At 45.4% G+C, this 57,671-nt stretch carries 49 protein-coding genes and 2 pseudogenes (2 of these 51 only partly in view); 30 read left to right on the forward strand and 21 right to left on the reverse strand.

All coding sequences use genetic code 11. The features are described from left to right. Positions 1 to 292 (reverse strand): annotated as a pseudogene (locus EX191_RS02120) (sodium-dependent transporter) (it extends 1,175 nt beyond the left edge of the window). Positions 293 to 862: 570 nt separating this feature from the next. Next, positions 863 to 1,453 carry an outer membrane beta-barrel protein gene (locus EX191_RS02125; protein WP_047010036.1) on the reverse strand — a complete coding sequence of 197 codons (591 nt, stop codon included), beginning with the start codon at positions 1,451 to 1,453 and terminating at the stop codon, positions 863 to 865. 127 nt (positions 1,454 to 1,580) lie between these two features. Here EX191_RS02125 and cydH point away from each other — a divergent pair, with 127 nt between their 5' ends. Both cydH and EX191_RS02135 read left to right on the forward strand, forming a co-directional pair. After that, the gene (gene cydH / locus EX191_RS02130; RefSeq protein WP_005372970.1) at positions 1,581 to 1,673 is read left to right on the forward strand and encodes a cytochrome bd-I oxidase subunit CydH; all 93 of its coding nucleotides are present in this window, start codon (positions 1,581 to 1,583) and stop codon (positions 1,671 to 1,673) included. A 44-nt stretch (positions 1,674 to 1,717) separates the two neighbouring features. After that, positions 1,718 to 2,869, forward strand: coding sequence for a patatin-like phospholipase family protein (locus tag EX191_RS02135; RefSeq protein ID WP_005398215.1), 1,152 nt, complete (start codon positions 1,718 to 1,720; stop codon positions 2,867 to 2,869). 121 nt (positions 2,870 to 2,990) lie between these two features. Here the strand turns inward: EX191_RS02135 and pyk are convergent, their stop codons facing one another. Next, entirely contained in the window at positions 2,991 to 4,433 is a 1,443-nt protein-coding gene (gene pyk, locus EX191_RS02140) for a pyruvate kinase (protein ID WP_109169741.1), read from the reverse strand. A gap of 412 nt (positions 4,434 to 4,845) precedes the next feature. On the opposite strand from pyk, the gene mlc reads away from it, so the two are divergent. Next, positions 4,846 to 6,063, forward strand: coding sequence for a sugar metabolism global transcriptional regulator Mlc (gene mlc / locus EX191_RS02145; RefSeq protein ID WP_005398213.1), 1,218 nt, complete (start codon positions 4,846 to 4,848; stop codon positions 6,061 to 6,063). A gap of 370 nt (positions 6,064 to 6,433) precedes the next feature. Further along, complete coding sequence (locus EX191_RS02150; RefSeq protein ID WP_005398212.1) at positions 6,434 to 7,387, forward strand: chemotaxis protein CheV; 954 nt, start codon at positions 6,434 to 6,436, stop codon at positions 7,385 to 7,387. Positions 7,388 to 7,462: 75 nt separating this feature from the next. Here EX191_RS02150 and EX191_RS02155 read toward each other — a convergent pair whose 3' ends face one another. From EX191_RS02155 to EX191_RS02170, 4 genes are all read right to left on the reverse strand, one after another. Continuing rightward, positions 7,463 to 10,537: an error-prone DNA polymerase gene (locus tag EX191_RS02155; RefSeq protein WP_193447044.1), complete on the reverse strand. Its 3,075-nt coding sequence runs from the start codon at positions 10,535 to 10,537 to the stop codon at positions 7,463 to 7,465. Between the two features lie 27 nt (positions 10,538 to 10,564). Next, positions 10,565 to 11,968, reverse strand: coding sequence for a Y-family DNA polymerase (locus tag EX191_RS02160; RefSeq protein WP_193447045.1), 1,404 nt, complete (start codon positions 11,966 to 11,968; stop codon positions 10,565 to 10,567). A gap of 4 nt (positions 11,969 to 11,972) precedes the next feature. After that, a complete protein-coding gene (imuA, locus tag EX191_RS02165) occupies positions 11,973 to 12,665 on the reverse strand; it encodes a translesion DNA synthesis-associated protein ImuA (protein ID WP_109169737.1) in 693 nt (230 codons plus the stop codon). A 129-nt stretch (positions 12,666 to 12,794) separates the two neighbouring features. Continuing rightward, a complete protein-coding gene (locus EX191_RS02170; protein WP_046874431.1) occupies positions 12,795 to 13,541 on the reverse strand; it encodes a YciK family oxidoreductase in 747 nt (248 codons plus the stop codon). A 254-nt stretch (positions 13,542 to 13,795) separates the two neighbouring features. Between EX191_RS02170 and sohB the strand changes: the two genes are divergently transcribed. The 8 genes from sohB (at position 13,796) to EX191_RS02210 (ending at position 22,897) form a co-directional block, all read left to right on the forward strand. Then, complete coding sequence (gene sohB, locus EX191_RS02175; protein WP_005385819.1) at positions 13,796 to 14,857, forward strand: protease SohB; 1,062 nt, start codon at positions 13,796 to 13,798, stop codon at positions 14,855 to 14,857. Between the two features lie 208 nt (positions 14,858 to 15,065). Further along, entirely contained in the window at positions 15,066 to 15,746 is a 681-nt protein-coding gene (cmk, locus tag EX191_RS02180; protein WP_005397113.1) for a (d)CMP kinase, read from the forward strand. Positions 15,747 to 15,856: 110 nt separating this feature from the next. Next, positions 15,857 to 17,527 carry a 30S ribosomal protein S1 gene (rpsA, locus tag EX191_RS02185; RefSeq protein WP_005385817.1) on the forward strand — a complete coding sequence of 557 codons (1,671 nt, stop codon included), beginning with the start codon at positions 15,857 to 15,859 and terminating at the stop codon, positions 17,525 to 17,527. A gap of 213 nt (positions 17,528 to 17,740) precedes the next feature. After that, positions 17,741 to 18,022: an integration host factor subunit beta gene (ihfB, locus tag EX191_RS02190; RefSeq protein ID WP_005385816.1), complete on the forward strand. Its 282-nt coding sequence runs from the start codon at positions 17,741 to 17,743 to the stop codon at positions 18,020 to 18,022. Positions 18,023 to 18,285: 263 nt separating this feature from the next. Continuing rightward, on the forward strand, positions 18,286 to 18,582 hold the full coding sequence (locus EX191_RS02195) for a LapA family protein (RefSeq protein ID WP_005397112.1): 297 nt from the start codon (positions 18,286 to 18,288) through the stop codon (positions 18,580 to 18,582). Between the two features lie 18 nt (positions 18,583 to 18,600). Beyond that, positions 18,601 to 19,776, forward strand: coding sequence for a lipopolysaccharide assembly protein LapB (gene lapB / locus EX191_RS02200; protein WP_005376665.1), 1,176 nt, complete (start codon positions 18,601 to 18,603; stop codon positions 19,774 to 19,776). Between the two features lie 83 nt (positions 19,777 to 19,859). Continuing rightward, positions 19,860 to 20,561, forward strand: a complete 702-nt coding sequence (pyrF, locus tag EX191_RS02205) for an orotidine-5'-phosphate decarboxylase (protein ID WP_005397105.1) — start codon at positions 19,860 to 19,862, stop codon at positions 20,559 to 20,561. 497 nt (positions 20,562 to 21,058) lie between these two features. Then, positions 21,059 to 22,897, forward strand: coding sequence for an extracellular solute-binding protein (locus tag EX191_RS02210; protein ID WP_006742667.1), 1,839 nt, complete (start codon positions 21,059 to 21,061; stop codon positions 22,895 to 22,897). Between the two features lie 64 nt (positions 22,898 to 22,961). On the opposite strand, the gene EX191_RS02215 is transcribed toward EX191_RS02210, so the two are convergent. From EX191_RS02215 to dsrO, 9 genes are all read right to left on the reverse strand, one after another. Further along, complete coding sequence (locus tag EX191_RS02215) at positions 22,962 to 23,201, reverse strand: hypothetical protein (protein WP_005397103.1); 240 nt, start codon at positions 23,199 to 23,201, stop codon at positions 22,962 to 22,964. Positions 23,202 to 23,408: 207 nt separating this feature from the next. Then, positions 23,409 to 23,987, reverse strand: coding sequence for a PqiC family protein (locus EX191_RS02220; RefSeq protein ID WP_109169736.1), 579 nt, complete (start codon positions 23,985 to 23,987; stop codon positions 23,409 to 23,411). Next, the gene (pqiB, locus tag EX191_RS02225) at positions 23,987 to 25,633 is read right to left on the reverse strand and encodes an intermembrane transport protein PqiB (protein WP_054867673.1); all 1,647 of its coding nucleotides are present in this window, start codon (positions 25,631 to 25,633) and stop codon (positions 23,987 to 23,989) included. The genes EX191_RS02220 and pqiB overlap by 1 nt, the downstream gene beginning before the upstream one ends. After that, positions 25,626 to 26,957, reverse strand: coding sequence for a paraquat-inducible protein A (locus tag EX191_RS02230; protein WP_046874435.1), 1,332 nt, complete (start codon positions 26,955 to 26,957; stop codon positions 25,626 to 25,628). Before EX191_RS02230 ends, pqiB begins: the two co-directional genes overlap by 8 nt. Positions 26,958 to 27,261: 304 nt before the next feature. After that, complete coding sequence (locus EX191_RS02235) at positions 27,262 to 28,314, reverse strand: c-type cytochrome (RefSeq protein WP_193447046.1); 1,053 nt, start codon at positions 28,312 to 28,314, stop codon at positions 27,262 to 27,264. A gap of 8 nt (positions 28,315 to 28,322) precedes the next feature. After that, positions 28,323 to 28,886 carry a c-type cytochrome gene (locus EX191_RS02240; protein WP_371807243.1) on the reverse strand — a complete coding sequence of 188 codons (564 nt, stop codon included), beginning with the start codon at positions 28,884 to 28,886 and terminating at the stop codon, positions 28,323 to 28,325. Positions 28,887 to 29,108: 222 nt separating this feature from the next. Then, a complete protein-coding gene (locus EX191_RS02245) occupies positions 29,109 to 32,201 on the reverse strand; it encodes a tetrathionate reductase subunit A (RefSeq protein WP_193447048.1) in 3,093 nt (1,030 codons plus the stop codon). A 17-nt stretch (positions 32,202 to 32,218) separates the two neighbouring features. Then, positions 32,219 to 33,349 carry an NrfD/PsrC family molybdoenzyme membrane anchor subunit gene (nrfD, locus tag EX191_RS02250; protein ID WP_193447049.1) on the reverse strand — a complete coding sequence of 377 codons (1,131 nt, stop codon included), beginning with the start codon at positions 33,347 to 33,349 and terminating at the stop codon, positions 32,219 to 32,221. After that, positions 33,346 to 34,113: a sulfate reduction electron transfer complex DsrMKJOP subunit DsrO gene (gene dsrO / locus EX191_RS02255; RefSeq protein ID WP_006742661.1), complete on the reverse strand. Its 768-nt coding sequence runs from the start codon at positions 34,111 to 34,113 to the stop codon at positions 33,346 to 33,348. The genes nrfD and dsrO overlap by 4 nt, the downstream gene beginning before the upstream one ends. Before the next feature lie 179 nt (positions 34,114 to 34,292). Here dsrO and EX191_RS02260 point away from each other — a divergent pair, with 179 nt between their 5' ends. The 5 genes from EX191_RS02260 to EX191_RS02280 all read left to right on the forward strand — a co-directional run bounded on the left by EX191_RS02260 (position 34,293) and on the right by EX191_RS02280 (position 39,937). Continuing rightward, complete coding sequence (locus EX191_RS02260) at positions 34,293 to 36,119, forward strand: sensor histidine kinase (protein WP_193447050.1); 1,827 nt, start codon at positions 34,293 to 34,295, stop codon at positions 36,117 to 36,119. Positions 36,120 to 36,144: 25 nt separating this feature from the next. Beyond that, positions 36,145 to 36,747 carry a response regulator transcription factor gene (locus tag EX191_RS02265; protein ID WP_193447051.1) on the forward strand — a complete coding sequence of 201 codons (603 nt, stop codon included), beginning with the start codon at positions 36,145 to 36,147 and terminating at the stop codon, positions 36,745 to 36,747. A 102-nt stretch (positions 36,748 to 36,849) separates the two neighbouring features. After that, entirely contained in the window at positions 36,850 to 37,248 is a 399-nt protein-coding gene (locus tag EX191_RS02270; protein ID WP_085343527.1) for a hypothetical protein, read from the forward strand. A gap of 65 nt (positions 37,249 to 37,313) precedes the next feature. Then, on the forward strand, positions 37,314 to 39,425 hold the full coding sequence (locus EX191_RS02275) for a protein-disulfide reductase DsbD family protein (protein WP_193447052.1): 2,112 nt from the start codon (positions 37,314 to 37,316) through the stop codon (positions 39,423 to 39,425). Further along, positions 39,422 to 39,937, forward strand: coding sequence for a protein disulfide oxidoreductase (locus EX191_RS02280; RefSeq protein WP_193447053.1), 516 nt, complete (start codon positions 39,422 to 39,424; stop codon positions 39,935 to 39,937). The genes EX191_RS02275 and EX191_RS02280 overlap by 4 nt, the downstream gene beginning before the upstream one ends. Positions 39,938 to 39,986: 49 nt before the next feature. Here the strand turns inward: EX191_RS02280 and EX191_RS02285 are convergent, their stop codons facing one another. Beyond that, the gene (locus EX191_RS02285; RefSeq protein ID WP_015297004.1) at positions 39,987 to 40,520 is read right to left on the reverse strand and encodes a hypothetical protein; all 534 of its coding nucleotides are present in this window, start codon (positions 40,518 to 40,520) and stop codon (positions 39,987 to 39,989) included. Between the two features lie 399 nt (positions 40,521 to 40,919). Here EX191_RS02285 and EX191_RS02290 point away from each other — a divergent pair. The 9 genes and pseudogenes from EX191_RS02290 to EX191_RS02330 all read left to right on the forward strand — a co-directional run. Then, positions 40,920 to 41,132: pseudogene (locus EX191_RS02290) on the forward strand (class I SAM-dependent DNA methyltransferase); the annotation flags it as partial. A 25-nt stretch (positions 41,133 to 41,157) separates the two neighbouring features. Then, complete coding sequence (locus EX191_RS02295) at positions 41,158 to 41,913, forward strand: class I SAM-dependent methyltransferase (RefSeq protein WP_025521474.1); 756 nt, start codon at positions 41,158 to 41,160, stop codon at positions 41,911 to 41,913. Positions 41,914 to 41,932: 19 nt separating this feature from the next. Continuing rightward, complete coding sequence (locus EX191_RS02300; protein ID WP_025509208.1) at positions 41,933 to 42,358, forward strand: GNAT family N-acetyltransferase; 426 nt, start codon at positions 41,933 to 41,935, stop codon at positions 42,356 to 42,358. A gap of 3 nt (positions 42,359 to 42,361) precedes the next feature. Continuing rightward, entirely contained in the window at positions 42,362 to 42,922 is a 561-nt protein-coding gene (locus EX191_RS02305) for a GNAT family N-acetyltransferase (protein WP_193447054.1), read from the forward strand. Between the two features lie 227 nt (positions 42,923 to 43,149). Next, entirely contained in the window at positions 43,150 to 44,283 is a 1,134-nt protein-coding gene (locus EX191_RS02310; RefSeq protein WP_005457947.1) for an efflux RND transporter periplasmic adaptor subunit, read from the forward strand. Further along, positions 44,276 to 45,547, forward strand: a complete 1,272-nt coding sequence (locus EX191_RS02315; RefSeq protein ID WP_017633886.1) for a TolC family protein — start codon at positions 44,276 to 44,278, stop codon at positions 45,545 to 45,547. Before EX191_RS02310 ends, EX191_RS02315 begins: the two co-directional genes overlap by 8 nt. Next, on the forward strand, positions 45,544 to 46,758 hold the full coding sequence (locus EX191_RS02320) for an ABC transporter permease (RefSeq protein WP_046874449.1): 1,215 nt from the start codon (positions 45,544 to 45,546) through the stop codon (positions 46,756 to 46,758). Before EX191_RS02315 ends, EX191_RS02320 begins: the two co-directional genes overlap by 4 nt. Before the next feature lie 2 nt (positions 46,759 to 46,760). After that, positions 46,761 to 48,044, forward strand: a complete 1,284-nt coding sequence (locus EX191_RS02325; protein ID WP_031846496.1) for an ABC transporter permease — start codon at positions 46,761 to 46,763, stop codon at positions 48,042 to 48,044. A 22-nt stretch (positions 48,045 to 48,066) separates the two neighbouring features. Next, complete coding sequence (locus tag EX191_RS02330) at positions 48,067 to 48,765, forward strand: ABC transporter ATP-binding protein (protein ID WP_048625778.1); 699 nt, start codon at positions 48,067 to 48,069, stop codon at positions 48,763 to 48,765. Between the two features lie 78 nt (positions 48,766 to 48,843). Here EX191_RS02330 and EX191_RS02335 read toward each other — a convergent pair whose 3' ends face one another. Together EX191_RS02335 and EX191_RS02340 are read right to left on the reverse strand one after the other, a co-directional pair. Beyond that, positions 48,844 to 49,527, reverse strand: a complete 684-nt coding sequence (locus tag EX191_RS02335) for a topoisomerase I (protein WP_193447055.1) — start codon at positions 49,525 to 49,527, stop codon at positions 48,844 to 48,846. Between the two features lie 68 nt (positions 49,528 to 49,595). Then, positions 49,596 to 50,513, reverse strand: a complete 918-nt coding sequence (locus EX191_RS02340; protein ID WP_053809756.1) for a leukocidin family pore-forming toxin — start codon at positions 50,511 to 50,513, stop codon at positions 49,596 to 49,598. Positions 50,514 to 51,609: 1,096 nt separating this feature from the next. On the opposite strand from EX191_RS02340, the gene EX191_RS02345 reads away from it, so the two are divergent. Together EX191_RS02345 and EX191_RS02350 are read left to right on the forward strand one after the other, a co-directional pair. Beyond that, a complete protein-coding gene (locus EX191_RS02345; RefSeq protein ID WP_193447056.1) occupies positions 51,610 to 52,584 on the forward strand; it encodes a DUF1852 domain-containing protein in 975 nt (324 codons plus the stop codon). A gap of 30 nt (positions 52,585 to 52,614) precedes the next feature. Then, positions 52,615 to 53,643 carry a methionine synthase gene (locus EX191_RS02350; protein ID WP_193447057.1) on the forward strand — a complete coding sequence of 343 codons (1,029 nt, stop codon included), beginning with the start codon at positions 52,615 to 52,617 and terminating at the stop codon, positions 53,641 to 53,643. Positions 53,644 to 54,455: 812 nt separating this feature from the next. Here the strand turns inward: EX191_RS02350 and EX191_RS02355 are convergent. Beyond that, positions 54,456 to 55,475 carry a DUF2955 domain-containing protein gene (locus EX191_RS02355; RefSeq protein WP_193447058.1) on the reverse strand — a complete coding sequence of 340 codons (1,020 nt, stop codon included), beginning with the start codon at positions 55,473 to 55,475 and terminating at the stop codon, positions 54,456 to 54,458. A gap of 9 nt (positions 55,476 to 55,484) precedes the next feature. Then, positions 55,485 to 56,549, reverse strand: coding sequence for an HlyD family secretion protein (locus tag EX191_RS02360; protein WP_005376744.1), 1,065 nt, complete (start codon positions 56,547 to 56,549; stop codon positions 55,485 to 55,487). A 99-nt stretch (positions 56,550 to 56,648) separates the two neighbouring features. Between EX191_RS02360 and EX191_RS02365 the strand changes: the two genes are divergently transcribed. Both EX191_RS02365 and EX191_RS02370 read left to right on the forward strand, forming a co-directional pair. Further along, a complete protein-coding gene (locus EX191_RS02365) occupies positions 56,649 to 57,509 on the forward strand; it encodes a LysR family transcriptional regulator (protein WP_104979520.1) in 861 nt (286 codons plus the stop codon). 150 nt (positions 57,510 to 57,659) lie between these two features. Beyond that, positions 57,660 to 57,671: the beginning of an isochorismatase family protein gene (locus tag EX191_RS02370; protein WP_193447059.1), read on the forward strand. 531 nt of this gene lie beyond the right edge of the window; the window shows 12 of its 543 coding nt (coding positions 1-12); it begins with the start codon at positions 57,660 to 57,662; its stop codon lies beyond the right edge, outside the window.

Genomic DNA, 57,671 nt, shown 5'->3' on the forward strand with positions numbered 1-57,671 from the left:
CGGCGATAACTGCTGCAACACCAACTTGGAACCAGCCAAGCCATTCAAATTTAGAATGAATTTTCGCTAGCGTTTTTGGTGCTGAGCCTCGGTACTTTTGTCCCATACTGAACTCAAGGATCATAAATGGAATACCGGCCGTGATCATGGCGAAAATGTAAGGAATAAAAAATGCGCCGCCACCGTTTTCATAGGCCATGTATGGAAAACGCCAAATGTTTCCCAAACCGATAGCAGACCCGACTGCTGCTAAGATGAATCCCGCTCGGGATCCCCATTGTTCTCGCTTCATATTTGACTCCTATACGACTCCCTGAGGAATGAAGCTCTCTCCGTAACACAGTAATATTTGCGCAAACCGTTGGAAGAAAGGACCGCTGTTATCCATCAGCTTTTCTATCCTTAATTCTAGCTTATTATAATTTTATAGAGCTATATTCTGGTTACTGTGAGAGAAAGTAGATTATTAATCTTAAAGTTTTGATGTGTGTTTGATAAAACTGAAATATTTATCTGTTTTCACTAATCAGACTAACTTCTAATAATACTTAGCGCAATAGAATCTAAATGTTAACTCAGGTGCGTTGTCTGGTTTTAATCTTGTTAAATTTGAGTTTGATTATGGTTTTGTGTGGGGGATTGGTTGGTTGTATGGAACAAATGACTAGAATCCAATAATCGACTTGGTGTTTAAAACTATTTTGATGAACTAGGGCGTACGGCTATCTTTTGCGCACCCCGCTAGAGAATGCTTCGTTACTTTTCTAAGCGATGATGTTTAGATGATATTTTCTATCTGCTTTGTGTAGGACTCGCCCAGCACTCTTTGTGGCGAGTCCTACGAAGTGAAGTGTACAAAAAATTAGAAACGGAAACTAAAACCAATATTTGATTGGAATTGGTTCATCCAATCGGTATCGAACTTAATGATGCAGTTTGAGCCGTCATTAGGTAGGGTGCAGGCTCCAGAGGTATCGTTATCAACGACCGTTCCCAACCATCTTAATTGGGCTGTCAACGCAAAGTTCTTTGAAAACTCATATTCCAGCCCTGCAAAAGCGCTCGCCGAAAATCCGTATTTTTTGTCTACCCAATCAACATCGGTGTAAGAGGCTCCCAAGCCAACACCAATATAGGTTTGCCAGTTTTCTGCAACAGGGTAGTACATGCTGCTTTGAAATTGCAGGTAATGGATATCTGCCGAATTTGATAACTTTTCAAGTTCTGTTGATTGGTTGGAGTAAAATAATCCAATTCTTCCTTTCTCAAAAGGCGTCTCGATTGAAAGTGCGTAGTTCACTGCGGGATCGAGGTCGTATGTATTGCCACCTTCGTCTTCTACTTGACCGCCACCTGTATAGCCTATGAATGGAGTAACGATAATATTGGCTTGTGCACTTACCGCGGTGCTGAGCAGTATGCTTCCTACCAGCCAGCTGAGTTTTTGGTTCATGTCCTATCTCCTTATTATGACTAAGCTAATTGTGATGGGTTAGTCAAAATTGCGCGACTAAATTAAGCAAATCTTGAACATATTTCACACTGGTGTTATTAATTTGTTACATATTAAGGAGGTGTTTATGGAACACGATCTAAAATCCGCATTAATCATCGTGGTGACTGTTTTTGCAGTACTTTTGTCGTTTGGTATCATTGCGATTACAACGGCTTAAGATAACTACTTTTACCAAGTGTTTTAACAAAATGGCGTGAGCCTATGATACGTAACAGCGGTATAATCACAGAAAGCCATACTGAGCTTGATGTTAAAGTTTATGAGCATTTCAGGCATGGAAAAACTGCTTTAGTCACGCAAGGTGGAGGGCAGAGAGGGATTTTTACCGCTGGCGTATTAGACGCATTTTTACTTTCCAACTTTGATCCTTTCGATGAATTCTACGGTACCTCTGCTGGGGCACTCAATTTATGCTCTTACTTATGTCGTCAACACGGTATGGGCAAAGCTTTTATTACCGAGCTGACAACGTCTCCTGAATTTTTTAATCTGTTTCGTTATATTCGAAAGCAGCAGTACTTGGGTTTAGAGTGGGCGTTAGAGCGGATTCAAGATTTCCCTTACAAGCTTGATCTTGATTTAGGCCGCAGTGCACTAGGAGGACGAGGTGCGTTTGCAGCGGTAACAAATGTAGAGACGCTATCGGATCAATATTTACCAATCTTGGGTGACACGTGGTTTAACACCATGTTAGCAACATGCGCGATTCCTAAGTTGTACCACGGACCTGTCGACGTTAATGGCAATAAGTTTGTTGATGGTGGTGTGTCGGCTTCTATCCCTGTTCAAGAAGCGTGGCGTCAGAATGCTCGCAACATTATTGTCATCCGAACAGAACCGTTCTCGGAGATTGAAGCGAGAGCGCAAAGTGAAGTAGGGGATGTGCCTGTCGAGTGGTATCGAGAGTCTATTAATTCGGTGCAGCAATCATGGCAGCAAAAAGTGAATCGATGGAAGTTGGATTGGGCTTCGTTCTTCCAACAAAAAATTAATGCCGCCCATCAATCGAAGCTTGCCGGAAAAATGCTATTGAATGGAGGCCGTTGGTTGTTCGGTGCTGATAATTTGTATCGTTTAAGCCATTTAATCGGTGAGAATTTTGACTCAGGTTTAGCCGACATGCTGATGATTCACTATCAAACATTTGAGCTCACTCAGGCCTTTATATCTGCTCCACCTGACGATACTTTCATTTTACAAATCGCGCCTAAAGAGGGGCTTCGTTCTTCTTCTTTGTTAAGTGACCAAGAATCACTAGAGCATGATTATCAACTCGGACTTCAGGCGGGGTTTAATCTGGTTCAACTCTATGACCAACTGAATATTGAAATTGATGGCAGAGAGAGTGCATAACCTTTTGTATTAACGACATAAGCTAAATACAAAGTGAAGTGTAAATAAATGAGGCTCCGTTTTCGGAGCCTCATTCGTGTGCGTACCTAATCTCTGTGGTTAATAGGGTTAGGTATAAAGGTTATGCTTGCAGAATTCTCATGCAGTTGGTTGAACCAACGACATCCATTACATCGCCTTGAGTGATCATGACTAAATCACCCTTGTGCAAGAACCCTTGTTCTTTAAGGCTGGCAATCGCAGCTTGAGCTGTCGGTAAACCTGCATCACTTTTTGACTCGAAATATACCGGTGTCACGCCTCGGTATAGTGCAGCTCGATTGAGCGTGGATTCATTGCGTGATAAGGCAAATATTGGTAAGCCAGAGCTTAAGCGAGACATCATCAACGCAGTCCTGCCGGACTCTGTTAACGAGATCATCGCTTTAATTCCTTCCATGTGATTCGCAGAGTACATGGTTGCCATTGCGATGGTTTCTTCAGCGGTTTCGAAGGTGCGATCTAATCGATAAGTGGATAGGCTTGCCTCAGACATTTTTTCTGCGCCCACACATACCTCGGCCATGGATTTGACCGTTTCTACAGGGTGTTTACCTGCTGCGGTCTCTCCAGACAGCATCACGGCGTCAGTGCCGTCTAGAACCGCATTGGCCACGTCCATCACTTCAGCACGCGTCGGCATCGGGCTAGTAATCATGGACTCCATCATTTGTGTCGCAGTAATCACGATGCGGTTTAAGCTGCGTGCGCGGCGAATCAGCTTTTTCTGGACGCCAATAAGTTCAGGATCGCCGATTTCTACCCCCAGATCGCCACGCGCTACCATCACCACATCGGATGCGAGAATAATATCGTCAATAGACTCATTAGTCGCGACGGTTTCTGCTCGTTCGACTTTAGCCACCAACATGGCTTCGAGGCCTGCATCTCTGGCTAGGCGTCGAGCGTAATGCATGTCTTCGCCGTTACGCGGGAACGAAATAGCAAGGTAGTCCACTTGAATTTCTGCGGCGGTAAGAATGTCGGCTTTATCTTTCTCTGTGAGCGCATCGGCTGACAATCCGCCGCCTTTTTTGTTGATCCCTTTATTATTAGATAGTGGACCACCAACAATCACACGGGTATGAACTTTATTGCCTTCGACGCTGGTGACTTGCAGTTGAACGCGTCCATCATCGAGTAACAGAATGTCGTTTGGTGACACATCTTGCGGCAGTTCTTTATAATCTAGCCCTACGGACTCTTGGTTGCCTTCACCTTTTGGTAAATCACTGTCTAATGTGAATTTATCGCCCACATTTAACATGACTTGGCCGTCTTTAAAGGTCGATACGCGGATTTTAGGGCCTTGCAAGTCGCCGAGGATAGCAACTTGACGCCCAAGCTTTGCCGCAATAGTACGGACTTTTTTGGCGCGTTGAATGTGGTCTTCACTGGTTCCATGTGAGAAATTCATACGGACAACGTTTGCACCGGCTTTGATGATCTCCTCAAGTACATTGTCCTTATCCGTTGAAGGACCAAGCGTGGTGACAATTTTTGTTCGTCTTAGTTTGGAAGTCATAGATTCTCCGATGAATGTATGTGTAAAGGTAACTTGAACTCTATCCTTACTTTCCTCAATCGCTCTCAAGGTCTGCCTCGTTGCTGAGCCCACACCTTAAAGCTGCTTGAGTATAAGTATATGCACAGAATGTTTACATTAAGAGTAATCCCGGTAAAACAGACAGATATTCTATAGGCTTCAGCCTCTATTGGAGAGAATGCGCTGTTGTAACAGGAGTTGCTTCATAATTTAGTGAATAAAAATAAGTTATTTTTCAAACAATTTAACAGGAGTAGATTCTTCGTTATTTGATTGAATACACAAACAAACAGGTTTATACGTGATGCTTGTCACGGGGATTTATTAATTCACTTCACAATTAGTTCGCAAAGTAAAAAAATTGTCTCGTTATAGAATTTCGGAGTGCAAGATGTACATGGCTCAACCGGGCCATATTGATCATATCAAACAGGTCAATGCTGGTCGTGTATATAAACTAATTGACCTAAAAGGTCCTATTTCTCGAATTGATTTGTCCAAGCAGAGTGAGCTTGCTCCTGCTAGTATCACCAAAATCACTCGAGAATTAATTGAAGCGCACTTGATTCATGAAACCACAGTACAAGAAGCGACGAGTCGTGGTCGACCTGCCGTCGGTTTGCAGGTCAACAACGAAGGGTGGCAATTTCTGTCAATGCGTTTGGGGCGAGGTTATTTAACTATTGCTCTGCATGAGCTAGGTGGCGATGTGTTGATCGATACTAAAATCGAGATACACGAACGTGACCAAGACGATGTGCTTGAGCGTCTGCTCTACGAAATTGATGAATTCTTCCAAACTTACGCGGATCAACTTGACCGTGTTACCAGTATTGCAATTACGCTGCCTGGCCTTGTGAATTCAGAGCAAGGTGTCGTGCTGCAAATGCCTCATTACAATGTCGAAAATCTTGCTCTTGGACCAGAGATATATAAAGCAACGGGCTTGCCAGTTTTCATTGCCAATGACACGCGAGCTTGGGCATTAGCAGAAAAGCTTTTCGGCCACTCTCAAGACAATGACAACTCTGTTCTTATCTCTATTCACCATGGTTTAGGTGCCGGCATCATTCTGGATGGGCGCGTTTTGCAAGGCCGTCACGGCAACATTGGTGAGCTTGGGCATATTCAAATCGATCCAAATGGAAAACGTTGTCATTGTGGCAACATTGGTTGTTTGGAAACCGTTGCCAGTTCTCAAGCCATTCGTGAAGAAGTCGTAAGACGAATTGCTGATGGCGAAGACTCTATTCTTGCTGAGCAAGAAGAAATGAGTATTGAGAGCATTTGTGAAGCGGCAGCGAATGGTGATCCGTTGGCAGTTGATGTGATTGAAAAGCTTGGACGCTATTTAGGCTCTGCAATAGCTATTGTGATCAACTTATTTAACCCTGAGAAGATCTTGATCGGTGGTGTGATTAACCAAGCAAAAGATGTACTTTATCCTGCGGTGCGTCGCTGTATCGAAGAGCAGAGTTTACCGGTTTATCACCAAGATCTTGAGCTGGTGGAATCTCGTTTCTATAAGCAAGCAACAATGCCTGGTGCCGCGTTGATCAAGCAAGCGTTGTACGATGGTCAGTTATTGATGAAGGTTGTGGAAGGCTAATTGCTTCAAACATGATGAAGTGCTTAGGTGTCGAGCCTATACATTTTTAGATGATTTAGGGTGAGGCTTAACAGCTCACCCTTTTTGATCGCCTATTACTAGAAGGTGAATTTTAGTTGTGCTGCATTGCTATATCTGCGCCATTCATGTAATTTCCTAAAAAGCTCAAGTAAATAAACCCAAATGGCTTTCAATGTGTAGAGTGACTTTGTGTCTGATACAAATAGAAGGGAAGTAATGCGCTGAAACCGTTGTACTTTCAAGCCATGCTCGAAAAACAAATATCTTAAGGTTATTTGGGTTTAGAACCTTGATGTGTCTGTATTGATTTCGAGTAAAAATAAGAATTATCCATAATTTAGGTAGTAGTATGTCCGGAGTGTTAAATACGGTTGACCAGCGTACGAACTTGGTTGGTGAAAACCGACTAGAGCTTCTGCTGTTCACTTTAAATAGTCGCCAATTGTTTGCGATTAATGTGTTCAAAGTGAAAGAAGTCATCAAGCTGCCACCGTTAACCAAGCTTCCTGGCTCACACTACAACATTCGTGGGGTCGCTTCTTTACGAGGTGAAGCGGTGCCAGTGATTGATTTGCGTGGCGCAATAGGTTTCCCAGCTTTGCGTGGTGAAGCGGAAGAAGAAAATTTGATCGTGACAGAGTACAACCGTACGGTGCAGGGCTTCTTAGTCGGTCCGGTTAAAAACATTATTAATACGGCATGGACTGAAATTCAGCCGCCTCCTTCCACGTCTGGTCGCTCGAATTACCTCACGGCGATCACGCAAATCAAAGAGGGGGATGCCTCTCAAATTGTCGAAATTATTGACGTAGAAAAAGTTTTAGCAGAGATCGTGCATTACGATGTCACGATTTCAGCGGACATTCTGGATCAAGAACTTGCCCAAGCAATGGTCGGGCGTAATGTTCTGATTGTGGATGATTCCTCTACAGCTCGTAATCAAGTTCGCGATACGCTTTCTCAATTGGGTATGAATATCATCGAGTGTCGTGACGGACTAGAAGCGCTAACGGTTTTAAAACGCTGGTGTGATGAAGGGAAAGACGTAGAAAAAGAGCTGTTGATGATGATTACGGATGCTGAAATGCCTGAAATGGACGGTTATAAACTGACTCATGAAGTGCGCCAAGATCCACGTATGTCTAAGTTGTTTATTACGTTGAACACCTCTCTGAGCGGTAGCTTTAATGAAGCCATGGTACAAAAAGTAGGTTGTGATCGTTTTATCTCTAAATTCCAACCAGATCTGTTGGTTGAAGTTGCTCAAGACCGGTTACGCCAGATGCTTTCTAAAAGTGCATGATTAGATATAGTGAAATCAGAGGGGGAGCAGCTCTCCCTCTGATTTTTTAACGCCTCGCTTATTAATATCTCTGTACTAATGAAAGTCGCGAGATTTACTTTGTAGATTATTCAAATAGTGCGTGCAATCAATCAACTTGCCAGCAATAACGTGCGTGACTTCTCCCTCTCTTTCAAGAATGCCTTTCACCATTAATACTTTAGCGCCTAAATACGCTTGCTTTTGGGCTCGTGCTGTCGCTTGCCAAACAACCACATTAATGTTGCCTGTGTCATCTTCTAACGTAAAAAATGTCACGCCAGCGGCGGTGCCTGGAGATTGTCTTCCCGTTACCACGCCTACCACTGTGACCAATGACCTATGCGGTTTCTCTGCCAATTGCCTCATGCGGGTAAAATGAGGGAGTTTGCCCGTTTCTTCTAATAATTTAATCGGGTGGCGGCTAAGAGATAGTCCTGTGCTCGCGTAATCCTCAATTAAATTTTCATATTCAGAGGGCTGAGTTTGGTAGCTAACACCGGGTTCTTCGACCTTGTGAAACAATGGTAGGTCAGATAAGGAATCCATTGCTGCCCAGCGTGCGTTATAACGATTCCCCGATAAGGCCTGAAATGCATTGGCTGAAGCCAATAATTCAATGTCACTTCGGCTTCTTAATATCTGCTTTACTTCTTGAATCGAGCGGTAACCATTAAGTGGTTTGCGCTCAATAAGCCTTTGTGCGCTTTCTGCGTTAAAGCCTTTCACCAAGCGAAAACCAAGTTGCACGCCGAGCCTGCCATTCGGACGTGAGACGAGATGATGTTGATATTTTGAATGATTGACGCACACCGGCAATACTTCGACGCCATGTCGGCGAGCATCTTGTACTAATTGCGATGGGCTATAAAATCCCATTGGTTGGCTGTTCAACAATGCAGTGTAAAATTCGGCTGGGTAATAATATTTTAACCATGCAGAACAATATGCCAGCACTGCGAAAGACGCTGAATGACTTTCAGGGAAGCCGTACTCACCAAAGCCGCAAATCTGATCGAAAATGCGCTCAGCAAACGCTAAGTCATAACCTCTCTCTTGCATACCATTGATCAGTTTTGGTCTGAATTTAGCGAGATCGCCATTCTTTTTCCATGATGCCATCGCTCGACGGAGTTGATCGGCCTCGCCGCCGCTAAACCCTGCGGCTACCATGGCTAGCTTGATGACTTGCTCTTGGAAAATAGGGACGCCCATAGTCCGCTCAAGAACGCTTTTTACTTCTTCCGATGGATAACTGACTGGCTCTTTTTGATCACGCCGTTTTAAAAAAGGATGCACCATATCACCCTGAATAGGGCCTGGACGAACAATCGCAATTTGAATCACTAAATCGTAATAACAAGCGGGCTTTAAGCGAGGGAGCATGCTCATTTGTGCACGAGATTCAATTTGGAATACGCCTATCGTGTCGGCTTTTTGGATCATGCGGTACACGTGTGGATCATCTTGTCGGCGAGTGATCTCAGAAATAGAGAGGGATCGCTGGTGGTGTTTCTCGACCAGTTGAAAGCACTTTCTGATGGCGTTTAACATGCCGAGTGCGAGCACATCGACTTTTAATAGCTTCAAGCTTTCTAAATCGTTTTTGTCCCATTGAATGATAGTGCGATCTTCCATCGAGGCATTTTCAACAGGTACCAACTCATATAAAGGGCCAGATGAAATTACAAAACCACCCACGTGCTGAGATAAGTGGCGTGGGAAGCCAATTATCTCGTTGACCAATTGGATAAACTGCTGCCCTTTGAGAGATTCTGGTTGTAAGCCAAGTTCAATAATTTGAGCTTGCCAGCCTTGGCTGCGATCTCGGCGATTAACGTTCTTAATGAAAAAATCTAGTTGGGTCTCTTCAATCCCTAGCGCTTTACCGACTTCACGCACGGCACTTTTAAAGCGATAGCTGATCACTGTTGCAGCAAGTGCTGCACGCTCACGGCCATATTTTTTGTAAATATATTGGATAACCTCTTCACGGCGCTCGTGTTCAAAGTCCACATCAATATCCGGCGGTTCCTTACGTTCTTTACTGATAAATCGTTCGAATAAGACTGCGATTTGTCGAGGGTCGACGGCGGTAATTTCCAGGCAATAGCACACCACAGAGTTTGCGGCGGAACCTCGACCTTGGTAAAGAATGCCTTGTTGTTTCGCGAACATTACGATGTCGTGGATGGTAAGGAAGTAGTAGTGGTATTTCAGCTCTTGAATAAGCGCAAGTTCATTCTCGATGGTTTGATTGACTTCTGCTGGCACGCCTTCAGGAAAACGCAGCTTTTTACCACGCTCGACTAACATACGTAAGTAAGAGTCGGGTGTATAACCATCTGGGATCAGCTCGGTAGGATATTCGTATTTTAAATCGGAGAGCTTAAACTCGCATAAATCGGCGATGTAGGTACTTTCTTCCAGCCATTCTGGTTTGTAAATCCGAACCAATTTTTTAAAAGGACGAAGCGCTCGTTCTGTATTCGAAATACGATCAAAACCGAGTTTATCGACGCTACACCCATGCTTTATAGCGGTAAGTACATGCTGTAATGGCAAGCGTTCAACATCATGCATGAGAACGCCTCCGCAGGCAGTTATAGGTAATTGTAATTCATGTGCTAACTGCTCGCAGTGCGCAATGTACTCAGTATCGTTGTTACTCAAATGGCGCTGAATCGCTACCCACAAACGATTAGCGTGGTGTTGATTGAGCCAGCGTCCCCAATAGTGGTCACTCTCTTGATGTGTGGGCAGCCACAATACCAAGCAATGTCGAATCGACATCAAATCCCATTCGAACAGTTGATAGTTGCCTTTTTCACTTCGTCTTCTTGCGTTTGTGATGATACGACACAACTCGGCATAAGCCTTGCGACAAGGGCAAAGCAGTACGATTTGGCATTCATCATTTAACCAAAACATACTTCCAACGATTTGTTTGATATCGAGTTTATGTTGTTCGATGGTCGCATGGGCTTTGACAACGCCCGCGACCGAACATTCATCCGTTATGGCTAGAGCTTGGTAGCGATAGAAAGCAGCTTGGAGTACCAGCTCTTCTGCATGAGAAGCCCCAGTCAAAAAAGAGAAGTTAGACTGACAAAATAGTTCCGCGTAACTCATAATGACCCAACAAAAATAACTGTCGATTTAACAAAAATAGCCATGAAGAAACCAGTGCTTGTGCTGATCGCGAAATATCCATAACCAGCGGCCTTGCTTGGTGTGTGCAATGTAGTAATCACGCATGATCTCATCACCATCCCACCATCCAGAAACGATTCGCTCAGGTCCGTGGACCAAAGATACTTGCTCTTGCAATGCAATGGGAGTGGGCAATTGCATTGCGGGGCGTAGTATGGAGGGTATGGCGTGCTCCTTTTCATCTGGAGCATCAGCAGGGCGATATTGACTGGCCTTTTCTGGTCTAGGATCGCAAGCGATGTTGGGTTTTAACACAGCACTTTTCCCCAATTTAGCTTGCAGTAAAGAGAGCAGTTCTAAAGCATTCATGTTCCCTTTTTGCCCAGCAAAGAGATCGCGTGATGCACTAAGAGGCTCACCTTGACGGACGACTTTTAACGTTAGCCCTGTGACTGGGCCATTGAGCGAGAGTGACTCTAAGCTTAAACTCGCTAACTGCTGCCAACGCTGACATAGGTAATCACCTTGCGCAGAAGTGAGTTGAAGGTGTTGCTCTTGTTTCTCACGCTGGTGGAGTGTTAAACACAGCTCAAAAGCGACCTTATCTCTTAATTTAAGAAAGGTTTCGAGTTGACGAAGTAACTTGGCCAGCGGCTTTTCAATCCACTGAACGTTTTCGAACTCAAACAGCAGTTCTAAATAAACTTGGAAGGATTCGGTCGGGTGATAAAAGTCGACAGGATGCTTAAACTGCCCAGTCAGTCGACCAACGTAGTTCACCAAATCGATATCAAAGCGTCGTGCGATGTCTTGCAACGGCAGTTCAAGTAACCCTTTTAAGGAAGTAACGCCTACGCGGTGCAGCTTTTCAACCATAGAGCTCGATAAATCGGTTAGAGGCAGAGGTAATGGGAATAACATTTGTTCGATAAGAGGTTTGTCGTCACTAAGAACATTTGCTCCTGCCAATGCCATTAACTTGGCTGACAGAGGTGAAAAACCACAACCAAATTGAAAGCTTAACTGCAGTTTAGTTAAGTGAGCACTGACTTTATTCCAGTAATTGTCCAACCCTTCATATAGGGTGAGCATCGGTGTGGCACGTAGCAAAATACCTTGGTTTGGCATCAACACAACGTCAGATGTGATCAAATACAACCACTGAGCTACCTCTTGTAATTTATTTAATTCGGTTTGTGGATGATAAGGATGCACTTGTAAATCTCGACACAAGGACGCAGCACTGCCTAAGCCCATACCAGGCTTAATGCCTTGTTGTTCGGCAATCTCGTTGTATTGAATAATCTGGCAACGTTGGCTTTCGACAATCACCACGGGTTGATCTTGGTTATCACCAAAGAGTGCGTCTAGCTGTAGGCGAGGGAAGTGCAAGTAAATCCACAAAGCCATATCACTAACCTTGGTTCGCCAGTGGGAAATTGACCACAGTCGAGTGCAGAGTTTTAGATGATGGTTTCACCAGTTGCGGGTAATGGTGTTGGAAGCCGATACTAACACTACCTCTATTCCAGCCTCCTTTCCTTTTTAGTACTTCAACATTAATCCCTTGCTCGTCACCTTTCAGTTTTAAACTGAGTGACACAGGCAAAGACAAGCGGTTGATAGTCTCTGTTTTAAGCATAAAAAGAGGGCAAGTACCTTGTTCACTCGCTACCTGTAAGCGTTTCACTTGATGTATTTCAAGCTCTTCTTGCCATAACAAAACATTACTGCATACCCCACTTTTCAGACATTGCTCTGCAGCCCAAAGAGCATCTTTGGGGTGAGTTGGATTAACGACCCACACTTGGTTTATATCCAAACAGATGTAGTGTAAGAACAGAGAATTCACTAACGCGGGAGGTTGAATAAATGCAGTCACACCATTGGTCTGAGTGGCTTTTAAATAAGGAGCGAGCAAACGCAATTCACCAATACTACCAATAGATTCCATCTCCACTACGCCATGAGGTGGAAAGCCTCCGCCGAGCAAATCATCTAATTCAGAAAACCCGGAACTAGTCCGCAATTGCTGAGGATCTGTTTTCGTTAAATTTGCTTGCCAAACAAGGTGTTGGCTTTTTAAGTGCTGAATAATATCTTGCATAATAAATACCTGTATGTATGTACAGTATATTTCTGTGGGAGAAAGTCGCAAGATTTTTATGAAGAGAGAAATGAAAAAAGGCAGCGTTTGCTGCCTTTTCAATCAATTATGTGAGGTAACCTGAATGAGTTATTTACGCTTCGGTTGAGCGTCGATGCACTGACCGTTCACATCGGTAACCGCAGGATCCATTAAGTGCAAATATAGCGGCATGATATCCAGTGGCGTTTTGAGAGTATTTGCATCTTCACCCGGATATGCTTTTTCACGCATGCGAGTACGAGTGGCACCAGGGTTAATTGCGTTAACGCGGATCGGTGTATCACTCAGCTCGTCAGCTAAAACTTGCATCATGCCTTCTACGGCAAATTTAGAGATAGCGTATGGCCCCCAGAATGCGCGGCCAGAGTGGCCGACGGTCGAAGAGGTAAAGATAATACGCCCAGCTTCTGATTTACGCATCACAGGCAGTAGTGCTTGAGTCATTAACACTTCTGCTTTCACGTTGATCTGCATGATATCGTCGAAATCTTCCTCTTTGATTTGATCAAATGGACACAGCGAACTTAAGACACCTGCGTTGTGTAATAGGCCATCCAAACGACCAAACTGCCCTTCGATTGTCTCTGCCATATCAATGTAATTTTGCTTAGTTGCGCCCTTGAGATCCAGAGGAATGATAGCGGCTTGTGGATAGCCAGCTGCTTCAATCTCATCATAGATAGATTCAAGGTTTTGCACATTTCTACCCAAAAGAATAACAGTTGCACCGTGCTCGGCATAAGAAAGCGCGGCTTGACGGCCGATGCCATTACCAGCGCCAGTAACAAGAATGACTTTACCTTTTAGAGCATCAGCTGAAACGGAGTAGTTCACGGCGATAAATCCTTATTATTGTAAGAGGGTCCATGATAGTTAATTGACGCTAAAAAACGCCTGTTTCTCAATGGAAAATCTTGGTAATCGTGACAAGATGGTTACAATACACCAATTCATGTGTTATACCAATTCCAGAACTTTCGTTAGGTATGCTATCAATCAGAACAAGTGGTTACAAACCGCGCTGCCTTCTCGCTGATGTTTCTGCGTAACATACTAACGTCATCTGAAATGAGATAAAGGAGCTCTCGTTGGAATTTTTATTAGATTATGGTCTGTTTCTGGCCAAAATTATCACGGTGGTTGCTGCGATAATTGTTCTGCTCATTATTGCAAAATCGGCTGGTGGCAAATCGGGTGCGGCGAAAGGGGAGTTAGAGATTACCAACCTTTCAGAGCAACACAAACAATCTGTTGAACAGTTAGAGCATCATTTGCATGACGATGCTTTCATCAAGGCTCGAGATAAAGCCGTCAAAAAAGAAGAAAAAGAGAAGAACAAATCTCGCGAGAAAGAAATCAAACAAGCGAGCAAAGACGGTTCATTAGATAGCAAGCGTGAACCACACCTATTTGTTCTTGATTTTAACGGTAGCATAGATGCAAAAGAAGTCGCGTCTCTACGTGAAGAGATCACTGCTATTTTGGCTGTCGCACGTGAAGGTGATGAAGTATTACTTCGTTTAGAATCTGGCGGTGGTATGGTTCATGGCTACGGCCTTGCCTCTTCTCAACTGGACCGAATCAAAGCTGCGGGTCTTCCTCTGACTATCTCTGTTGACAAAGTTGCGGCAAGTGGCGGTTACATGATGGCATGTGTAGCAGATAAGATTGTTTCTGCACCATTTGCAATTGTGGGTTCTATTGGCGTTATCGCACAAATTCCTAACTTCAACAAACTGTTGAAGAAACATGACATTGAGTACGAACAACTAACCGCGGGTGAATATAAACGCACGCTAACGATGTTTGGTGAGAATACCGATAAAGCGCGCGATAAGTTTAAGCAAGAGCTTGAAGAAACACATGTCTTGTTTAAAGACTTTATTCGCGAGCGTCGTCCTAGTTTGGACCTAGACAAAGTAGCTACAGGTGAGCACTGGTTCGGTACACAAGCGAAAGAGCTTGGTTTGGTGGATGATATTAGTACATCTGATGATATCGTTGTTGCGGCATGCAAAGATAAAACCGTACTTTCTGTGCATTATGTGCAGAAGAAAAAACTGGCAGACAAGCTAGCAGGTGTCGCGGGCAAAGTTGCTGACAGTGTGATCTTAAAGTTAGCTGAGCGTGGTCAAAAACCGATTGTTTAATCGAACCTAAGATCATGACATTTGAAACGGCGAGGGTGGAAGCTCTCGCCGTTTTTGTTGAACCTTATGTTTATTGATGAATCCAATTGCGCATTAGGTGTAATGCTTTACACGACATTTTTCCTCGCTCCAAAGGGCGATTACCCGTATAATGCGCGCCTCGAAAACCGAGCAAATTGCTGAAAAGAAACTATAGGTGGAGAAGAACATGTCCTCTCAAACTCCGGTTGTAACCGTAGATGGACCTAGTGGTGCAGGTAAAGGCACTTTATGTATGTTGCTGGCGAAAAAGTTGGGTTTCCAACTCTTAGATTCTGGCGCAATTTATCGTGTACTTGCACTCGCTGCGATTCACCACGGTGTCGACACAGAGTCAGAAGACGCACTTGTCCCACTGGCAACACACCTAGACGTTCAATTTATCGCAGAGGGTGACTTAGTTAAGGTCGTTCTAGAAGGCGAAGATGTGTCAGGGGAGCTTCGCAAAGAAGAAACGGGTATGGCAGCATCTAAAGTTGCGGCTCTGCCACGTGTTCGTGAAGCATTATTACGTCGTCAGCGTGCATTTGAGGCCGCTCCGGGCCTAGTGGCTGATGGTCGTGATATGGGCACAATTGTATTCCCAAGTGCACAAGCGAAAATCTTCCTTGATGCGAGCGCAGAAGAGCGTGCAAATCGACGCCTTAAACAGTTGCAAGAGAAAGGGTTAGATGTTAAATTTGCTGACCTTTTAAGCGAGATCCAAGAGCGTGACGACCGAGATCGTAACCGCCCAGTGGCGCCACTACGCCCTGCTGAGGATGCGCTTGTGCTAGATTCTACGTCGATGACTATCGACGAAGTAGTAGAAAAGGCACTACAATATATCGAATCGAAGCTAGCTGAGTAATGATACTCGGCTAGACTAAGAGCGTTGGTCGCAAGGATGATGACTGGCGAATTTAATAACCCCATGCGGTAGGATACCCGTGGACGTTTAATTTATTGAAGATTAACTAAATGACTGAATCTTTTGCTCAACTCTTTGAAGAGTTTCTAAACGAAACAGAATTCCAACAAGGCAGCATCGTTAAAGGTACTGTAGTAGCTATCGAGAACGGTTTCGTTCTTGTTGACGCTGGTCTTAAGTCTGAATCTGCTATCCCTGCTGAACAGTTCAAGAACGCTGCTGGCGAACTTGAAGTTGAAGTTGGCGCTGAAGTAGACGTAGCTCTAGACGCTGTTGAAGATGGTTTCGGTGAAACTCAACTTTCTCGTGAGAAAGCTAAGCGTCACGAAGCTTGGATCGTACTTGAGAAAGCTTACGAAGAAGCTGAAACTGTTGTTGGTATCATCAACGGTAAAGTTAAAGGCGGTTTCACTGTTGAACTAAACGGTATCCGTGCTTTCCTTCCTGGCTCTCTAGTAGACGTGCGTCCAATCCGCGACACTGCTCACCTAGAAAACAAAGAGCTAGAGTTCAAAGTTATCAAACTTGACCAAAAACGTAACAACGTAGTTGTTTCACGTCGTGCTGTTATCGAATCTGAAAACAGCGTTGAGCGTGACGAGCTTCTAGAAACTCTACAAGAAGGTTCTGAAGTTAAAGGTATCGTTAAGAACCTTACTGACTACGGTGCGTTCGTTGACCTAGGTGGCGTTGACGGTCTTCTACATATCACTGATATGGCTTGGAAGCGCGTTAAGCACCCATCTGAAATCGTTAACGTTGGTGACGAGATCCAAGTTAAAGTTCTTAAGTTCGACCGTGAGCGTACTCGCGTATCACTAGGTCTTAAGCAACTAGGCGAAGATCCATGGGTAGCAATCGCTAAGCGTTACCCAGAAGGTCACAAACTAACTGGTCGCGTAACTAACCTAACTGACTACGGCTGCTTCGTTGAAATCGAAGAAGGCGTTGAAGGTCTAGTTCACGTTTCAGAAATGGATTGGACTAACAAGAACATCCACCCTTCTAAAGTTGTTAATGTTGGCGACGAAGTTGAGGTTATGGTTCTTGAAATCGACGAAGAACGTCGTCGTATCTCTCTAGGTCTGAAACAGTGTAAAGCTAACCCATGGCAGTCATTCGCTGAAGCACAAGCTAAAGGCGACAAAGTTACTGGTAAGATCAAGTCTATCACTGACTTCGGTATCTTCATCGGTCTAGAAGGCGGCATCGACGGTCTAGTTCACCTATCTGACATTTCTTGGAATGTTGCTGGCGAAGAAGCTGTACGTGAGTACAAGAAAGGCGACGAGATCTCTGCAGTTGTTCTAGCAGTAGACGCTGAGCGTGAGCGCATCTCTCTAGGCATCAAGCAAATGGAAAACGACCCATTCAATGCTTACGTTGCTGACAACAAGAAAGGTGTTCTAGTTAACGCTACTGTAACTGCTGTTGACGCTAAAGGCGCTACTGTTGAAATCGCAGAAGGCGTTGAAGGTTACATCCGTGCTTCTGAAGTATCTCGCGATCGCGTAGAAGATGCTTCTCTAATCCTAAGCGCTGGTGATGTTGTTGAAGCGAAGTTCACAGGTGTAGACCGTAAGAACCGCGTAATCAACCTATCTATCAAAGCTAAAGACGAAGCTGACGAGCAAGAAGCAATGGCATCTATCAACAAGCAAGATGACAATGCATTCGGTAACGCAATGGCTGACGCTTTCAAAGCTGCTAAAGGCGAATAATATACTCGCTTAAGCAAAAAAGGAGCCGCAAGGCTCCTTTTTTATATTTGAGCATATTTAAGTAGTAATACTAATGACGGTAAACTATCTTAATAAAAGGCATTTCTTCATTGCGCATTTTGCATAAAATTTGTCTAGAATTGTCAGCAAGTGTTTGTTGGAATTAGTATTACTTACTATAATAAGTGATAAAGATACTCAAAGAGGGCAACTATGACTAAGTCTGAACTGATTGAAAGACTCTGCGCTGAGCAAACACACTTATCAGCGAAAGAGGTAGAGGATGCTGTAAAAGATATTTTAGAGCACATGGCCTCTACGCTAGAGAGCGGTGACCGTATCGAGATCCGCGGCTTTGGTAGTTTTTCTCTTCATTACCGCGAGCCTCGCGTAGGTCGTAACCCTAAAACGGGCGATAAAGTGGAATTGGAAGGTAAATACGTTCCACATTTCAAACCTGGTAAAGAGCTTCGTGAGCGTGTAAATATTGGCTAACGCACTCTTATTAGTTTGAAAAAAGCGGCATACGTTTGTGTATGCCGCTTTTTTGTAATGTATCCAAGCAGTTTACGAAGCGAGCTGTTGATTCTGGCTGTTTTCTTTGCAGCTTTCTACACCCAAGTAACTTTAACTTCTAGGCGTGTCTACAAACTAAGCATCTTGAGGTTACTTGGGTATAGATTATTGCTAATATACGTAGTCTGAAGAAGCATTTTCCTGCATAATCTTACCGACTTACTCCTAGAAGGGTGATGTAAATGAAAATTATAAAAATCGTTGCTGTTTTAGCTCTCTTTTTAATTGCATTGGCGTTAGGTTCCCAAAACCAAGAGCTCGTGACTTTTAACTATCTTCTAGCCAAAGGAGAGTTCCACTTATCTACACTATTAGGTGTGGTATTTGTGGTTGGCTTTGCTTTAGCGTGGGTTATCTTTGGTAGTATCCAGCTGAAAACTCAGCTACAAGTTCGTCGTTTAAAGAAAAAACTGAAAAAGTACGAACCTACAGATGCAAACAAACCTGCTGATAAGCCAGCCATCGAAAAACAGGCATAAGGATAAGGCTTAACTTTAATGCTTGAACTACTCTTCTTGTTGTTGCCTATAGCTGCTGCGTATGGCTGGTATATGGGGCATCGCAGCGCTCAGCAAGACAAGCAGAAGCAATCTCATCAAATCTCTCGTCAGTATATGACGGGTCTTAATCTGCTGCTCTCTGACCAATCAGATAAGGCTGTCGATCACTTTATTGAATTGCTCCAAGTTGATAACGAGACCATCGATACTCACCTTGCGTTGGGTAACCTATTCCGGTCTCGTGGCGAAGTCGACCGTGCAATCCGAATTCACCAAAATCTCATTTCTCGCTCTGGCTTAACACTGGATCAAAAGAATCTTGCACTTCAACAGTTGGCGAAAGATTACATGGTCTCTGGTTTTCTCGATCGTGCAGAGAAAATCTTCGAACAGTTAGTCGAAGAGCCAGATTACAAAGAAGCGGCCCTTCAGCAATTGGTAACCATTTACCAACAAACACGTGAATGGGAAAAAGCAATTTATTACGCCAATCAATTGGCTAAGTTGGGTAATAAACGCTCCAGAATGCGTGCGAATATTGCTCATTTTTGGTGTGAAATTGCAATGCTCGACCAAGCCGATGGTAATACTAATAAGGCAATACAGCACTTTAAAAAAGCCCTAGCAGAAGACCCAAAGTGTGTTCGAGCGAGTATTGCTTTGGGACGAATTTATCTAGAGTCTGAAGATTATAAACACACGATAAAATACCTGACGGGTGTGCTTGAGCAAGACAAAGACTTTATCAGCGATGTCTTACCAACCATTGCAGAGTGCTACCATCATTTGGGCCAGGAAGATGAACTTGTAGAGTTTCTGCGAGCTTGTATTGATAAGAAAGCAGGCGTATCAGCCGAGTTAATGTTGGCTCAGTTGGTTGCTCACCACGAGAACGTCGGGGCTGCACAAGAGCTGCTGACCAAACAGCTGCTGAAAAATCCAACCATGAAGGGCTTTTATCGATTAATTGACTACCACATTGCTGAAGCAGAAGACGGTCGCGCGAAAGACAGTCTATCGACGCTACAAGCGATGGTGGGTGAACAGTTAAAAGTGAAACCACACTACCGATGCCGGAAGTGTGGGTTTTCTACTCATTCCCTTTATTGGCACTGCCCATCCTGTAAAGGGTGGGGGACGATCAAGCCAATCCGCGGATTGGATGGTGAATAATTTTAATGCAGCTGACAGAGTTTCTGTCCGCTGCATTTTTTTAACTTTTTATTTAATAAGAACCAAAATAGTTAGGAGATGAAATGATCGACCAAAAAGTTATTGTCGCACTGGATTATGATAACCAAGCAGACGCACTTGCGTTTGTAGATAGAATTGATCCTGCGTCATGTCGCCTAAAAGTTGGCAAGGAAATGTTTACGCTATTTGGTCCTGATTTCGTACGTGAACTCCACAAACGTGGTTTTTCAGTCTTCCTGGATTTGAAATTTCACGATATTCCAAATACGTGTTCTAAGGCGGTCCGCGCAGCCGCAGAATTAGGGGTTTGGATGGTGAATGTGCATGCGAGCGGTGGTGAGCGCATGATGACGGCATCACGTGAAATTCTTGAGCCATACGGTAAAGATCGCCCACTTCTGATTGGAGTAACGGTACTAACCAGTATGGAACAAAGTGATTTAGCGGGTATTGGTTTGAACATTGCGCCTCAGGATCAAGTTATTCGTCTGGCGACATTGACCAAAAACGCTGGTTTAGATGGTGTTGTATGTTCAGCTCAAGAGTCTTCATTGCTTAAGAGCGAACTGGGTCAAGACTTTAAGTTAGTTACACCTGGAATCCGACCTGCCGGCTCTGAGCAAGGTGACCAGCGCCGTATCATGACACCAGTAGAGGCTATTCAGTCAGGTTCTGACTATCTTGTTATTGGGCGTCCAATTACTCAAGCTGTGGATCCTGCAGCAGTGTTGAAATCGATCAATGATAGCTTGTCTAGTATGTAAGCACAGTCTTGTATTGTATAAAGAAAGGTGAGGCTGTGATGCCTCACCTTTTTTGTACCTAATAAAAATACCAACCGTAGTAAGCAACTGCTCATTTTAACCAGTTATATCTGCTCGCTTACTTGCTTGCTTTAATTGGTGTAGAGGGGAGCTCATTCGGATAAAGGTTCTACGGTTTATTATGAGAAAAGTAGGGCTTGGTACTGTATCGATCACACTTTTGTAACATAACTCACTGTGATGCATAGAAAATGCGACCATGTATTATTGATGACTTGCGTTACAAAAGCCTAAAGAATACTATGGCGAAGATGCATTCACTGCGTTGTAAGGTCTAGGATGACCTAGTGAAACTCTTTGAAATTAATATAGAAGCTGGCAGGAAGTCACTTCATATTACGCTCCTATTATTTCCTATCTGCGTATTTTCTATTTGCAGCTTTCACACTCCGTCTTCCTTGCTACGACCTTAATCGCAAACACAACAAGGAAGAAACATGACTAAAAAACTGCCATTTTCAGTACTTGCAACACTGACCGCTGCCAGTTTTCAACTGAGTGCGGCGGAGTTACCTGCTGATATAGAATGGATTTCAAATAACAATGAACCTCTGTTCGCCTCTGAAGAAGCGGTACGAGGTGGTACTTATCGTACTTACATTCAGAGCTTTCCTCAGACATTACGAAGTGTTGGTCCAGATGCGAACTCCGGCTTGCGCCAATATTTAATGGATGGTTCACCAAAGCTTGCTCAGCGTCATCCAAATACTGGTAAATGGATCCCCCAACTTGCTAAGTCATGGGCATTTGGAGAGGACAACAAAACCGTATTCTTTAAGCTTGATGAAACGGCCGAGTGGTCAGATGGTGAAAAAATTACGGCAGATGATTACGTCTTTATGATGAAGTACTACACGTCAAAAGACATTATCGACCCGTGGTACAACGACTTCTTCACGAACAGCGTTGTCGGTGTTGAAAAAATTGACGACTACACGATCAAAGTCAATCTTGCTGTAGCTCAAAGTCATGACTCGCTCATGGTTATGATTAACATGCCGAGTAATGGTTTTCAGCCTCGTCCGGAACACTTCTTTGAAGGAGAAAAGGACGCAAATAACGATGGCATGCCTGATAACTTCGTCAGAAAGTTCAACTTTAAATCTGAGCCAACTGCGGCGCCTTACTACATTGATAAAGTGAAGAAAGGTAAGAGCGTGACATTCAAACATGTCGGTGAAGATTGGTGGGGGTATAACAACCGCTACTATAAAAACCGTTACAACGTAGAAAAAGTCCGCATTAAGGTGATTCGCGATCCTGATATTGCCATGAAGCACTTTGAAAAAGGTAACTTAGATTACTTTGAGATGGTGCTACCAAGCTTTTGGCATGATAAAACCGATAGTGATGTGTACAAAAAAGGCTATATCCAAAAGTACTGGGGCTTTAACGAAGCACCACAAGGCGCTGGTGGCCTTTGGATGAACACCGCGATGCCGATGTTGGATAACCTAGAAGTGCGTAAAGGCGTTATGGCAGCCACTGACTATGACGGCATGATTGAAAATATCATGCGTGGAGATTATTCACGTAAACCACATGGACTCGGCTTTGGTCATGGCGAATACGATGATCCTAACAATACACCGCCTAAGTTTGATGCCGATGCGGCGGTTAAACATTTCGAAAAAGCGGGCTTTGACAAAGTTGGCGCAGATGGTATTCGTGTCAACGACAAGGGTCAACGCTTGAGCTTTGCTATCACCTATGGATACAACTCTTGGACACCGCGTATTGCGTACTTGAAAGAGCAAGCGAAACTTGCTGGTCTTGAGTTCACGTTAAACTTGGTTGATGGTTCATCTGCGTTTAAATACATTCTTGAGAAAAAGCATCAGTTAGCGTTCTTGAATATGGGTTCTGGTGAGATTCCTGCGTATTGGGAATACCTGCACTCTGATAATGCTAATCGACCACAAACGAATGCTCACACCAACTACAGCAGCCCTGAGCTGGACAAGTTGATTGAAGCTTATGACTCTGAGTTTGATCAGGAGAAGCGTTACGATTTATCGCATCAAATCCAAAACTATGTCAGCAAAGCGAATATCATCGTTCCTGGATACATGGTGCCTTATTCTCGAGTTGCACATTGGCGCTGGGTTAAAATTCCTAAAGATGGCATGACAAAAGCGACAGAATGGGTGCTTCATCCAATGGATATTGGTAATTTCTGGATCGATACCAAAGTAAAAGAAGAGACTGAGGAAGCGATGGACGAGGGTAAAACCTTCCCAGAGACAACGGTTATTGATGATCGCTACAAGTTGTAACTCCACAACTTAGCGGCGATACAAATGAAAGCCCCGGTAATTAAGTTACAGGGGCTTTTTATTTTTACTTAACTAAGTAAGACGCTTCTAAAAGGTAGGTTTTCACATCACCAAGCAAAGAGAAGGCCTTGTCGATGGTTTTAAATCGCTCATCAAGTGAGTCACTAGATATAAGTTGGCTGAACGTTTTTACCGAGAAAGCTTCGTTTGCTTTAAAGAACTGATGCACATTTTCAAGCTGAACTTTATGAATATGCTCCACCTTATTTAGGGCGGTGGTTAAATCGGAAATGTTAATCGACATTGCTACTCAAGAACCTTATCAACAAGACCTCTACATAAGGTCATAGGATGGGGCTTTATATTTTGCCGTAGAGTAGCACCAAAGAACGGATTGCAGTCTGACTAAGATCAATTTGTCTCGCTTGATTATCTACATCTATTTCGATCGGAAAACTTCTCGCAGCACAAAAAAGGGAAGCAACTTGCTTCCCTGTAATTAACATCGATCTTAGATTTTTTTGGCAATGTCCGAAGTCAGTTCTTCCAACCCGACGGATAGTGCGTCGACAAGTGCTCCATAGCCTTCGTTCTGTAGAGGCTGAGAGATTTGTATTGGTGCACTCTTTTCTACATTACCTTCAGCATTAATGAGTAACCATTCCCCCTCAATTTCGATATTGCCTTTGTAGCTACCATTAAATTTATTTAACGTAAGCTGTAGTTTGGCTTCATCATTTTGATCCAACAGGTTGTTCATTTCAGTCGGCCAGTAATGAGTCTGTTTGTGGCGTAGTTCTGTGACGACTCTCTGAGTGATTTGCTCGGAAATACTATGCGCCCATTGATTGTTTCTTGCCTGGATAACTTGAGTCTCAGAGGTTCGGTAAACGATACCACTGTCGTTTAAATAACTTGCCAGTTTTACTGGACGAACAACTAAAGTAGGGCGCTGTGAGATATCAGAAGAGCTCAGCGTCACTGGTTCCGCCTTAGGTAGAAGGTACAAAGCCCCTTTAGTTTCTGGAGCGCTACTGCAACCCGTTAGACCGACAAATAGCGCGATAGACAAAAAGAATACTCGTTTCATTAGTTTTGGCCTTTAACTGGGATTGGGTCACTGATTTCATCTTCTCCAAACACGAGAGAGTTTGGCTTTTCGTTTAGCTGTTTAAGTACGGGTTTAAACTCTGTCATCACGCTTTCTAGTTCTTTGAGCGTGGCTTCCATTTCATTGTACATGGTTGAGTTTGGTCCATAACCATCGAGTGTTTTTTGCAACTGCTGCAAGCTTTGGCGAATATCTGTTGGGATCTCTTGCGTCTCTTTTTGATTTAAAAGTTTATCAATACTGTCCGCGACACGTTCTGCTGACGCCAACGTCTTTTCCGACGTTTTTAACGTTGCATTGAGAGAGTTAAGCGTTTCTTCCATTGGTAAGCTGTTAATCTTATTTAGGAAGTCATTAACTTGGCGCTGAACTTGGGCAAAACCACCACGCATGGTTGGAAATACATCTAAACCTTCATATTCACTTGGAACGTACTGATCATCATTAGGATAAAAGTCTGCATCAATATAAAGCGCGCCAGTTAACAAGTTACCAGTCTTTAAGGTGCCACGGAGACCGCGAGCAAACTCTTCCTTCAACTTTTCTTTGAACATAGATAAAGATTGGGATTCTAAATCTCCGTACACTCGACCGAGCTCAACGCGCACCAAAACAGGAATTTTTTTCGCAGAGAAGTTTTCTTCTGGTGTTGGTAAACGCATCGGTACTCTCGTTACGGTACCAATACGAAGACCGCGGTACTCAACAGGCGCATTCGCTTTTAAGCCACGTACCGATTCATCAAATAACATGACGAACTCAATGTAGTCATCGTACATACCTTCTCTCAGCTGCTTAATATCATCGTACAAGCGGAAGTTAACCATGTCTTCTGTGAGTAGTTCGCCGGACTCAAGACCTGGAACGGTATCGAAGGTAACGCCACCCGTTAGCATGCTCTCTAGCGAGCCAAACTTAACTTCAAACCCTTCGGCATTGAGCTGTAAATCAACACCAGAATTCAGCCAAAACTTAGTACGAGTGCGCACTAAGCTGTCATAAGGTTTGAAAATAAAGAGTTGATACAGCGCCTTGCGAGTATCAACATCAAAGCTGGTTTTCTCTACACGACCAACGGTAAAGCCTTTATAAATAACCGGGTCACCAACACCTAGTTTGCCAGCTTCGCGGTGTGTTAATACAAGACGTAGGCCTTCTGCATCAGGAGAAGCGACCGGTGGCACATCTAATACCGTAAAGTGCTCCTTTTCTACTTTAGATTTACCCGGCTGAAGTTGGATATAAGCGCCAGATAGCAAGGTCTCTAAACCTGAAACGCCATCACGGCCAATACGAGGCTTCACCACCCAGAACATGGTATCGTCACGCAGCATGCGTTCAGCATCTTTGTTCATCTGCGCCTTAGCGATGATGTGATCGTAGTTTTCACTGAGAGTGACTTCGGTAATCAGACCGACTTTAACATTCAATGCTCGGATCTCGGTTTTACCAACCTCAATCCCATCTGCGGTCGGCAGTTGGAGAGTAATTTGTGGGCCTGTACTGTTGATGTATTGGAACAGCATCCACGCTCCCATGGCTAGCGCAAGGATCGGGACAATCCAGATCGCAGAAATCTGCTTTTGCGGTTTTATTTGAGCGGTTACGTTGTTCTCATCACTCATATTTGGCTTTCTCGTTTAAGTTGTCAGAAATCGGCTCCTGCACTTCGTTTTGTGGCAACTGCCACAACAAACGTGAGTCAAATATCATTGCAGAAAGCATAGTGAAAATGACCACTGCCGCGAAAGAGAGCGCAGCAGGGCCTGGATAAATCGCCATTAAGTTTTGCAACTGAACCAGTGCAACTAAGATGGCAACGACAAAGATATCGATCATGGACCAGCGACCAATAAACTCAGTTAAGCGGTATATCTTTAAGCGTGAAATACTTTCTTTGGGAGGAAGATATCGCGCTTTTTGCGCATTGTAATACAGCCACGCGAGTGCCAGCATTTTCGCCATTGGAATGAATACGCTAGCAAAGAAAATTACCATCGCAATAGGGTAAGAACCTAAATGCCAAAGCAGTATTACCCCTTCCATGATAGTTGAACCTTCTGAATGTCCAAGGCTTACGGTATACATCATTGGATAAAGATTCGCGGGGATATAGAAAATGACTGACGCAAACAAAAGCGCCCAAGCTTTTTGTAAATTATCTGCTGGGTTGTATTTATGAATAGGGCTTTTACAACGAATGCAGTATTGGTGCTTTTTCGCTTCAATTGGGTTGAGTTGGTGACACGTATGGCAACCAATATGGTTGTGGTTATGGTGCGTATCGCCCTCATTTACATCGGGCAGCACGATGGCTGGAATGAAGTGTCCCCAGAGCCAGCTTTTGTCAACCATAGAAATACATTTGACTACCAGTACGGTATAAACGCAGAACGCCCAGAATGAAGTCCCCATTCCAATGTCTGCCAGAGAAGCGATTTTAATTAAGCTGACTAATACGCCAATCAAGAATACATCGACCATCAGCCAGGGTTCGACTCGAAACAGAAGGCGACATAAAACTTTCGCCATTCGTTGCTGTTTTTTGGATGGCGTATGTTTACGCGCTTTTAATGCTTCGAGATGAAGAAAGAGAATGAGACCGACATAGATAGCAGGCAATACGACGACCGTTGCGAGAAGTAACACACCTAAAAGTACATTTTGAAATTCAGCCAGCATTTTGGCTGCATGCAATAAGGTGATTTCTTGCGATAGCCCTTGCACACTGAACGACATAAAAGGGAAAGAAATGCTTAACACCAACATGATCAAACATGCCGATGAAATGGCGATCACGCTTTGATAGGGTTTAGCATTCACTTTTGTCAGAGAATGCGCGCATCGAGGACATTGAGCTTTTTGCCCTTGATCGATATCGGGAATACGAACAACAAGGCCGCATTCTTCGCATGAAATTAACTGACGGGAATTAGGTTGAATACTCATCGGGTAGGTTTTGGATTCATTTGTCCTAAGAATACTCTTTTTTCATTAGACACGCTTGTTTTGATTCAGGAGTTTACGAGTTTCTTACTTTTGGCATCATAGTATATGGAAGCTCTAAGATATAAACAAAGTCGCGTTTGGTGCATTATTTTACTGCGAAGATTGGTATGTTGGAAGCCGAAAACTACTTAACGTTGCTGGTTTGGAGGGGGGCAGTGATTGCTTCAGGAGAGTAAAACAACCCTGCCCAGAGAACCTGAGCAGGGAGGTGGGAGCACTGGTATTTAAGATGAATGGTTGTCTTTTACTCGACGGTACCGCTCTTGAAAGCATTCGAGCCGACTTGCTTACCACTAATTGTTTTTCCGTAATAGCCTTGATGTTGGTGATATCTCTCTGCGTTTGCGGCCACGTTGCCTTTAAATCGTGGATCTTGTGGACGCTCGTGGCTATTGACGTATGCCGCGACATCCCACGCTTCTTGTTTGCTTAACTGGACACTTTTCCCAAGCGGCATGTTTTCGTAAATAAAATAGGCCGCGGTGTTAATACGGTGCATACCTGCACCCCAGTTATACGCATATTCGCCCCAAAGTGGTGGAATGTATGAATGGCCGTCGGTGCCTTTTATGCCTGAACCGTCGGCGCGATGGCAAGTTTCGCAGTTCTTTTCGTAGACTAATGCCCCTCGCTCTGGTGATGGTTCTTGCTCAGGGGCGGCGATTTTTGGGTAGCCACGTCCAGAGAGATTACCTCGTTCTTCAATTGGTAATGCTTGCGCGATGGCTTCTGGCAGCGGGAAGTCTTTTGCTTTTCCACCAACTTGCAACGCTTTTGCGTCTAGCTCCGGAATTGGTTCATCCGTCATACCATGTTTGTCGAGCAAGCCGCCCATCGCCAACCAGTAGGCGTAAGCACTAAGGGCAACAATTTCTGGCGAATCGTAAGCGGGAGCTTTACCGTTCATGGAATATTCGAAACAACCCTGGATACGGTCAGCATAGCTGTTTACGCGATCGTTTTTCTTACGATATGCCGGGTAGGCCATGTATGCCGCCCATAGAGGTGCAGCGTTGGCTTTTCGTCCTGCTTCCATATGGCAATTCACACAGTTTTGTTCGTTGCCAACGTATTTTCCGCGCATTTGTTGCGAGTTAACAAATAGGGAATAACCACGTTTTACTTGCTCACCAAATTCGGTATTTGGAATGGTGCCTAGATCACGCGGTTTTAAGTATTCACCGTGATTCTTTTTTTTCACCGCGGGCAGTTCAGTTTGACGATCCGGCAGTGGCTCGTTGGCCAAAGTAGCAGCAGAGATGAGAGGCAATGCGAACAAAGAATAGAAACGTTTCATGTCTGCTCCTAGTAACGTAATGAGGCAAAGTAGTAGGAAAGGTTTTCAATCTCTTCGTCAGTGAGATTTTTCGCGATAGTGCCCATCATATTGAGCGGGTCACCACTGCGAGTGCCGTTTTTCCATGCCATCAATTGCGTTTTTAAGTAATCAGCATGTTGGCTTGCGAGGCGAGGGAATTTGTCGACGCCCATTCCGCTCGCTCCATGACAAGTCGCGCAAGCTGGAATGTTTCTATCCCAATCGCCTTGGAAGATTAATTTACGATACGGGTTACGAATGTCGGCTTGGTCGCCGCGTTGCTCTGGGTTAGTGAACTCGTAGCTTGGAAGGTTAGCAAAGTAATCCATGACTTCTTTACGAACAGCAGGATCGCTAAGCTCTTTCGCCATGCCTTGCATGACTACGTTTTGTCGTTCGCCACTAAGGAAGAGTTCTATTTGGGTGTTGAGATAATTCGCGTTCAGACCGGCAATCATAGGCGCAATGTTTGGTTGACCCATACCATGTTGGCCGTGACAACCGCTGCACACGCTGGCTTTTTCCGGAATAGACGAGGCGCTTGCGCCCATAGTGGTGGCTAGCAAATAGGCTGTCACCACTGGAAGAATCTTTGACATGCTGACTCACTTTAATTCTTATTAATATGTCCAAGTGCTACTTGGTAGTCACTGGGACGATATTGTCGGCCTTGTCAATAAGGAAAGGTATTGTGGATTTCCACATATTTAGAGGATGTGAAGAGCTGCACAAATCGGCAGCTCTAAGTGGTACAGACGTCTTAACGTGCGGCGTTACGCTTTGCGGATTTTGGCCGGCAGGGACTGACGTGCCGCCGCGCCCACTACCCAATCCAACAACACGCCTTTGCCTTCTCGAGTAGGGTCAATTAAGCCAATGTCGTTAATGTTGACGCCATCTTGGCTGCGCGTTTTTACGGGTTGTTGTTTATCGCCGATCCAGTGCGATCGTTGTCCTAGCTCGGTATGACCAAACCCATGTTCAAATCCGAGTGTGCCAGGGCGAATTCCGCTGACTATCATCGCAAGTGCTTTGGTGCTTGCAGATGGAGTCTCGATAACAAACTCATCACCCGTTTTAATGCCTGCGCGTTCGGCATCGATTGGATGGATGTACACTGGGTTTACGCCTTTGATCGAGATCAACCTTGGCGATAGGTTGGACACCGCACTGTGAATGTTGGATTTAAAGTTCGTTAGGCTGAATGGCCATTCTGAACTTGGGAACTGGTCTTCCATTGGCGTGCCATCGGCCAATTTTTGCGGATGCCATGTTGGGCAACCGGTGTAGAAATCCCCCGTCATGGTGTTTCGCGCGCTGCCGACGCGCTCGTTCCAGATTGCGACTGGTCGTGTCCATTTATGTTTCATCTGCTCGCCTTGATACGCTTCGCTGGCATTTTCAAAGCGTCCACCGCGAGCAAAAATAAACGCCACTCGTTTCATCTCATCCGCTGTTAGCGTGCTTTGCATCGCTGGCATTAAACGCTCTAAGCCTGACCACGCAATGTCTTCTGCCGAAACTTCAGGCACGCCACCTTTCACATAAGCCAAGTTTGCCGCAGCTCGCAAATAGAAATCTTCGGCGCGATGGAGAGCGTGCCAGTTGCCTTGTGCATCTTGAATTGCATTGTCACCAAAACCGCCCAACTGCATTTTCTTAGCAACATCAATCAGAAAGTTCTCTAAGCAAATCGAGCGATCGTCGGCGGTTTTCTCTGTTCGAGCTTCCACTATCGGCCAACGAGCGGTGACGGTTTTCACCGGAACATCGTGCCAAGGCGTTGCCATGCCCCAGCTTTCGTAAGTAACGGTGTCCGGCACAATGTAATCCGACAACGCAGTGGTTTCGTTAATGAATGCATCAACAGACACAATCAAACCGAGCTGCTTTGGATCTTTAAGCTTGTCTTCCAGCAGTGTTTTCAAACCGGGTACACCATACATCGGGTTCGCCATGTGGTTGAGCCACGCTTTAACGCGATATGGATAACCATCAATAGCCGCAGATAGGTGTTCTGTCAGCAGTGGCGCGGCAAACGGATACCAAGGGGCGCGAGTTGGGTAAGGGGATTCACCTGCCTCAACGCGACGTTTGTATTCGCTGGTTTTGTGGTAGGGGAATTTACTACGCGACAGAAAGACGCCTTTCGGGCCGACTTTGCCAGCAAATTTGGTGAAGTCGTAACGAGGACCCGCAGCGGAAGTTGGGTAGCCACCCGCTTTGGCCATCGCGCCGCCTTTCATATTGATATTACCAATCAACGCATTGAGCATCATGATGGTAAACGAGTTATAGAACCCATTGGTGTGCATGTTGCCACCGTGGGTATCGACCACCGCTTTTGTGCCGTAGCTGGTGAAGCGTTTCGCTAGTTCTGCGATTTGCTCAACAGGGATCTCACATTGTTGGCTGTAGAACTCAAGGCTGTATTTAAACGCCTCTTCTTTGAGTCTTTGTAGAGACGACTTTACGCGCACTTCGCCTGATGCAAGCGAAACCGTTTTATCGACAAACAGTGCCGCTTCCTCAGCTTGGGTATGAACACCAAATTCGCCGCTTTGATCATCCACGATGACGTACGGATCGGAGTCAGACAACGCTTCGCCTTCGAATGGCAGATTCAAATCCGACGCGCGTAAAAACGTGCCGTTTCTAGGGTGCTGCTCATCGCTTATCACGAGATGCGTAGCATTACACCAGTGCGCGGTGCCGGCTCGCTTCATCGCGTTTGCCCCCGGCTGCGCTAAGAAGGTTTTGTTGTAGCGTTGGTTTTCGATGATCCATTGGATCATGCCAAGCACGAGGGCAGAATCGGTGCCCGGTTTGATTGGTACCCAGCGGTTATTGTCACCTGCCGCCAAGCTAGATGAACCCGCAGGCAAACTTGGCGTGATGATGGTGTATTCCAAGCTACCTTCTGTTCGCGCATTGGCGAGTTGACGCGCCTGACGCTTAAAAGGGTTGCCAGCTTGAGCAGGCGACATACCAATAAAGATGATGTATTCGGCATTATCGAAGTCTGGTTTTAAATGGGCAAATTTATCCAAATCATTCATAAATGCGCCGCTGCCAGCACGAAATGCGTAGCCGCAGTAAGAGCCGTGGTGCCCAAAGTTTCGCGTACCATAGCTGTTGAACGCGAAGCGCTTGAAGATGTCGTCTCGGCCTTCGTTACCGGCGTTGGTCATTAACAGTTGGTTGGCTTTCGGGCCATATTCTGGGTTTTCAGGATCAACGGGCGTTGTTAAATCGCGAATGTCGCGCAAGCCATCAACATGGCCTTCACCAAATAAATCTCCGCCTTCTACGACTTCTTCTATCAATTGCTCGTAGCTGATCGGAATCCATTTCCCTTCGCCGCGTTTGCCTACTCGTTTCAGCGGCTGAGTAATGCGGTACGGACTGTTGCGAATTTCTAGCATCCCGTTTCCACGAGCACAGGCGGTGGAGCGACCTTCAAGACCCGCTTCTCCTGCCAAACTTAAATAAGCATCTTTGACTGGTGTTTCGAACGGAATGTGTTGCTGATGAGACAATGGGTGATATGGGTTGCCAGTGATACGCAAAATCTCGTCGTTACGGTTATCAATGCGCACACGCAACCCGCACAGTGACCAACAGCCAAAGCACATGGATGGCGCAACACGTTGGTTTGGATTCGGGATCAGGTTGCCTTTGTTGTTGACCGTGTATTCTGGTTCAAGCGAGTTACCGTGGTGAATATCACGCGTTTTTTCTCCTGCAGTGCCTTCGAGCGCACCCTTGACCATGTGTTTGGTTGTGGTAGCGTAACCCGCAGCGAATGCGCCAAGCCCACCCACAGCAATGCCTGATTTCAAAAACTGACGGCGTTTGTTATCCATGATGAAATCCTCTTTGATTAGCGTTCAGTTAAGGTGAGAGATGTTGGTGCCACTTCGGAGTGTTGCTTTGGCTGGATTAACTCTGAAGCGAGTAATGCCAATGCAAGCCACAATCCGAGCATCCCGATAATGCCTATCCAGCCATTTCCATCCATAGTGAGTTGGTATGGATAAAGCCCTGCATCGAACTTGGCGATGGTTTGTACTTCCATAATGGTAAACCAGCGAATCAGCCACGCGCTTGCCAGTGCGGCAGCAGACACAAAACCTAGCCCTATGACGTGACGAAATCTGGCTGATGCGGACTTGTGGGTATCGCGCAAGAAGATGAAGGCGAGCAAAATACAACCTAAAACGACAAAAGTGAGCAAGGCAATGTTGTGCATCCATTGTTCGCTAGAATAGAGCGAAAATGTAGAGTTGTTGGAAGCCCAAATGGGTAGGAGAATCAGCGTCAGAACACTGCTTGTTACCACCGACTTTTTCAGTAAATTAGTATCGCCAGATGTTAGCGTCTTTGACTGACTAGGCAGCAAGAGCCAAATCATCAGAGAGAAGCCAACCGAGCCCATAAATGCAGTGACAAACCAAAGAATCGGTGATGCTGGTTGGTGCCATAACGAGCGTGATTTTACGACCGCAATTTCAGCGCCTGTGTAGACTGCAATGGTTATGCCTGATAGCACAGTGATGGCAGATACCATAAGCATGGCTCTACGAGAGAGCACCCATTCACCCAGTGACAGCTTTGAAATTAGAGGCAGTACTTTCCCTGGCTGATTACGTAAGTTGAACAGATCCTGGCGGAGATACAGCCATGCAGTCACTACCGCTAAACCTGAGAAAACAGGCAAGAAAAGCGATCCTAAAGACATCCATGACCACGGCGTGATGTGCGCGTAAAAATGCCATGCGCGTCCCGGTTGGTGTAAATCACCAGTTAACGCTAATGGCCCCACGATGGCGCCGATGGCCAGCGTCAGCACAAGCGCAGCGCGCAGTCTGTGGCTGGTGTGTTTTTCAAATAATAGGGCGATTAGGAATAAAATAGCAGCCGCATAAGCCGAACCGATGTAGAAGAAATACTGTACCGCCCACGGGAGCCAAGCCATCGCTTGAGGTTGGACTAACACTTCGGTGATGTTCATGCGTGCTCTCCTTGTGGGTCATAAATAGCTGGCTGCCCGTCGATATGGCTGGTGAAGCGTTCATCCATGCCGATGTAAAACACGTGTGGCTTGGTCTCTTCATTGGGTTTTAGCACTTTGATGTCGTCTTGGTGCTTCGCAATTAAGCGGCGGACTTCACTTGATGGATCATTCAAATCACCAATTACACGTGCACCGCCAACACAGGTTTCCACGCAGGCAGGCAATAGACCTTGTTCTAGACGGTGAGCACAGAAGGTACATTTATCTGCGGTGAGGGTGTCCTCATTGATAAAACGCGCATCGTAAGGGCAGGCTTGTACGCAATACGCGCAGGCGACACAGCGACTGTTATCCACCATGACGATGCCATCTTCGCGCTGAAAGGTCGCTTGAACCGGACACACAGCCACGCAGGGTGGGTTTTCGCAGTGGTTACAAAGGCGAGGCAGCATAAAGGCTTTCGCTTCTCGTGTGGTTGTAGAGCCATCATCCAGCGTGACTTCGTACTGCTTTACTGTGGTTCGGAACTGACCGATAGGTGCTTGGTTTTCAATGCTGCAACCCACGGTGCAAGCCTGGCATCCGACGCACTTTCGTAAATCCACCACCATGGCATAACGTTTCCCCACTTGTCCTTTTCGATCGGCGGACTGGTTATTGCGAATAATGTTTCCCGCGGTTGCCGTGCCAATACCCGCGACTGGAATTAACGCGGCTCCAGCTGTGACCGCGCTGAGAAAGCGACGTTTGGTGGAATCCATAACTCACCTGCTTTTTTGTTGTATTTGAATTGACTGATTCCATTGTGAGAAATGCACCGCGAGGCTTATATTGTGGATTTCCACATACCCAGATCAAACTTGATCTAAAACAAATGTGGTTTAGGGAAGGTAGCTGTTATTCTTGCTCCATTGCTTTCGAAGGAACGATTCTACTCATCATGAACAAAACGCCACGGTTGCTTCAGTTTTGGATTCTTTGCTTGGTTGTCTTTGCATCTTTGGCTCAGGGCGCTGTTTCTGAACAAGCATATCTGCAAGAGCAAAACGCAGTGCAGCCAGAGGCTAAGCAGAAAGTCGAAGTGGGCGTGTTAGCGATACGTGGTCACCTTTATGCTGAGCAGAGATGGCAACCGACCATTGATTGGCTCAATCAGCAAATTTCTGATGTGCATTTTGTTCTTCATCCCCTTAACTTGGATGAAATGGGCGAAGCGGTGAAGTTTCAGACGATGGATTTCATCTTAACTAACCCAGGTCAGGCAGTGCGATTGGGTAGGCAATACGCGCTATCGTGGATGGCAACGCTAACCAGCCGAGCGCCGCAAAATTCGAACTACGGCATTGGTTCGGCGCTGGTGGTTCGAGCTAGTTCAAGCTATCAAACATTGCAAGATGTCTCAGGGTTTCCCGTTGCTGCTGTATCAGAAAAAGCCTTTGGCGGTTACTTAACGCTGCGCTATCAAATCGTGGAAATGGGTCTTAATCCGAACGATTTCTTTGCTGATGTCCGTTACCTCGGCTTTCCTATTGATGCCAACCTGTATCAATTACGTGATGGCAATGTGGAAGCCGCTGTCGTCCCTGCTTGTTTATTGGAACAGATGCAAAATGAAGGTCTGTTACAGCAAGGGGATTTTCGAGTCCTAAATCAACAGCTAAATGAACACTCTTCGTGCGCTGTTTCTACGCCGTTATATCCAAACTGGTCATTTGCCAAAACAGAGCGTGGCTCAGCTCAGCTCGCCAAACAGATTGCGCAAGTCTTGCTTGCTATGCCGCCAGATCACCCCGCCATTATTGCCGCTGGCGCGTCAGGTTGGACGTCACCCGTCAGCTTGCTGAGCATCGACAAACTCTATCAGGCTCTAGACCTCCATCCGTTGCAACAACCTTGGTGGAGTGAGGCACTGCGCTGGCTGCGTAGTCATCAGGAATGGGCGTGGGCGCTGTTCATTTTTGTGATTGTATTGAACGCTTACCACTTTTGGCTTGAGTATCGATTTAGCAAGAGCAAGCAAGCGTTGGAGCAGACATCGTTACGTTTAAAAGAAAAAAGTGAACAACTAGAGCACTCGCAGAGAGTCGCGATTGTCGGAGAAATCGGCACCAGTCTTGCCCATGAGCTCAATCAGCCATTGGCGGCCATTCGCAATTACAGTGAAGGCGGTTTACTTCGCTTGGCCAAAAAACGCCCTCATGAAGATATTGTCCCTGTGCTTGAGAAAATACAGGGGCAAGTTGAACGAGCCGATGCAATTATTCAGCGCTTAAGAACGTTGATCCGCAAGCGTAGTGTCGACAAAGCGCCGTGCGACCTTCAACTACTCATTGATGACACGATTGAGTTGCTCCATTTTCGAATGCAGAAGCAAAATATTTCGATTGTGACCAGTATAGAAGGGAACGTCCGTCCGGTACTTGTCGACGCTGTGGGCGTTCAACAGGTTTTAGTTAATGTGATCAGTAACGCGATTGATGCGTGTACTTTGTTCCAAGAGAAATATCACTCGTCAGGTTATCAAGGTAAAATTGCCCTGCATAGTGACTACCAAGTCAATCAACTTTCCATTCGAGTATTGGACAACGGCACAGGGTTGCAGCAAGAGAATCCAACTCAAGCGTTTGTGAGTAGCAAAGAAGAGGGGCTCGGGCTGGGGTTAGCCATTTGTCGTGATGTAATGGAAATGCATGGTGGCGAGTTTCTCATCAGCTCGACAGCGCCACATGGCTGTTTGGTTGAACTCGTGTTTCCATATCAAAACTAATCTGAACTAGGCATAGGAGCATTCAATGAGCAGCGGTGAAAAGCAGCTACCTGTTTTTGTAGTCGACGATGATGAATCGGTGCGTGACTCGCTCGCTTTTATGTTGGAAGAACATGACTTCAACGTCACCACTTTTGCTGATGGGCAGTCTTTCCTCGATGAGGTGGACGTTCAGCAAGCGGGGTGTATCATTCTTGATAGTCGAATGCCAAATCTTCGTGGTCAGCAAGTCCATCAAATTTTAAATCAAGCCAACAGTCCCTTGGCCGTTATTTACCTGACGGGGCATGGTGATGTCCCGATGGCGGTCGATGCATTGCAAGCTGGCGCGGTCAATTTTTTCCAAAAGCCAGTCAAAGGCGATGAGTTGGCACAAGCCATTTTGCAGGGGCAAGTGCAGTCGGCTGCAAACCTTGATATGGCGGCGGCAAAATCGGCGTATGACTCGCTCACTCCCAGAGAAAAAGACATTTTACGTTTGATCATTGCAGGCAAGCGCAACATTCGAATCGCTGACGAACTTTGCATTGCAATGCGCACGGTTGAAGTACACCGCGCCAACCTATTGAAAAAGTTCTCAGCGAAAACCGTCGCAGAGTTGGCATATATTTATGGCAAGCTAGATTAGAGCTTAGTGAGTGACGCTTCTTAATGTTATTTTGTGGATACAACTTGAGCTTTATGACGACTCGCGTATTATCTTCTTCGTTCCTACTTTATCTGAATTCTTATGAGTTTATTGACTAAACGACATCACACGCCACATAAACGGGTGAAATGGCTACTAGCGATTATTGGCTGGGTGGTTGTCGTGTGTCTGATGCAAAATTCAGGTTTTGCATCGTCATGCTCTATGAAGTACGAGACGGTATCGCCTGCTGTTTCACTTACTGATGAGGGTTCGAGCGTCAAGTCGATTGATGCTAAAGAAACCAGCAAATGCGAATTGTCTGAAAAGTTAATTCAATTTTCTCAACATCAGATCGATGCATTTATTGTTGTTCTGTTTGTCGGTCTTTTAGCGTCGGCTATTTGGATGTGCTGCACTTATATTCGCGCACAACATTGGACGGAGCCGATAGGTCGTAAGTATCGAGTCCATCTGACTTTCTGTGTATTCCAAGAATAAAAACGTGCTTTCTGACCAATAACGTCAGCGGTTTAGCACATTTGTTTTTATTATTAGGAATTACTATGAATCAAATTACCAAACTGACTCAGTTCGCGTCTATGTTCTTTATGACGCTGGCTTTGAGTTTGTTCTCTCTGAATATTTCAGCACAAACTACCGATACCGGTTGGATGACCAACCCGCAACATCCTCCAGTGCAAACGCGCTTTGTACTAACGGGTCAACAAGATCCGCAAGCCAAAACACTTACAGGTTATTTGGATGTCAAGTTAACCGGAGACTGGAAAACTTACTGGCGATCGCCGGGCGAGGGTGGTGTCGCGCCATCGATAGATTGGCAAAACTCGCAAAACCTGAGCAAGGTTGATTGGCAATGGCCATATCCGCAAAAGTTCGAGTTATTGGGCATTGAGACTCTCGGTTACAAAGGCGACACTTTGTTCCCAATGACGCTGCATATCGACGATATGTCGAAACCCGTCACGATTGATGCAGTGCTCACGCTTTCTTCCTGTACGACGATTTGTGTGCTGACGGACTACCAAATTCAATTGACGTTCTTACCCTCTGAGCTGAAAGTGGACGAAGACGTGATGTTCAGTTACGCCCAAGCGGTGAGCAATGTTCCTCAATCTTCGCCTTTTGTTGAGGTCACGCAAACAAATTGGGATGCGACTCAATCCAAATTACAAATCAAACTAAAGAACACGCAAGGTTGGCAAAATCCTCAAGTGTTGGTGGATGGTGTTGGTGATGCGATTCGTGACTACAGCTTCAAGTTGGATGGACTTCAGCAAGAAGGTGATATCGTCACAGCAAATTACTCGGTTGAGACCTGGCTGGGTGAGGTAGAGCTCAATGAACAATCGTTATATGTTTCTATCAAAGATGATAATTTGCTGGTCGAAGAGGTAACACAAGCACAAGCAGGAGCGGTTACATCGTCACTGCCAACTACCTCTTTAGCGAGTATTTTCTTATTTGCATTGTTAGGCGGTTTGATTTTGAACATCATGCCGTGTGTGCTGCCTGTATTGGGGATGAAGCTCAGCAGTATTGTGGCTGCGCATGGTGTAGAGCGCCGTCAAATTCGTACCCAGTTTATCGCTTCTTCTCTGGGGATTCTCACTTCGTTCTGGCTGATAGCTGGATTCATTTTGGTGTTGAAGCTTACGGGTAACGCGATCGGTTGGGGCGTGCAGTTCCAAAGCCCTTGGTTCCTAGGATTGATGGTACTAGTCACTGCTTTGTTCGGCGCCAATATGTTGGGGTTATTTGAAATCCGTCTGTCATCGGGTACTAATACATGGCTCGCATCGAAAGGTGATAACTCTCTAGTGGGTCACTACGTTCAAGGTATGTTCGCCACTTTGCTTGCGACACCTTGTTCCGCACCGTTTTTAGGCACTGCCGTTGCTTTTGCCTTGGGCGCGGACGTATTAACGTTATTTGCAACCTTTACTGCATTAGCATTGGGTATGGCACTGCCTTGGATCTTAGTCGCTGTGTTTCCAAGTATCGCACTAAAACTACCAAAGCCCGGTCCATGGATGAATGTCGTTAAGATCGTGTTTGGCATAATGATGTTGGCAACCAGCGTTTGGCTACTTTCATTAATGGCAAATCATGTACCGATGTTATGGATTGCACTCATCGCTGTGGTTGCTTTTGTAGTAATGATGGCAAGAGTTAAGAAAGTGTATGGTGAGAAAGCACTTGCTGTATCGGGGACCGCATCGTTAGTGTTGATAGCTGGTGGCCTGTTACTTGGTAGTGTCACTGCCGACCAATGGGCGACACCGCTTCCTGAGGACTTAGCGTGGCAGAAGCTTTCTAATTCAGCGATTGAAGAGCACGTCAATAATGGGCGAGTGGTGTTTGTGGATGTGACTGCGGATTGGTGTGTCACGTGTAAAGCGAACAAGATCGGCGTGATCTGGCAAGATCCTGTCTACTCATTGCTGCAAAGCCCTAATGTGGCGACGTTAAAAGGGGATTGGACGCATCCGGACGGCTCGGTAACGGACTTTTTACGAGCTCATGGGCGTTACGGTGTGCCGTTTAACATCGTCTATGGCCCGGCGGCGCCACAAGGTATCCCGTTACCTGTGATTCTGACTGATGATGTTGTTTTAAGCGCGGTGAAACAAGCGACTGGGGGATCCATTCAATGAGTTCGACAAAGCAGCGTAGAACATTCCCATATTGGCTCATTCAAATCGTACAGATGGTGCTCATTGTCACCGTTATTTCTATCGCGATGGATTGGTATCGCACCAAAGATATTCCTAAACAAGAGGCACCACCATTGAGCTCCGTATTGAGCGATGGTGAATACTTCGATGCAATCGCGCAAAGTCATGAACAACCTGTCGTTGTTTATTTTTGGGCGACTTGGTGTCCCGCGTGTAAATTTGTAAGCCCAAGCGTGAGCTGGCTGAGTGATGACTATGCCGTAGTTGGCGTTTCTGGCTCATCGGGACCGAATGAGCGCGTGGCGCAGTTTATGCAGGCAAAAGAATATCGTTTTGAAAACATAAACGATCCTTCAAGCGATATTATGCGTGAATGGAAAATTAGCGTGACTCCAACCATTTATATTTTAAGAAATGGTAAAGTGACCTCTATTACGACAGGCATCACAACGCCGATAGGAATATTGGCGAGAATTTGGTTGGCTCGATAACGAAATAAAAATCCGATATTCAAAATACTGAATATCGGATTTTTTCTTTTTATTTTCTCGCTCCAACGGGAATCATAATGTGTGCGTATGGCGTGCCTTTCCACATCACGTATGGGCCACCATAACTTGGGTCGGTTGGTAGAGAGTCCAGCAACGCTTGGTCTGGGGTAATAATCATCAAGTGTGGTCCTTCCACAATCCATTGATTATCGTCCGTCATCCCTTCTGCAAATGGGTCGGTGTTACTGGCACCGCCATCACCCGCTAACATGTAAGAAATGCCTAATGCTTTGGCTTGGAAAGGTTTTTTGTTCATCCAAGCGTCTGCCCATTCCATCCAAGGTCCATCCATACACATTGGAGCAATGCCTTCCAATTGAGGTGGCGTTGGGAAGCAAGTGTATTGGCTAGAACCTTCTTGAAGAACGTTATTGTTCCAGTCCATCACCGTTACTTTATCGCGAATAGTCGGTGGCGCTGCACTCAGTGCATCTTCTAAAAGTGCTTTTGAATCATCGGCTGCGAATGCGCCAAAAGCGCAGCTGACCGAAACAACAGCAGTTAAATAAGGAGTTAGTTTCATAAATTAAACCTCAAGTTAATACAACATGAGAATTTGAGCACTTTAATTATAGAGTGATATTAAAAATAAGAATCATTATTTAAATGAAAAATAATAAGCGATAGGTTTGTTATGTTAATTTAAATATTGTTTTTATATACAGCGAATAGAATGATGGAAATAAGATTAGCTGAATAATCTAAGACAGATTATCAGGACATGTTTTCTCTTTATGCACTTAAAAATCCCATCGGAATTACGGGCTAATACTTTTCAAAATTTCATCTATTTCTACTGGTTAGCGCTGAATAACCAGTCGGTTACGTTTCATAGAAAATTAGCTATTTAATAAGTGCCTAGGTGCGTATTGCGTGTTACATTCGAGCATCGTTCTGGTTATCAAGGACGAAATGATGGATATTTCAATACCACGATCCGGATGGACAAGATTTGCCCCGAAATACTTATAGTGGATCGGTCATGCATACGGCATATACCGAAAGTGAAGTTGAACAACTCTGTCAGCAGGCGGGGTTGGAAGTGGTTTCCCTAGAAAATGTGATTGGTTACGTATCTGGTGTTGGTTATGTGTGTCGATACTTGATGCTAGAGCTGAAAAAGTCACACCGCTGAAATAAGTAACAAACAAGGACTGTTTTTGAAAACACAAGATTTAACCGAGTTCGGGTCGGGCATTGAATACGATGCCCAATACGAGCAGCATTACCATCACGATATTGCTTTCATCACAAGGTTAATCGAAGAAACCAATGCTCGAAGTGTATTGGATGTCTGTTGTGGTTCCGGCATTGTCACGATTCCAGTCTCTGAGCAACTCAACGAAGCCATTGGCATTGATATTTCTGAAGGGATGCTCAAACACGCAAAGGACAAAGCCAAAAGTAGGAGTAACTTACGTTTTCTTCATCTCGACGCAACCCAGTTTTCGTTAGGTAAGAAGTTTGACCTAGCCATAATGACAGGGAATGCATTCCAAGCCTTTTTAAGTGACGACATGCTGGCAGGCGCACTGAGCTCAATATCAAAGCACCTAGAAAAAGGTGGGCGATTTGTCTTCGATACGCGGTTACCAACGCCAGAGAATCTAGAATTGGATCATGAGATGGCGCTGTGGCAAACCTATGTTTCTCCAACCTATGGTGAAGTGAATTATTTCGGTATGAAGGCCGAGTATGACTTGCAAACGTCCATCATGTATTTGAACAAAGAGCGCCATTTTGAAAGTGGAACGATTGAGCATTCCAGCATTGATTTAATATATCGCCCGCTGGAAGACATAGACGTTTTCCTTGAACAAGCGGGATTCAGAATCATAGAGAAGTACCAATCTTGGTCAGCGCAAGCATTTGAGGCGAATGCCAACTCGCTTGTCTGTGTGGCTGAGAAAATATAAATCAATGTTGAGGGATACAATGCAAGGGTTTCGAATTACCACGTCGTTAGATGACATGGATTTAGACGTTATCTACCAGTTCATTTCAAACAGTTATTGGGGAAAGGGCATTCCAAGAGGACGCCTTGAGAAGTCATTGCGCCATTCGTTCTGTTTCGCGGTTTTGGATGACAGAAATCAACTCGTCGCTTTTGCTCGGTTAATTACCGATCGCACCACGTTTGCGTACCTTGCCGATGTGTTTGTTGTGGAGGCACACCGTGGTAAAGGCATCAGTAAGTGGTTGATCTCAGAAATTGTTGCTCATCCAGAACTACAAGGCTTACGCCGTATGATGCTTGCAACCCGCGATGCTCATGGATTGTACGAACAGTTTGGGTTCACTCCTATTGCTCCAGTAGAAAACTTCATGCAAATCTGGAAACCGAATGTTTATCAGAGCTAAATCATGATGAGAGTTGAATCTCAACAAGTGGCAATCAGATACCTCAAAACAACAGACGCTGCTCCTCTGTTTGAAAACTATTTAGGCGATGAGCAAGCATGCCGCTTCCTCAATCGCCAAGCCCACCAAAATGTTAATCAAACCCTTGAAGCCATCGAAAGATGGCGTGCTCAATATGATCAAAAGTCTCCCAATCTATTAGTCTTCGCTATTGAAGAACTCACTTCTCACACTCCTATTGGTTGTCTGGTGCTGCTACCTGAGCAAGACAGCAGTGAAATCCATTTTGGTATTTCTGCTCGCTATCGGGGAAAAGGCTATGCAACCCAAGCCTGCAAACTTGGCGTTGTCTACCTGCAAAGCTTGGGTATAACGCGCATTCGCACCACCCCGCATATTGGCAACCACGCGAGTATCCGTGTGTTGGAGAAATGTGGCTTTATCAGCCAAGGCATTTTAAAAGCGCATGCAGTTTTTCCTGCTCTAGGACGTGAGGCGCAAGACTGTATGGATATGCGATTGGAGGATACAGAACAGCACCATTTTGCACATTGTTCAGAATGAAATGGGGGGCGGTTGAAACGAGCGGTTACAGAGCATGTTAGTCGCCATCGTAGACAGCGTCTTTGCTGAATGATTCGTCGAGATTTTTTAGTCTTTGATTGTCAGAGGCGACTGACAAAGCCTTACCAACTGTGACAACCAAACCGCTATTAAAGCAGGATATTATTCCTTCAACTTTGTGTTTTAGGAGTAGTCATTAGACTACCCAATAATTGTTGGAATAAATAATGACGAAACGTTGGCTTGTCTCCGCTGTGAGCATCGCGCTGCTCGGCGGTGGTACGTATTTCTATCTCCAATCTGCTGCTCAACCAGAATTGCTGCCTACATTGATTGTGGAAAAAGGCACGATTGAAAAACAAGCTGTGGCTGTTGGTAAAATTGTCCCTGCACACTCTGTGTCTATCAAGTCACAAATCGACGGTATCGTCGGTGAAGTGTACGCGAAAGTTGGTGAAAAGGTGAAGCAAGGCCAGCCGCTGATCAAAGTGCGTCCAAACCCAACTCCCCAAGCATTAACGGATGCATCGGCAGAACTCATGCGTAGCGAAGCCGATCTGGAATCCGCCAAACAAAAACTGTCCAACTTAGAAAGCTTGGTCAAGCAGGACATTATTCCAAGTAACTACGACGAATACGTAAGTGCGCGCTCGGCAGTCAAATCTGCGCAAGCGGACGTATTGCAAAAGCGCCAGAATCTCGAACTCATCCGCAGTGGTGAGGCGTCTATCGGCGATGCGCGTTTAACGTCGACGATCTACGCGCCAATTGATGGCACAGTACTCAACCAGAAAGTAGAGGTCGGAGAGCCGATCATCTCGACTCAATCAAGCCAAGCCGCGACTGAAATGATGTCATTGGCCGACATGAACAGTCTGATTTTTAAAGGTAGCGTCAGTGAGCATGATGCTGCGCAGTTGTCTCCGGGAATGCCCGTTATGTTGACGGTTGCGCCTTATCCTGATGTGGCGATTTCTGGTGTGCTAACCAAAGTGGCGATTCAATCTGAGAACCTCAACTCACCAGAGGGCAATGCTTCGGCAAAAAGTTTTGATAACGGTTTTGAGGTTGAAGTGGGAGAACTCAAGATCCCACAAGATGTGTTGCTTCGTTCTGGTTTTTCATCGACGGCTCAAATCATTCTGAAGAAGTCTGAAAACGTGCTCACTCTACCGGAGCGCGCTCTGCAATTTGATGGTGACGCACCGAATGTTCTGATCCCCGATAGCTCAGAACAAGGGTTTCATAAACAACCGGTGAAACTCGGTCTGTCAGATGGCATCAATGTCGAAGTGCTTGACGGCGTGGAGCTTGATGAAGAGGTTATCGACAACAGCATGATGGGAGCGGCGCATGGTTAAACTGCAACGATCAAAAATCGCCTTTGCATTGTTGGCTGCCACACTCAGTTTGCCGACCTACGCAATTTCTATTGAACAAGCTTGGCAACAAGCAAAGCAGAACGATCCTAATTACGAAAAAGCGAAAATCGGCGTCCAGCTTGGCGAGGTTGGCGTACAGAGTAGCCGCAGTGCGTTATTGCCGGGTTTAAGTGCCAGTGCGTCAGCGGATTGGAATGAGTCCTCAAGCCATTCGAACAGTTACGGCGCTACCTTATCTCAAACTATTTGGGATAGCAGTTTGTGGTCGGAACTGGATCAAGCGAATGCCAATTATCTCAAAGCACAGTTAGAGCTATCTCAATCGCATAACGAGCTTGCGCAGAAGCTGCTCACCGCTTACCTAGATGTGGCAAGCGCACAGGGCGACCTCAAATTGGCGCAGTCCAAGCTGGAGGAGGGGAAGGAACTTCTCAACATCATTGAGAAACGCTATCGAGCAGGCAAAGTGAAGTCGGTTGATGTTGAAGAGATGCGAGCGAATCAAGTCTCTGAGCAAGCAAGTATCCTCAATGCAAAAGCCGATCTCGAAGTGAAAAAAGCAGAGCTTGCGGCGTTGATTAATCAAATGCCGGAGAGTGTCGACCAAATTCGAACGGATTCTTTAATTCAGCCGCCGATGCTGGTGGACTCTCAGGAGCAATGGCTAAAGCTGGCGAAAGACAGTAGTCCAGAGCTGTTGGTAGCGGCGCAGATGGTGAAAGCGAGCGAGTTCGCGAAAGATTCAGCTAAAGGTGGATACTACCCAACCGTCAAAGGCAGTGTGGGCTACAGCGATGGTGACAATCGTTCAAACGGCGAGTTTAACGCTGGGATTAGTTTGAGTTTGCCGATTGACCTCAATGGTGCAGTGCGAGCGAAAGTGGACGAAGCATCGTTGAACATTTTAAGCGCCAAGCAAGATATGCGTAGAGTGGAAATTGATATTCAGAAACGAGTTATTCAGCAGTTTACGCAGGTCGATATCAATTGGAATCAAGTTTTGATAGCGAACGAGCTGGTTGAATCGCGCGCCAGAGTGTTGCAAAGCAAAGAGAAACTTTACGACGCTGGCCTGCTTGAAGTGTCGGAAGTTATCAGCGCACACAACAGCTTGTTTGAGGCGAAAAACAGTCTACAAACCAACTTGTACAGCTACTGGCGTAAGAGAATCGGCTTACTGCAAACCGCAGGGAAACTCGATGACGATACCATGGCGCTGATCTCTCGGGCTTTTCATTCATGAGCAGCCTATTGCAACAAACTTCGCAAACGTTGATGGCGCATCGCATGAAGAGCGTGCTAGCCATTATCGCGATTGCTTGGGGCGTGATCTCTGTGGTGGTGTTAATCGCACTTGGCGAAGGCTTTTATCGCCATCAGACCCAGTCGTTTTCATTTATGATCAACAATGTGCAAGTGGTGTTTCCGTCGAGTACCAGTAAACCGTGGCAAGGGTTACCTTCAAGACGACAAATTGATATTCCACAAGAAAAAGTCGACATGATCAAACAGTCGGGCTTCGTGCAACAGGCGTCGAGCGTTTACGCCAAATGGGATGCGAATATCACCAATCTCAAAGGACAGAATTTATCGAGTACGGTCAGCGGTATTGATACGTCTTACTTTCCTTTAATGCAACGCAAGCTGCAATCCGGTTCGAGAAACCTGTCACCAAGTGATATGGACAACCACACTCGCGTGGCAGTGTTAGGCGATCAAATTGCGCAAATGGGCGGAATCCAAATCGGGGATAGGCTCAAAGTCAACGGCATTCCGTTTTTGGTGATTGGGATAACCGTTGGTGAAGACACTGGCATTTCATTCGGCGATAGCCGCACGGTTTTCATTCCTCAAACAACGTACCGCGATTTGTGGGATGCGAAACCTTGGATGGTATTGATGAAGCCGAGAGACGGGATGGATGCACCGTCGTTTCGACAAAATATCGTGAACTTTTTCGCCAAGCAGCTTCATTTTGACCCAAGTGATAAAGATGCGGTCGAATTACCCGATTTTAGTGAAGGTGCGGCGGTCATCAGTGGAATTTTGCGTGGCATTCAGATTTTTCTCGGAGCGAGTGGCGCGATGACCATGGCGGTCGGTGCGCTTGGCGTTGCCAACATCATGTTTTTATCTGTCACGGAGCGCACGCGTGAAATCGGTGTGCGTTTGGCGATCGGGGCGACTCAAAAATCCATACTCAGTCAGTTTATTCTTGAGGGGCTTATTTTGGTAGCCGTGGGCACGGCATTAGGTCTGATGTTTTCGTATGCCGTGGTATCTGTCTTAAGCAGCATGGCATTACCGGAATGGATTGGTTTGCCTGTGATCACGCCAGATTCCATTGCTTGGTCTTTACTTGTGACGCTTGTCTTGGCATTGATGGCATCGTATTTCCCAGCAAGGCGAGCATCGCGTCTCACGCCAGTCATTGCTTTGAGTGCGAGGGCCTAGTCATGTTGTTACCGATGAGACAAATTTTCCAAGAAATGGCTGCAGAAAAGCTGAGATTGGGTTTGACCATTCTGGCTGTAGCGTGGGCGACCCTCTGTATCGCTGCTATGTTGGCGGTAGGTGAGGGTATTCGTCAGGGCGTATTGAAAACCGCACAAAATGGTAACGGCAACTTGATTTATTTGACCGGAGGGATGGCCACCGTCGACCACGGTGCTTTTCACCAAGGTAAGTTTCTGACACTAAAAATGGACGATTCAGAGGTCGTTCGAGCGTTACCCGACGTAAAAAGCGTTGCGCCAACTGCGAAGTGGAAAGAGCGCATCACCGTTGGTGACAGAAGCTCGTGGCAAGAGCCGTTAGCGGTCACGAGCGAGTTTCAATCGATGACCAATTTGGTGCCGATGGCGGGGGGACGATGGTTAAATCCACTCGATCAAAAAGAGACGCGCAAAGTCGTTGTTCTGGGTTATGAACTGGCAGCCGACTTATTCAACCCGAATGAGGACTTTAGTTGGTTTGCGACAGTCACATTGCAAGTCAACCCTGTGGGGCAAAAGGTAAAAATCGGCAATGAGGAGTTCACCGTTGTGGGCGTATTGGAGAAAAACAGCGCTCAAATAGAACTGGGGGATCTTATCAACTATTCCAGCTTTGTGCCGTTAGCGACGTGGAAGCGATTTCATGTCAACGGTGAAATTGGTGGCATCAATGTGCAACCACAAGCCGATGTAGACCGAGAAGCCTTAGCAAAGACGATCAGGCAAGTGATTGCCCGTAAACACGGGGCAAGTGTCAGTGATGAACAGGTCGTCCAAGTCGATGATATGTTCCTTAAGCAAAAGAGTATGCAGCAGTTTCTGATAGGTTTGCAGAGTTTTCTTGGCATTATCGGCTTCGTGACGTTAGCTGTTGCTGGCGTCGGCATTGCCAATGTGATGTATGCCACCGTAAAGCGATCTACGCGTGATATCGGTGTGCGCATGGCAGTCGGTGCAACCCCAACGGCTATTCGCATGCACTATTTAGTGCAGTCTTTATTGACAATGATGATGGGGGGCGCGCTTGGCTTAGGCGTGACGTACGCGCTGGTGTCTGCCATCAGTTCCATTCCTTTAGAGGGCAATGCCTTTTATGAACAACTGGGTAAACCTGTCCCTGAGTTGTCGTGGGTCGTTGTCGCGATTGTCATCCTCACCTTAGTGATCATTGGTGTGGCATCTGCATGGTTACCTGCAAACCGAGCCGCAAAAGTCAGCCCGTTGGAGGCGCTACAAAGTGAATAACAGCAATAACTCTGGAGAGAACATGTCGAACAAGCCGCTTGTTGAGCTGACCAACATCTGCAAATACTACTCAAGCGGGGAGGCGGAAGTTCGCGCGCTAGACGGCGTTGACTTAACCATTAATCAAGGCGAGTTTCTTTCGATTCTTGGCCCGTCCGGTTCAGGCAAATCAACGTTGATGAACATGCTCGGCTGTTTAGATAAGCCCACTGATGGCGAGTACCAACTTGGCGGCCAAAACGTCGCAAGTTTAAGTGCGAATGAGCTGGCTGGCATTCGTAACCAGAAGATCGGATTTGTCTTCCAAAGCTTTAACTTATTGGAATACGCGACGGCGCTTGATAACGTGGCACTGCCGTTGGTTTACTCTGGCATCAAAGCCAAAGAACGTCGCCAGCGCGCAGCTAAATTGCTAGAGCAAGTCGGGCTAGGGGATCGTTTAGATCATAAACCAAACCAGCTTTCTGGTGGTCAAAAGCAAAGAGTTGCGATTGCAAGAGCCTTGGTCAACGATCCGCAAATCATCTTAGCGGATGAACCAACGGGTGCATTGGATTCAAAATCCGGCGCAGAGATTGAAGCCTTGTTCAATCAACTTCACGCTGAAGGCAGAACCTTGATCATCGTGACGCACGATAACGCCCTAGCAGAGCGCACCAAACGCATCATCACCATCAAAGATGGCAAGGTGATTTCGGATAGGGCTCCGGAGGGAAGATAAATGAATTTTTCTTGATTGAGACTGGAGTTACTTTAAGGAAGATAGCCATGGAATAGGAGAAGCTATCTTCCTTTATTTTTATTCGCGATATTCGCCTTGTCTCTCTTTTATCAAGTCATGCTTTTGTTCTTTAAGTAGAGTGATTGCGAGCTTAGTGTCCTCAATCAATTTACTGTTATCGTTGAGATCTTTGCTCTTTAAAGGCAAAACAAGATAATGAATGCTGCCATCTTCATTCTGCACTCCGGTAGCAATGATGACATCACCTTCTGACGCTGTGCCAAAATACTCTGAAACGACTTTGGTTTCGCTGACACCGTAGCTATCCAAATAGGATGATTCCGTGTTGTCAAACAAGATAGGACCCCCTTGCTTAGCTAATGTTCGCAATTGTTCTTGCTTTTGCTCGTCGAATGGATAGTCGGTTGTACTGATATAACTTACCTGTTCAGCTTCAATAAAATCGTACAGTTCATTGCTCAATTCATTTAATGGGGCAGATATCCAAGGTGTAGCTGGAATGACGTCGGAAGTATCATCATTGCGACTTTGTGGTGTTGGAGCGGTAACCACCTTTTGAGCAGCATCGCTCTCAGGAGGCGTTACACTTCTTGTCTCAGTTTTCTCTGTCTTGATTTGCTCGTCAAAGCTTGCAACAGAATCGCTCTGGGAATTCTTGTTATTTGAATTAATTAGAAATATGGCTAGTACTGCACCAAGTGCTAGCGCCGATCCAGTCAAGAGTTTTTTATTACTTGTCATGTCTTACCGTTTATTTCATTAGTAAATACGGCGGCCACTTATTCATTCCGTGGCCGCAGGCTAATAATTTAGTGGTAGAGCGCGTCATTCCAAGAGATAGTTACGGCTCGGCTAGTCTCTGTCCATTGACTGCTATCACGATTTTTCTTCCAGGTATTTTCTGGGGTGGTATACCAGCTACACCAGTCACGACCAAAGTAGTAATTGGTTTTTCGCCAACCTGCAACCAGCTTGACTTCTGACGTATCTAGGCCATCTTGAATATCATTTTTTCGATATACAACACCGACTTGCGGTTTAAAGTCAGAGCGCATCACGACAGGTAATTCGCTATAGTCAATTAGGTTGCCCATGTCACAGCTGGTCCAACGGTACAATAACCAGTCTTTAGGTGGAGTATTGTGGCGGATAGTCTGGTTTTCGATAAGCCAATTAATGCTCTCATTGGTCTGATCAAAATCAGCCACCGTCTGAAATTCTGGTTGATCGTAAGTTACGCGGTTGCTCCAGGAGATACCACCGCTAATATTTGGAGAATCAGAAGCACTGAAGCCAAGATTAAAGTCCAGAGACTCACTTACGGATGCTGTTGCAATAGTGTTTTCTGGAGCATGGCTCATATGACGTAAAGGGGCACCATTTAAATAACTCAGTGCCAGTTTAAAGGCTGTTGGGATTGTGTAACGGTAGTCTCCACCGGTGGCAAAACCATAGATCTGCTCTTTATTCGGTACATTAGTCATGTCGAAACCAGAACCTCCGTTTAGAAGCAACTTGGCTTCCTTAGCTCCATTCGGCAGCAAAGATTGATTCCAGACATTTTCTAAGGAGTAAATTAAGCGGATTTTCTTCGAGCGTGCATCGCTATCATCGAGCTGTAGCAAGGTCGAAGTGTAAGCTTTTAATGTATCTTCAGCATGTGCTGGAGCTAGAGAACCAAGTAATGCGAGCGCGATAATACTCGCGGAAAGATGCTGTTTTTCCATTGTTGTTTCCTATTAGTCAGCCCATAAAGGTTATTATTGGGTTTTAACAATAACTCTATGGGTGTTTTATAATTATGGACTGGTTATTAATTGGTGCTCAATAATTGAGCGGTGAAATATTGCATCTTGTTTTTTAATAAAAAAAGGAAAAGTATAGATTCGTGGGATTAATGTCTCATAGTTTTTAAATTCGCTACTCAACTATAATAAATAAGAATTCGATCATTAAGTCTTGCCTTTTTAAGTTGTTACTTAATTTTTATTTTCTAATATTATGTTTAAAATTTCCTTATTGACAGAAGTGACATTTATAAGTATTAACCATGTTATTGTTGAGGTTTTTGTTATGCCAAACTAAGTAAAGTGTCGTTATGTGGTCATTACGGCTTCCTGACTTTAATTTAAATTAAAGCAGCGGTTTATGTTTGTTTTGTTATTGGTTTTTCGAGCTTAATGTAATAGTTGGGTGACAAAGTCCGTCAATGAATTTGTCATATTCGTGTATGAGATTATATGTTTTTTTAAAACGGAAAAATTAAACTTTACGTTTGAGATGGTAAATATAGGAAAGAAATAAATAATCATCTTTCCGAGGATATAAAATGTAAGGTGCTTTTAATTAAACGAATGCTTGAATAAATTATGGAGTGTGAAAAGTGCTATTTAAGCTACGCTGTCCTATATTCCAGGTAGCGTCTCGTTTATACAATGCGTTTTCTAGGCTTAAAACTGGTTTACGTACTGTTAATCCCTTATCAGTTTCTTAATTACACATATTGGCAATATGCTCGCCAAGTTACGTGTATTGGTGTCAATGAAAAACAGTATCTACGATAGTTCCCTCTGGGTTGGAACTCCCACTATGAATTTCTTTCATGTTCAATGTGAAACAATACCAATATTATTCAACTCGTGAAGCAAGTATAAAAAACGGACTGCTCTGGTGTTAGGCACTGCGACCACCGTTTTTAGTACGAACTGTTCGTCGTGAACGCCGCGCAACCTAACGATTGGGAAAACCAAAAAACAAAAATATCCCCATGCACAGAGTTAGGAAAAGTCTGCTTTATCTAAGGAAATAGGATACCAACTCACGATGAATAACGATTTCACATTTGCTATCAAAAGCATTCGTTTTGATGAGAATTACCAACCATCAGACAATACGCGAATCACTACCAACTTTGCTAATCTGGCTCGTGGAAACTACCGCCGAGAGAATCTGCGCAACGCACTCCGAATGATCGACAATCGTTTTAATGCGTTGGCACATTGGGATAATGCGCAAGGTGACCGCTACTCAGTAGAGCTTGAAATCATCTCTGTTGATATGGGTATCCAAGGCAGTGGAGAAGCCTTCCCAACGATTGAAGTGCTCAAAACTAACATTGTTGACCATAACACTAACGAGCGCTTCGAAGGCATTGTGGGTAACAACTTCTCTTCATACGTGCGTGATTACGACTTTAGCGTTTTGCTGTTGGACCACAACAAAAACCAGCCACAGTTCAGCATCCCAGCGAACTTTGGTGATTTGCATGGCAAACTGTTCAAAGCTTTCGTTAATTCTGAGTCTTACAAACAGCATTTCAAAAAGCTGCCTGTGATTTGTCTGAGCGTATCGGACAACAAAGTATACCGACGTACCGAAAACCAACATCCTGTTTTGGGCTTTGAATATCAGCCGAACGAATCTTCGTTGACGGAGCAGTACTTCAAAAAGATGGGATTGCAGGTGCGCTATTTTATGCCGCCAAACAGTGTTGCACCATTGGCATTCTACTTCTTCGGTGACTTGTTGAACGACTATTCAAACCTAGAGCTTATCAGTACGATTAGCACGATGGAGACATTCCAGAAGATTTACCGACCAGAGATTTACAATGCCAACGCGGTTGCCGGTAATTGCTACCAGCCAAACCTAAAAAACCTAGACCACTCGCTAACTCAAATCGTTTACGACCGAGAAGAGCGCAGCCAACTGGCGATTGAACAAGGGAAATTTGCCGAGGAGCATTTCATCAAACCTTATCAATCTGTGCTTGAACAATGGTCTGCAAACTACGCGTAATCGACAACGAGAATCTAGAAAGGAATGACGATGAAAACACTATTACCGACTTCAACGGCTGGCAGCTTACCGAAACCTTCTTGGCTGGCCGAACCAGAAAAACTTTGGTCACCGTGGAAACTGCAAGGTGAAGAACTGATTGATGGCAAACGCGATGCGCTACGTGTCGCTTTGCAAGAACAAGAACTGGCAGGCGTTGATATCGTCAGTGATGGCGAGCAAACTCGCCAACATTTTGTGACGACCTTTATTGAGCATTTGAGCGGCGTAGATTTTGAAAACCGTAAAACGGTGACCATTCGCAACCGTTATGAAGCAAGTGTTCCGACTGTGGTTGGCCCAGTAAGCCGCACAAAGCCCGTGTTTGTTGAAGATGCAAAGTTCTTGCGTCAGCAAACTAAGCAACCAATCAAGTGGGCGCTGCCAGGCCCTATGACGATGATCGACACGCTTTATGATGATCATTACGGTAGCCGTGAAAAGCTGGCTTGGGAATTTGCGAAGATCCTCAATCAAGAAGCGAAAGAGCTTGAAGCGGCAGGTGCCGACATCATTCAGTTTGATGAGCCTGCGTTCAATGTGTTCTTCGATGATGTGAACGAGTGGGGCATTGCATGTTTAGAGCGTGCGATTGAAGGGCTGAAATGTGAAACGGCGGTGCATATCTGCTATGGCTACGGCATCAAAGCGAACACGGATTGGAAGCAAACGCTAGGCACTGAATGGCGACAATACGAAGAAGTATTCCCTAAATTGCAGCAATCGAATATCGATATTATCTCGCTCGAATGTCATAACTCACGAGTGCCTATTGAGTTGCTTGAGTTGATTCGAGGTAAGAAGGTGATGGTTGGTGCGATTGACGTTGCTACCAGCGAAATTGAAACGCCAGAAGAAGTGGCGAACACACTGCGAGAGGCATTGAAATACGTTGATGCCGACAAGCTTTACCCATGTACCAACTGCGGTATGGCGCCTTTGTCTCGTGAAGTATCGACCGCTAAGCTTAATGCGCTAAGTGCGGGCGCGGAGATCATTCGTAAAGAGTTGGTGGGGTGATATTAAGACTTGGGCTCGACACCATAAACTAAAGTTAGGGTCATTCCAGCGAGTTTAAACGAGACTAGGAATCTGATTGCAGCTCGCTGGGAAATGGTGAGGCTTTCGCACTTCAAAGCACTCGGTGGGTAGATCCTGAATCACGCCCGTTCCTCGCTGTTCAGGATGACGGTTGTTGAGATATACGTTACTCATGTACACAACTATTTGGTTTGTATCCAAAGTTGGGTCATTCCAGCGAGTCTAAACGAGACTAGGAATCTACTAACAACTCACTGGAAAATGGCGATAACCTTAGAACTTCACAGCACTCGGTGGGTAGCTCCTGAATCACCTCGTCCCTCGTTGTTCAGGATGACGGATGTTGGGAGATACGTTACTCACATACCCAATTATTTGGTTTGTATCCAAGATTGGGTCATTCCAGCGAGTCTAAACGAGACTAGGAATCTGATTACAACTCACTGGAAAATGGCGATAACCTTAGAACTTCACAGCACTCGGTGGGTAGATCCTGAATCACCTCGTCCCTCGTTGTTCAGTATGACGGTTGTTAAGAGATACGTTACTCACGTACCCAACTATTTGGCTTGTATTCAAAGTTGGGTCATTCCAGCGAGTCTAGACGAGACTAGGAATCTGCTAACAACTCGCTGGGAGATGGCGATAAGCTAGGAACTTCAAAGCTCTCGGTGGGTAGATCCTGAATCACGCTCGTTCCTCGATGTTTAGGATGACCGTTTAAAATAAAAATGCCGCTCGCAGTAAAGTGAGTGGCATAGTTTGTTTTCCGTTTCCAGCTTCGGCCAGGCTTAATTCAACTCCACGTTCTTCACCTCAGGATGCTTTAGCAACATCACACGAATCCAGTGATGTACCACCCACATCACCATCGCGGTGAGCAGAACCGCGACGAAAATCGAGCTGAAACGGTACAAGATCGAAAAGAACGCGTCTTTTTGTTCTGGCACCAATGAGGTCGTCAGCGGAACCGATAGGGCAGACATGGCAGAAAACGCGATAGCCGCTTTAATTTGCCCCTTGGTGAGCCACAAGCAGAATGGTCCCATGGCAATGGTAAAGGCGAGCCAAAAGAGTAGCCCATGCCCATACCAACTGCCTAATATAAGCTGAACAGCCATCCCCGCTATGCAGCCTAGTGCGGTGCCGATGATGCGAATTTTTGCCATGGCGAGCGAGCCCGCTAAAGTCATTGGGGTTAGGATGATCAAAATGGAAGCTTGTGCGGATAGCGAGTCATATAAGTCCGCTACTTGGAATACGATAAACGCCGCCATCGCCACTACCCAACCCATGGCAACTTGGCTGATGTAGTCGATATCGCTTTTCACTGGGGTCGACATCTCAATGTGCTCGACGGACGATTTTGGCTCCGGGAACAACCAATACGCGAATGCGCAAACAAAAATATTGCTGAACGCCATCACCCACATGTTGACGTTGAACTCTTCAATATCCATGAAGTTATAGCTGGCAAAATTCAACACAATTGAACCCACCAACAGCCCCATGTAACCAAACAAATAGGTCTTCTGGTTCATCATTGCAATGCACTTGAACAGCATCATGATTCCGACGGCAATGGTCATTAATGTTGGATGAAACTGCAAGTATTCCAGCAAAAATGTGGCTTGTATGGTTGTCCACACCGCAGAGAAAAACACGATCAATAAAGCCGAAAGATTAAAGTGGTCCATTCTGCCCAAAATAAACAGCGGCATCATGATGGCAAAAAATCCGTAAGACCAACCAAAGACCATGCTTAGCGCGAGCCCTAAAGAGCAGCCGAACCAAATTCGTAAGGTTTTCATTGTCGCCGCCTAGTAAATGAAGTGGAACCAGCTTGCTAGGTGAATCTGTGCTTGCGCCATCAACTGCCAGAAAATGCTGTTGTCTGGGTACAAAACAATGGTAGCGCGAGAGCCGACAAACAGTGCTGGTGGTAACTCTTCGCTGCTGGTTAGGTTCACTCGTGTACGCTGCGCATCACGTACCCAGCGGTTGTTCACTTCCACTTTGGTTAGTGCGCCATTAGGCGTTTGTTGTGCGGCTGCTACACCGTAATCGCGGCTAGCTAAATCAAAGTCGTACACCGAACCTGGATTGGCATCAAATGTGACCAAGGCGTGGAAAGTCTTGTCTACGTTCGCGACGGATTTTTCACGAAAATCAGCGGCTACCCAGAGTGATCCTGTTGGTACAAATGTCAGCAATGGCATGTTGGTGTTTGCCATCGTGCCAACTTCTAGTTGCAGGTTGGTCACGACACCATCACTGGGAGCGAGTACCGCGGTATTTGCCAAATCAAGTTGCGCCTTTTCGATCCCGTTTTTGGCAATTCGAACGGCGGTGCTTTGACCTTTTTGATCGCCTAATTGCGCCTCAATGACTTTTAAGTTTTGTCGTTCCGCTTTAAGCGCTGCGCGTGATACCTGATTTTGGGCAAAGGCATTATCGAGTGTCGATTGAGAGATGACTTTCTGCTTCGATAACGTCAGTAAGCGGTTGTACTCGCGGTGTGCATTATCAAATGTCGCTTGTGCGCGGGCAATATTGGCAAGAGCGGCTTCGCGTTGAGAATACAGCGTTGCTTCTTTTTCATAAGCGGATTGCAGAGACAGCTCCGCCTGTTCAAGCGCTATCTTGTATTTACGATCATCAATCGTAAACAACACATCGCCTTTTTGAACGGACTGGTTATTCTCGATGAGAACGTCGGTCACTTTACCAGATACCTCGGGCGCGACTTGGACAACGTATCCTTGCACTCGTCCTTCGGTCGTTAAGGGGGCGTGTCGGTCAGCAATGATAATGTACAAAAATAGTACGATGAACAGGACAATCAAAGTTCGCATCCAGTGTTTGAATTTTTGGTCAGCCGTCATTACAAGTTCCGTTAAACATATTGGATAGCGGATTATAGAGAAGTCACTCACAATTCAGTAGAATGATAATACGAACATAAATGACCTAAAAATAGGACAATGAACGTTAGTTTTGATGATATTTATCTATTCACTCAGACGGTGGTTCACGGCGGTATAAGTGCAGCGGCAGAGGCGAATCAACTACAACGCTCAAAAGTGAGTCGTCGCCTGCAAGAATTAGAGAAATCACTCGGGGTACAGCTTTTGATCCGCACAACACGCAGCATTGAGTTGACGGAGCACGGGAAACGCTTGTTTGAGTTGGTGGGGCAGCCTATTGACCATATTCAGCAAGGTTTAAATGCCATGCATGAATATCAACAAGAGCTAACGGGCAAGGTGCGTTTAGCCATTCCTTCCGCATTGATGAGCTCTGCCGCGTTTAACGCGATCATCACCGAGTACACAACGCGGTATCCGGAGATTTCGGTCGAGATTGAAAACCATCAAGAGAGTGTCGATCTCAAGCGTCAATCGTTTGATTTGCAGCTTCTTCCGAGCGTGGTCAGAGTCACCGATGACAGCTATGTGCAGTTCAGTCTTTTGCCTTATCGTAGTCACTTTGTTGCGTCAAAAGCCTATCTAGAATCGCATCCGCCAGTAAAAACGGTGGAAGATCTTAAGCAGCATCGCCTTTTAACTAATCGTTACAATGCCGATTTGCTCGATTCAGATCTGCATGTGGCGTTGCGCTCGGACGACCTCAACTTGCTGCGCTCGATGGCGATAGCAGGAAACGGCATCGCGTTTATTCCTCAAATTCATTCCAAGCCTGCACTGAGAGACGGTTTGTTGGTCGAGGTGCTGCCTCAATTCGCGCATCCGAAGCAGCATCTTACTCTGATTTATCCCTCGGCCTTATTTCTGCCCAATAAAGTCAAAGCCTTGATTGAACTAATTCGAGAGAAATTTAAATAGTCAGTTCAAACCACCCTTAACTAAGGGCAAATGTGTGAGCGAAGATCGTCTTTCTAGGTTTTATTGCTCTAACATGAAAGGGTTCTGATACATTAACTGTTACTCAACTTATTGAGTATGGTTTGTGGTCGCACAAGATAGGAGATGGAAATGTTGTCGAAA

Origin of the sequence: Vibrio chemaguriensis (assembly GCF_012275705.1) — a bacterium.
GTDB classification, from domain to species: Bacteria; Pseudomonadota; Gammaproteobacteria; order Enterobacterales; family Vibrionaceae; genus Vibrio; species Vibrio diabolicus.

Excerpts from the sequence above, each read along its gene's own strand:
- EX191_RS02365 (WP_104979520.1), top strand. The coding sequence starts at position 56,649 with ATGAACGTTAGTTTTGATGATATTTATCTATTCACTCAGACGGTGGTT.
- mlc (WP_005398213.1), top strand. The coding sequence starts at position 4,846 with ATGTACATGGCTCAACCGGGCCATATTGATCATATCAAACAGGTCAAT.
- EX191_RS02300 (WP_025509208.1), top strand. The coding sequence starts at position 41,933 with ATGCAAGGGTTTCGAATTACCACGTCGTTAGATGACATGGATTTAGAC.
- EX191_RS02245 (WP_193447048.1), bottom strand. The coding sequence starts at position 32,201 with ATGGATAACAAACGCCGTCAGTTTTTGAAATCAGGCATTGCTGTGGGT.
- EX191_RS02215 (WP_005397103.1), bottom strand. The coding sequence starts at position 23,201 with ATGTCGATTAACATTTCCGATTTAACCACCGCCCTAAATAAGGTGGAG.
- EX191_RS02310 (WP_005457947.1), top strand. The coding sequence starts at position 43,150 with ATGACGAAACGTTGGCTTGTCTCCGCTGTGAGCATCGCGCTGCTCGGC.
- pyrF (WP_005397105.1), top strand. The coding sequence starts at position 19,860 with ATGATCGACCAAAAAGTTATTGTCGCACTGGATTATGATAACCAAGCA.
- cmk (WP_005397113.1), top strand. The coding sequence starts at position 15,066 with ATGTCCTCTCAAACTCCGGTTGTAACCGTAGATGGACCTAGTGGTGCA.
- EX191_RS02210 (WP_006742667.1), top strand. The coding sequence starts at position 21,059 with ATGACTAAAAAACTGCCATTTTCAGTACTTGCAACACTGACCGCTGCC.
- EX191_RS02230 (WP_046874435.1), bottom strand. The coding sequence starts at position 26,957 with ATGAGTATTCAACCTAATTCCCGTCAGTTAATTTCATGCGAAGAATGC.
- rpsA (WP_005385817.1), top strand. The coding sequence starts at position 15,857 with ATGACTGAATCTTTTGCTCAACTCTTTGAAGAGTTTCTAAACGAAACA.
- pqiB (WP_054867673.1), bottom strand. The coding sequence starts at position 25,633 with ATGAGTGATGAGAACAACGTAACCGCTCAAATAAAACCGCAAAAGCAG.
- EX191_RS02150 (WP_005398212.1), top strand. The coding sequence starts at position 6,434 with ATGTCCGGAGTGTTAAATACGGTTGACCAGCGTACGAACTTGGTTGGT.
- EX191_RS02360 (WP_005376744.1), bottom strand. The coding sequence starts at position 56,549 with ATGACGGCTGACCAAAAATTCAAACACTGGATGCGAACTTTGATTGTC.
- EX191_RS02350 (WP_193447057.1), top strand. The coding sequence starts at position 52,615 with ATGAAAACACTATTACCGACTTCAACGGCTGGCAGCTTACCGAAACCT.
- EX191_RS02345 (WP_193447056.1), top strand. The coding sequence starts at position 51,610 with ATGAATAACGATTTCACATTTGCTATCAAAAGCATTCGTTTTGATGAG.
- EX191_RS02275 (WP_193447052.1), top strand. The coding sequence starts at position 37,314 with ATGAATCAAATTACCAAACTGACTCAGTTCGCGTCTATGTTCTTTATG.
- EX191_RS02270 (WP_085343527.1), top strand. The coding sequence starts at position 36,850 with ATGAGTTTATTGACTAAACGACATCACACGCCACATAAACGGGTGAAA.
- pyk (WP_109169741.1), bottom strand. The coding sequence starts at position 4,433 with ATGACTTCCAAACTAAGACGAACAAAAATTGTCACCACGCTTGGTCCT.
- cydH (WP_005372970.1), top strand. The coding sequence starts at position 1,581 with ATGGAACACGATCTAAAATCCGCATTAATCATCGTGGTGACTGTTTTT.
- EX191_RS02265 (WP_193447051.1), top strand. The coding sequence starts at position 36,145 with ATGAGCAGCGGTGAAAAGCAGCTACCTGTTTTTGTAGTCGACGATGAT.
- EX191_RS02160 (WP_193447045.1), bottom strand. The coding sequence starts at position 11,968 with ATGGCTTTGTGGATTTACTTGCACTTCCCTCGCCTACAGCTAGACGCA.
- EX191_RS02220 (WP_109169736.1), bottom strand. The coding sequence starts at position 23,987 with ATGAAACGAGTATTCTTTTTGTCTATCGCGCTATTTGTCGGTCTAACG.
- EX191_RS02285 (WP_015297004.1), bottom strand. The coding sequence starts at position 40,520 with ATGAAACTAACTCCTTATTTAACTGCTGTTGTTTCGGTCAGCTGCGCT.
- EX191_RS02340 (WP_053809756.1), bottom strand. The coding sequence starts at position 50,513 with ATGGAAAAACAGCATCTTTCCGCGAGTATTATCGCGCTCGCATTACTT.
- imuA (WP_109169737.1), bottom strand. The coding sequence starts at position 12,665 with ATGCAAGATATTATTCAGCACTTAAAAAGCCAACACCTTGTTTGGCAA.
- EX191_RS02335 (WP_193447055.1), bottom strand. The coding sequence starts at position 49,527 with ATGACAAGTAATAAAAAACTCTTGACTGGATCGGCGCTAGCACTTGGT.
- EX191_RS02195 (WP_005397112.1), top strand. The coding sequence starts at position 18,286 with ATGAAAATTATAAAAATCGTTGCTGTTTTAGCTCTCTTTTTAATTGCA.
- nrfD (WP_193447049.1), bottom strand. The coding sequence starts at position 33,349 with ATGAACATCACCGAAGTGTTAGTCCAACCTCAAGCGATGGCTTGGCTC.
- ihfB (WP_005385816.1), top strand. The coding sequence starts at position 17,741 with ATGACTAAGTCTGAACTGATTGAAAGACTCTGCGCTGAGCAAACACAC.
- EX191_RS02325 (WP_031846496.1), top strand. The coding sequence starts at position 46,761 with ATGTTGTTACCGATGAGACAAATTTTCCAAGAAATGGCTGCAGAAAAG.
- EX191_RS02355 (WP_193447058.1), bottom strand. The coding sequence starts at position 55,475 with ATGAAAACCTTACGAATTTGGTTCGGCTGCTCTTTAGGGCTCGCGCTA.
- EX191_RS02315 (WP_017633886.1), top strand. The coding sequence starts at position 44,276 with ATGGTTAAACTGCAACGATCAAAAATCGCCTTTGCATTGTTGGCTGCC.
- EX191_RS02240 (WP_371807243.1), bottom strand. The coding sequence starts at position 28,886 with ATGGGCGCAAGCGCCTCGTCTATTCCGGAAAAAGCCAGCGTGTGCAGC.
- EX191_RS02305 (WP_193447054.1), top strand. The coding sequence starts at position 42,362 with ATGATGAGAGTTGAATCTCAACAAGTGGCAATCAGATACCTCAAAACA.
- EX191_RS02260 (WP_193447050.1), top strand. The coding sequence starts at position 34,293 with ATGAACAAAACGCCACGGTTGCTTCAGTTTTGGATTCTTTGCTTGGTT.
- EX191_RS02280 (WP_193447053.1), top strand. The coding sequence starts at position 39,422 with ATGAGTTCGACAAAGCAGCGTAGAACATTCCCATATTGGCTCATTCAA.
- EX191_RS02330 (WP_048625778.1), top strand. The coding sequence starts at position 48,067 with ATGTCGAACAAGCCGCTTGTTGAGCTGACCAACATCTGCAAATACTAC.
- EX191_RS02135 (WP_005398215.1), top strand. The coding sequence starts at position 1,718 with ATGATACGTAACAGCGGTATAATCACAGAAAGCCATACTGAGCTTGAT.
- EX191_RS02320 (WP_046874449.1), top strand. The coding sequence starts at position 45,544 with ATGAGCAGCCTATTGCAACAAACTTCGCAAACGTTGATGGCGCATCGC.
- EX191_RS02125 (WP_047010036.1), bottom strand. The coding sequence starts at position 1,453 with ATGAACCAAAAACTCAGCTGGCTGGTAGGAAGCATACTGCTCAGCACC.
- EX191_RS02235 (WP_193447046.1), bottom strand. The coding sequence starts at position 28,314 with ATGAAACGTTTCTATTCTTTGTTCGCATTGCCTCTCATCTCTGCTGCT.
- dsrO (WP_006742661.1), bottom strand. The coding sequence starts at position 34,113 with ATGGATTCCACCAAACGTCGCTTTCTCAGCGCGGTCACAGCTGGAGCC.
- lapB (WP_005376665.1), top strand. The coding sequence starts at position 18,601 with ATGCTTGAACTACTCTTCTTGTTGTTGCCTATAGCTGCTGCGTATGGC.
- EX191_RS02155 (WP_193447044.1), bottom strand. The coding sequence starts at position 10,537 with ATGAGTTACGCGGAACTATTTTGTCAGTCTAACTTCTCTTTTTTGACT.